The 47,742-nt window shown below is 50.0% G+C and carries 83 protein-coding genes and 2 tRNA genes (2 of these 85 only partly in view); 27 read left to right on the top strand and 58 right to left on the bottom strand.

What is annotated here, in order from left to right; genetic code table 11:
- From ICN24_RS05590 to bamC, 5 genes are all read left to right on the top strand, one after another.
- Positions 1 to 220 carry the 3' end of a 3',5'-nucleoside bisphosphate phosphatase gene (locus ICN24_RS05590; protein ID WP_216221913.1) on the top strand. It extends 632 nt beyond the left edge of the window, so only the last 220 of its 852 coding nucleotides appear in the window; its start codon lies off the left edge, out of view; the stop codon is at positions 218 to 220.
- A gap of 31 nt (positions 221 to 251) precedes the next feature.
- Positions 252 to 1,454 (top strand): tryptophan--tRNA ligase, encoded by a 1,203-nt coding sequence (locus ICN24_RS05595; protein ID WP_216221914.1) that lies wholly within the window; start codon positions 252 to 254, stop codon positions 1,452 to 1,454.
- 8 nt (positions 1,455 to 1,462) lie between these two features.
- Positions 1,463 to 2,026: a bifunctional 2-polyprenyl-6-hydroxyphenol methylase/3-demethylubiquinol 3-O-methyltransferase UbiG gene (locus tag ICN24_RS05600; protein ID WP_216859887.1), complete on the top strand. Its 564-nt coding sequence runs from the start codon at positions 1,463 to 1,465 to the stop codon at positions 2,024 to 2,026.
- 77 nt (positions 2,027 to 2,103) lie between these two features.
- A complete protein-coding gene (gene dapA, locus ICN24_RS05605) occupies positions 2,104 to 2,976 on the top strand; it encodes a 4-hydroxy-tetrahydrodipicolinate synthase (protein WP_216221916.1) in 873 nt (290 codons plus the stop codon).
- Positions 2,973 to 4,118, top strand: coding sequence for an outer membrane protein assembly factor BamC (gene bamC, locus ICN24_RS05610; protein WP_216221917.1), 1,146 nt, complete (start codon positions 2,973 to 2,975; stop codon positions 4,116 to 4,118). Before dapA ends, bamC begins: the two co-directional genes overlap by 4 nt.
- A 70-nt stretch (positions 4,119 to 4,188) precedes the next feature.
- On the opposite strand, the gene ICN24_RS05615 is transcribed toward bamC, so the two are convergent.
- Both ICN24_RS05615 and ICN24_RS05620 read right to left on the bottom strand, forming a co-directional pair.
- Positions 4,189 to 4,359: a hypothetical protein gene (locus tag ICN24_RS05615; RefSeq protein WP_191904673.1), complete on the bottom strand. Its 171-nt coding sequence runs from the start codon at positions 4,357 to 4,359 to the stop codon at positions 4,189 to 4,191.
- 114 nt (positions 4,360 to 4,473) lie between these two features.
- The gene (locus ICN24_RS05620) at positions 4,474 to 5,688 is read right to left on the bottom strand and encodes a cupin domain-containing protein (protein WP_216859888.1); all 1,215 of its coding nucleotides are present in this window, start codon (positions 5,686 to 5,688) and stop codon (positions 4,474 to 4,476) included.
- Between the two features lie 67 nt (positions 5,689 to 5,755).
- Between ICN24_RS05620 and ICN24_RS05625 the strand changes: the two genes are divergently transcribed.
- Positions 5,756 to 6,367 carry a peptidylprolyl isomerase gene (locus tag ICN24_RS05625; protein WP_216222257.1) on the top strand — a complete coding sequence of 204 codons (612 nt, stop codon included), beginning with the start codon at positions 5,756 to 5,758 and terminating at the stop codon, positions 6,365 to 6,367.
- A 68-nt stretch (positions 6,368 to 6,435) separates the two neighbouring features.
- Here ICN24_RS05625 and cysE read toward each other — a convergent pair whose 3' ends face one another.
- Together cysE and ICN24_RS05635 are read right to left on the bottom strand one after the other, a co-directional pair.
- Positions 6,436 to 7,194 (bottom strand): serine O-acetyltransferase, encoded by a 759-nt coding sequence (gene cysE, locus ICN24_RS05630; protein ID WP_216221918.1) that lies wholly within the window; start codon positions 7,192 to 7,194, stop codon positions 6,436 to 6,438.
- 23 nt (positions 7,195 to 7,217) lie between these two features.
- Complete coding sequence (locus ICN24_RS05635; RefSeq protein ID WP_216221919.1) at positions 7,218 to 7,967, bottom strand: RNA methyltransferase; 750 nt, start codon at positions 7,965 to 7,967, stop codon at positions 7,218 to 7,220.
- 130 nt (positions 7,968 to 8,097) lie between these two features.
- Here ICN24_RS05635 and ICN24_RS05640 point away from each other — a divergent pair, with 130 nt between their 5' ends.
- Complete coding sequence (locus tag ICN24_RS05640; protein ID WP_216221920.1) at positions 8,098 to 8,886, top strand: inositol monophosphatase family protein; 789 nt, start codon at positions 8,098 to 8,100, stop codon at positions 8,884 to 8,886.
- A gap of 34 nt (positions 8,887 to 8,920) precedes the next feature.
- On the opposite strand, the gene ICN24_RS05645 is transcribed toward ICN24_RS05640, so the two are convergent.
- The 3 genes from ICN24_RS05645 to ICN24_RS05655 are packed head-to-tail and all read right to left on the bottom strand — an operon-like array spanning position 8,921 to position 11,053.
- Positions 8,921 to 9,709: a UDP-2,3-diacylglucosamine diphosphatase gene (locus ICN24_RS05645; RefSeq protein WP_216221921.1), complete on the bottom strand. Its 789-nt coding sequence runs from the start codon at positions 9,707 to 9,709 to the stop codon at positions 8,921 to 8,923.
- Positions 9,706 to 10,209, bottom strand: coding sequence for a peptidylprolyl isomerase (locus tag ICN24_RS05650; RefSeq protein WP_216221922.1), 504 nt, complete (start codon positions 10,207 to 10,209; stop codon positions 9,706 to 9,708). Before ICN24_RS05650 ends, ICN24_RS05645 begins: the two co-directional genes overlap by 4 nt.
- Positions 10,181 to 11,053: a lipopolysaccharide assembly protein LapB gene (locus ICN24_RS05655; protein WP_255532575.1), complete on the bottom strand. Its 873-nt coding sequence runs from the start codon at positions 11,051 to 11,053 to the stop codon at positions 10,181 to 10,183. Before ICN24_RS05655 ends, ICN24_RS05650 begins: the two co-directional genes overlap by 29 nt.
- 60 nt (positions 11,054 to 11,113) lie before the next feature.
- Here ICN24_RS05655 and cysS point away from each other — a divergent pair, with 60 nt between their 5' ends.
- The 7 genes from cysS (at position 11,114) to ICN24_RS05690 (ending at position 18,418) form a co-directional block, all read left to right on the top strand.
- Entirely contained in the window at positions 11,114 to 12,544 is a 1,431-nt protein-coding gene (gene cysS, locus ICN24_RS05660; protein ID WP_216221923.1) for a cysteine--tRNA ligase, read from the top strand.
- A complete protein-coding gene (locus ICN24_RS05665; RefSeq protein ID WP_370623104.1) occupies positions 12,544 to 13,200 on the top strand; it encodes a DNA-3-methyladenine glycosylase in 657 nt (218 codons plus the stop codon). The genes cysS and ICN24_RS05665 overlap by 1 nt, the downstream gene beginning before the upstream one ends.
- Before the next feature lie 9 nt (positions 13,201 to 13,209).
- On the top strand, positions 13,210 to 14,181 hold the full coding sequence (locus ICN24_RS05670) for an acetyl-CoA carboxylase carboxyltransferase subunit alpha (RefSeq protein ID WP_216221925.1): 972 nt from the start codon (positions 13,210 to 13,212) through the stop codon (positions 14,179 to 14,181).
- Positions 14,147 to 15,448, top strand: a complete 1,302-nt coding sequence (tilS, locus tag ICN24_RS05675; protein ID WP_216221928.1) for a tRNA lysidine(34) synthetase TilS — start codon at positions 14,147 to 14,149, stop codon at positions 15,446 to 15,448. The genes ICN24_RS05670 and tilS overlap by 35 nt, the downstream gene beginning before the upstream one ends.
- 83 nt (positions 15,449 to 15,531) lie before the next feature.
- Positions 15,532 to 16,782: an aspartate kinase gene (locus ICN24_RS05680; RefSeq protein ID WP_216221930.1), complete on the top strand. Its 1,251-nt coding sequence runs from the start codon at positions 15,532 to 15,534 to the stop codon at positions 16,780 to 16,782.
- A 73-nt stretch (positions 16,783 to 16,855) separates the two neighbouring features.
- Positions 16,856 to 16,950, top strand: a tRNA-Ser gene (locus ICN24_RS05685).
- 196 nt (positions 16,951 to 17,146) lie between these two features.
- Positions 17,147 to 18,418, top strand: a complete 1,272-nt coding sequence (locus ICN24_RS05690; protein ID WP_216221932.1) for a site-specific integrase — start codon at positions 17,147 to 17,149, stop codon at positions 18,416 to 18,418.
- Here the strand turns inward: ICN24_RS05690 and ICN24_RS05695 are convergent.
- The 30 genes from ICN24_RS05695 to ICN24_RS05840 all read right to left on the bottom strand — a co-directional run bounded on the left by ICN24_RS05695 (position 18,384) and on the right by ICN24_RS05840 (position 34,854).
- Complete coding sequence (locus tag ICN24_RS05695; RefSeq protein ID WP_216221933.1) at positions 18,384 to 18,566, bottom strand: AlpA family transcriptional regulator; 183 nt, start codon at positions 18,564 to 18,566, stop codon at positions 18,384 to 18,386. The two genes, ICN24_RS05690 and ICN24_RS05695, sit on opposite strands and share 35 nt — an antisense overlap.
- A gap of 20 nt (positions 18,567 to 18,586) precedes the next feature.
- Complete coding sequence (locus tag ICN24_RS05700; RefSeq protein WP_216221935.1) at positions 18,587 to 19,132, bottom strand: hypothetical protein; 546 nt, start codon at positions 19,130 to 19,132, stop codon at positions 18,587 to 18,589.
- A complete protein-coding gene (locus ICN24_RS05705) occupies positions 19,122 to 19,469 on the bottom strand; it encodes a hypothetical protein (RefSeq protein WP_216221936.1) in 348 nt (115 codons plus the stop codon). Before ICN24_RS05705 ends, ICN24_RS05700 begins: the two co-directional genes overlap by 11 nt.
- Positions 19,466 to 19,687 carry a KTSC domain-containing protein gene (locus tag ICN24_RS05710; protein ID WP_216221939.1) on the bottom strand — a complete coding sequence of 74 codons (222 nt, stop codon included), beginning with the start codon at positions 19,685 to 19,687 and terminating at the stop codon, positions 19,466 to 19,468. The genes ICN24_RS05705 and ICN24_RS05710 overlap by 4 nt, the downstream gene beginning before the upstream one ends.
- Positions 19,674 to 19,898 carry a hypothetical protein gene (locus ICN24_RS05715; protein ID WP_216221940.1) on the bottom strand — a complete coding sequence of 75 codons (225 nt, stop codon included), beginning with the start codon at positions 19,896 to 19,898 and terminating at the stop codon, positions 19,674 to 19,676. The genes ICN24_RS05710 and ICN24_RS05715 overlap by 14 nt, the downstream gene beginning before the upstream one ends.
- Before the next feature lie 157 nt (positions 19,899 to 20,055).
- Positions 20,056 to 20,754: a hypothetical protein gene (locus ICN24_RS05720; RefSeq protein ID WP_216221941.1), complete on the bottom strand. Its 699-nt coding sequence runs from the start codon at positions 20,752 to 20,754 to the stop codon at positions 20,056 to 20,058.
- Positions 20,755 to 20,774: 20 nt separating this feature from the next.
- Positions 20,775 to 21,239, bottom strand: coding sequence for a hypothetical protein (locus ICN24_RS05725; RefSeq protein WP_216221942.1), 465 nt, complete (start codon positions 21,237 to 21,239; stop codon positions 20,775 to 20,777).
- Positions 21,239 to 21,562, bottom strand: coding sequence for a hypothetical protein (locus ICN24_RS05730; RefSeq protein WP_216221943.1), 324 nt, complete (start codon positions 21,560 to 21,562; stop codon positions 21,239 to 21,241). Before ICN24_RS05730 ends, ICN24_RS05725 begins: the two co-directional genes overlap by 1 nt.
- On the bottom strand, positions 21,559 to 22,449 hold the full coding sequence (locus tag ICN24_RS05735) for a recombination-associated protein RdgC (protein WP_216221944.1): 891 nt from the start codon (positions 22,447 to 22,449) through the stop codon (positions 21,559 to 21,561). The genes ICN24_RS05730 and ICN24_RS05735 overlap by 4 nt, the downstream gene beginning before the upstream one ends.
- 3 nt (positions 22,450 to 22,452) lie before the next feature.
- Complete coding sequence (locus tag ICN24_RS05740) at positions 22,453 to 23,691, bottom strand: SPFH domain-containing protein (protein ID WP_216221946.1); 1,239 nt, start codon at positions 23,689 to 23,691, stop codon at positions 22,453 to 22,455.
- A 46-nt stretch (positions 23,692 to 23,737) separates the two neighbouring features.
- Positions 23,738 to 24,178 (bottom strand): hypothetical protein, encoded by a 441-nt coding sequence (locus tag ICN24_RS05745; protein ID WP_216221947.1) that lies wholly within the window; start codon positions 24,176 to 24,178, stop codon positions 23,738 to 23,740.
- A 109-nt stretch (positions 24,179 to 24,287) separates the two neighbouring features.
- Positions 24,288 to 24,797, bottom strand: a complete 510-nt coding sequence (gene ssb / locus ICN24_RS05750) for a single-stranded DNA-binding protein (RefSeq protein ID WP_216221948.1) — start codon at positions 24,795 to 24,797, stop codon at positions 24,288 to 24,290.
- A 23-nt stretch (positions 24,798 to 24,820) separates the two neighbouring features.
- The gene (locus tag ICN24_RS05755) at positions 24,821 to 25,027 is read right to left on the bottom strand and encodes a hypothetical protein (RefSeq protein WP_216221949.1); all 207 of its coding nucleotides are present in this window, start codon (positions 25,025 to 25,027) and stop codon (positions 24,821 to 24,823) included.
- A 42-nt stretch (positions 25,028 to 25,069) separates the two neighbouring features.
- Positions 25,070 to 25,294, bottom strand: coding sequence for a hypothetical protein (locus tag ICN24_RS05760; protein WP_216221950.1), 225 nt, complete (start codon positions 25,292 to 25,294; stop codon positions 25,070 to 25,072).
- Between the two features lie 50 nt (positions 25,295 to 25,344).
- A complete protein-coding gene (locus ICN24_RS05765; protein WP_216221952.1) occupies positions 25,345 to 26,307 on the bottom strand; it encodes an RNA ligase family protein in 963 nt (320 codons plus the stop codon).
- An 11-nt stretch (positions 26,308 to 26,318) separates the two neighbouring features.
- On the bottom strand, positions 26,319 to 26,621 hold the full coding sequence (locus tag ICN24_RS05770; protein ID WP_216221953.1) for a hypothetical protein: 303 nt from the start codon (positions 26,619 to 26,621) through the stop codon (positions 26,319 to 26,321).
- Positions 26,622 to 26,641: 20 nt separating this feature from the next.
- Positions 26,642 to 27,508: a lambda exonuclease family protein gene (locus tag ICN24_RS05775; RefSeq protein WP_216221954.1), complete on the bottom strand. Its 867-nt coding sequence runs from the start codon at positions 27,506 to 27,508 to the stop codon at positions 26,642 to 26,644.
- A complete protein-coding gene (locus ICN24_RS05780) occupies positions 27,505 to 28,422 on the bottom strand; it encodes a recombinase RecT (protein ID WP_216221955.1) in 918 nt (305 codons plus the stop codon). Before ICN24_RS05780 ends, ICN24_RS05775 begins: the two co-directional genes overlap by 4 nt.
- On the bottom strand, positions 28,419 to 29,588 hold the full coding sequence (locus ICN24_RS05785; RefSeq protein WP_216221956.1) for a hypothetical protein: 1,170 nt from the start codon (positions 29,586 to 29,588) through the stop codon (positions 28,419 to 28,421). The genes ICN24_RS05780 and ICN24_RS05785 overlap by 4 nt, the downstream gene beginning before the upstream one ends.
- A gap of 243 nt (positions 29,589 to 29,831) precedes the next feature.
- Positions 29,832 to 30,002, bottom strand: a complete 171-nt coding sequence (locus ICN24_RS05790) for a hypothetical protein (RefSeq protein ID WP_216221957.1) — start codon at positions 30,000 to 30,002, stop codon at positions 29,832 to 29,834.
- Positions 30,003 to 30,091: 89 nt separating this feature from the next.
- Positions 30,092 to 30,352 carry a hypothetical protein gene (locus ICN24_RS05795; protein WP_216221958.1) on the bottom strand — a complete coding sequence of 87 codons (261 nt, stop codon included), beginning with the start codon at positions 30,350 to 30,352 and terminating at the stop codon, positions 30,092 to 30,094.
- Positions 30,349 to 30,534: a hypothetical protein gene (locus tag ICN24_RS05800; protein WP_216221959.1), complete on the bottom strand. Its 186-nt coding sequence runs from the start codon at positions 30,532 to 30,534 to the stop codon at positions 30,349 to 30,351. Before ICN24_RS05800 ends, ICN24_RS05795 begins: the two co-directional genes overlap by 4 nt.
- Positions 30,531 to 30,770 carry a hypothetical protein gene (locus tag ICN24_RS05805; protein WP_216221960.1) on the bottom strand — a complete coding sequence of 80 codons (240 nt, stop codon included), beginning with the start codon at positions 30,768 to 30,770 and terminating at the stop codon, positions 30,531 to 30,533. Before ICN24_RS05805 ends, ICN24_RS05800 begins: the two co-directional genes overlap by 4 nt.
- A 28-nt stretch (positions 30,771 to 30,798) precedes the next feature.
- Positions 30,799 to 31,179: a hypothetical protein gene (locus ICN24_RS05810; protein WP_216221962.1), complete on the bottom strand. Its 381-nt coding sequence runs from the start codon at positions 31,177 to 31,179 to the stop codon at positions 30,799 to 30,801.
- On the bottom strand, positions 31,176 to 31,475 hold the full coding sequence (locus ICN24_RS05815; protein WP_216221964.1) for a hypothetical protein: 300 nt from the start codon (positions 31,473 to 31,475) through the stop codon (positions 31,176 to 31,178). Before ICN24_RS05815 ends, ICN24_RS05810 begins: the two co-directional genes overlap by 4 nt.
- The gene (locus ICN24_RS05820) at positions 31,462 to 31,797 is read right to left on the bottom strand and encodes a hypothetical protein (protein WP_216221966.1); all 336 of its coding nucleotides are present in this window, start codon (positions 31,795 to 31,797) and stop codon (positions 31,462 to 31,464) included. Before ICN24_RS05820 ends, ICN24_RS05815 begins: the two co-directional genes overlap by 14 nt.
- Positions 31,798 to 32,226: a GNAT family N-acetyltransferase gene (locus ICN24_RS05825; protein ID WP_216221968.1), complete on the bottom strand. Its 429-nt coding sequence runs from the start codon at positions 32,224 to 32,226 to the stop codon at positions 31,798 to 31,800.
- Between the two features lie 467 nt (positions 32,227 to 32,693).
- Positions 32,694 to 32,767, bottom strand: a tRNA-Gly gene (locus ICN24_RS05830).
- 1,402 nt (positions 32,768 to 34,169) lie between these two features.
- Positions 34,170 to 34,325, bottom strand: a complete 156-nt coding sequence (locus tag ICN24_RS05835) for a hypothetical protein (RefSeq protein WP_216221970.1) — start codon at positions 34,323 to 34,325, stop codon at positions 34,170 to 34,172.
- A gap of 28 nt (positions 34,326 to 34,353) precedes the next feature.
- Entirely contained in the window at positions 34,354 to 34,854 is a 501-nt protein-coding gene (locus tag ICN24_RS05840) for a helix-turn-helix transcriptional regulator (RefSeq protein ID WP_216221972.1), read from the bottom strand.
- A gap of 129 nt (positions 34,855 to 34,983) precedes the next feature.
- Between ICN24_RS05840 and ICN24_RS05845 the strand changes: the two genes are divergently transcribed.
- The 13 genes from ICN24_RS05845 (at position 34,984) to ICN24_RS05905 (ending at position 41,007) form a co-directional block, all read left to right on the top strand.
- A complete protein-coding gene (locus tag ICN24_RS05845; protein WP_216221974.1) occupies positions 34,984 to 35,295 on the top strand; it encodes a hypothetical protein in 312 nt (103 codons plus the stop codon).
- 252 nt (positions 35,296 to 35,547) lie between these two features.
- On the top strand, positions 35,548 to 36,285 hold the full coding sequence (locus ICN24_RS05850) for a hypothetical protein (RefSeq protein WP_216221975.1): 738 nt from the start codon (positions 35,548 to 35,550) through the stop codon (positions 36,283 to 36,285).
- Entirely contained in the window at positions 36,266 to 37,105 is an 840-nt protein-coding gene (locus tag ICN24_RS05855; protein ID WP_216221977.1) for an ATP-binding protein, read from the top strand. Before ICN24_RS05850 ends, ICN24_RS05855 begins: the two co-directional genes overlap by 20 nt.
- Positions 37,098 to 37,238 (top strand): hypothetical protein, encoded by a 141-nt coding sequence (locus tag ICN24_RS05860; RefSeq protein WP_216221979.1) that lies wholly within the window; start codon positions 37,098 to 37,100, stop codon positions 37,236 to 37,238. Before ICN24_RS05855 ends, ICN24_RS05860 begins: the two co-directional genes overlap by 8 nt.
- Positions 37,239 to 37,246: 8 nt before the next feature.
- Positions 37,247 to 37,447, top strand: a complete 201-nt coding sequence (locus ICN24_RS05865) for a hypothetical protein (RefSeq protein ID WP_216221980.1) — start codon at positions 37,247 to 37,249, stop codon at positions 37,445 to 37,447.
- Positions 37,440 to 37,799 (top strand): DUF2493 domain-containing protein, encoded by a 360-nt coding sequence (locus ICN24_RS05870; protein ID WP_216221982.1) that lies wholly within the window; start codon positions 37,440 to 37,442, stop codon positions 37,797 to 37,799. The genes ICN24_RS05865 and ICN24_RS05870 overlap by 8 nt, the downstream gene beginning before the upstream one ends.
- Positions 37,792 to 38,262 carry a DUF1367 family protein gene (locus ICN24_RS10415; protein WP_216221984.1) on the top strand — a complete coding sequence of 157 codons (471 nt, stop codon included), beginning with the start codon at positions 37,792 to 37,794 and terminating at the stop codon, positions 38,260 to 38,262. The genes ICN24_RS05870 and ICN24_RS10415 overlap by 8 nt, the downstream gene beginning before the upstream one ends.
- A 7-nt stretch (positions 38,263 to 38,269) precedes the next feature.
- Positions 38,270 to 38,905 carry a hypothetical protein gene (locus ICN24_RS05880; RefSeq protein WP_216221985.1) on the top strand — a complete coding sequence of 212 codons (636 nt, stop codon included), beginning with the start codon at positions 38,270 to 38,272 and terminating at the stop codon, positions 38,903 to 38,905.
- 101 nt (positions 38,906 to 39,006) lie between these two features.
- Positions 39,007 to 39,285 carry an HU family DNA-binding protein gene (locus tag ICN24_RS05885; RefSeq protein ID WP_216221987.1) on the top strand — a complete coding sequence of 93 codons (279 nt, stop codon included), beginning with the start codon at positions 39,007 to 39,009 and terminating at the stop codon, positions 39,283 to 39,285.
- Entirely contained in the window at positions 39,285 to 39,677 is a 393-nt protein-coding gene (locus ICN24_RS05890; RefSeq protein WP_216221989.1) for a DUF1064 domain-containing protein, read from the top strand. The genes ICN24_RS05885 and ICN24_RS05890 overlap by 1 nt, the downstream gene beginning before the upstream one ends.
- On the top strand, positions 39,674 to 40,183 hold the full coding sequence (locus ICN24_RS05895) for a hypothetical protein (protein ID WP_216221991.1): 510 nt from the start codon (positions 39,674 to 39,676) through the stop codon (positions 40,181 to 40,183). The genes ICN24_RS05890 and ICN24_RS05895 overlap by 4 nt, the downstream gene beginning before the upstream one ends.
- Positions 40,184 to 40,192: 9 nt before the next feature.
- Positions 40,193 to 40,624, top strand: a complete 432-nt coding sequence (locus tag ICN24_RS05900) for a hypothetical protein (RefSeq protein WP_216221993.1) — start codon at positions 40,193 to 40,195, stop codon at positions 40,622 to 40,624.
- A complete protein-coding gene (locus ICN24_RS05905) occupies positions 40,621 to 41,007 on the top strand; it encodes a nuclease domain-containing protein (protein ID WP_216221995.1) in 387 nt (128 codons plus the stop codon). Before ICN24_RS05900 ends, ICN24_RS05905 begins: the two co-directional genes overlap by 4 nt.
- On the opposite strand, the gene ICN24_RS05910 is transcribed toward ICN24_RS05905, so the two are convergent.
- The 21 genes from ICN24_RS05910 to ICN24_RS06010 all read right to left on the bottom strand — a co-directional run.
- A complete protein-coding gene (locus ICN24_RS05910) occupies positions 40,975 to 41,238 on the bottom strand; it encodes a hypothetical protein (protein ID WP_216221997.1) in 264 nt (87 codons plus the stop codon). The two genes, ICN24_RS05905 and ICN24_RS05910, sit on opposite strands and share 33 nt — an antisense overlap.
- Before the next feature lie 3 nt (positions 41,239 to 41,241).
- Entirely contained in the window at positions 41,242 to 41,439 is a 198-nt protein-coding gene (locus ICN24_RS05915; RefSeq protein ID WP_216221999.1) for a hypothetical protein, read from the bottom strand.
- Entirely contained in the window at positions 41,436 to 41,621 is a 186-nt protein-coding gene (locus ICN24_RS05920) for a hypothetical protein (RefSeq protein ID WP_216222001.1), read from the bottom strand. Before ICN24_RS05920 ends, ICN24_RS05915 begins: the two co-directional genes overlap by 4 nt.
- Positions 41,622 to 41,626: 5 nt before the next feature.
- The gene (locus tag ICN24_RS05925) at positions 41,627 to 41,887 is read right to left on the bottom strand and encodes a hypothetical protein (RefSeq protein ID WP_216222003.1); all 261 of its coding nucleotides are present in this window, start codon (positions 41,885 to 41,887) and stop codon (positions 41,627 to 41,629) included.
- Positions 41,888 to 42,003: 116 nt separating this feature from the next.
- A complete protein-coding gene (locus tag ICN24_RS05930) occupies positions 42,004 to 42,195 on the bottom strand; it encodes a hypothetical protein (RefSeq protein WP_216222005.1) in 192 nt (63 codons plus the stop codon).
- Positions 42,192 to 42,443, bottom strand: a complete 252-nt coding sequence (locus ICN24_RS05935) for a hypothetical protein (protein ID WP_216222007.1) — start codon at positions 42,441 to 42,443, stop codon at positions 42,192 to 42,194. Before ICN24_RS05935 ends, ICN24_RS05930 begins: the two co-directional genes overlap by 4 nt.
- Positions 42,440 to 42,622, bottom strand: coding sequence for a hypothetical protein (locus ICN24_RS05940; RefSeq protein ID WP_216222009.1), 183 nt, complete (start codon positions 42,620 to 42,622; stop codon positions 42,440 to 42,442). The genes ICN24_RS05935 and ICN24_RS05940 overlap by 4 nt, the downstream gene beginning before the upstream one ends.
- Entirely contained in the window at positions 42,619 to 42,822 is a 204-nt protein-coding gene (locus ICN24_RS05945) for a ClpX C4-type zinc finger protein (protein ID WP_216222011.1), read from the bottom strand. Before ICN24_RS05945 ends, ICN24_RS05940 begins: the two co-directional genes overlap by 4 nt.
- Entirely contained in the window at positions 42,819 to 43,199 is a 381-nt protein-coding gene (locus ICN24_RS05950) for a hypothetical protein (RefSeq protein WP_216222013.1), read from the bottom strand. Before ICN24_RS05950 ends, ICN24_RS05945 begins: the two co-directional genes overlap by 4 nt.
- Positions 43,196 to 43,486, bottom strand: coding sequence for a hypothetical protein (locus ICN24_RS05955; protein ID WP_216222015.1), 291 nt, complete (start codon positions 43,484 to 43,486; stop codon positions 43,196 to 43,198). Before ICN24_RS05955 ends, ICN24_RS05950 begins: the two co-directional genes overlap by 4 nt.
- Complete coding sequence (locus ICN24_RS05960) at positions 43,483 to 43,662, bottom strand: hypothetical protein (protein ID WP_216222017.1); 180 nt, start codon at positions 43,660 to 43,662, stop codon at positions 43,483 to 43,485. The genes ICN24_RS05955 and ICN24_RS05960 overlap by 4 nt, the downstream gene beginning before the upstream one ends.
- Positions 43,659 to 43,868, bottom strand: a complete 210-nt coding sequence (locus ICN24_RS05965) for a helix-turn-helix domain-containing protein (protein WP_216222018.1) — start codon at positions 43,866 to 43,868, stop codon at positions 43,659 to 43,661. Before ICN24_RS05965 ends, ICN24_RS05960 begins: the two co-directional genes overlap by 4 nt.
- 48 nt (positions 43,869 to 43,916) lie before the next feature.
- Entirely contained in the window at positions 43,917 to 44,192 is a 276-nt protein-coding gene (locus tag ICN24_RS05970; RefSeq protein ID WP_216222019.1) for a hypothetical protein, read from the bottom strand.
- Between the two features lie 2 nt (positions 44,193 to 44,194).
- Complete coding sequence (locus ICN24_RS05975; protein WP_216222020.1) at positions 44,195 to 44,575, bottom strand: hypothetical protein; 381 nt, start codon at positions 44,573 to 44,575, stop codon at positions 44,195 to 44,197.
- Between the two features lie 79 nt (positions 44,576 to 44,654).
- Positions 44,655 to 44,900, bottom strand: coding sequence for a hypothetical protein (locus tag ICN24_RS05980; RefSeq protein WP_216222021.1), 246 nt, complete (start codon positions 44,898 to 44,900; stop codon positions 44,655 to 44,657).
- 70 nt (positions 44,901 to 44,970) lie between these two features.
- On the bottom strand, positions 44,971 to 45,423 hold the full coding sequence (locus ICN24_RS05985) for a hypothetical protein (protein ID WP_216222022.1): 453 nt from the start codon (positions 45,421 to 45,423) through the stop codon (positions 44,971 to 44,973).
- An 86-nt stretch (positions 45,424 to 45,509) separates the two neighbouring features.
- A complete protein-coding gene (locus ICN24_RS05990; RefSeq protein WP_216222023.1) occupies positions 45,510 to 46,241 on the bottom strand; it encodes a hypothetical protein in 732 nt (243 codons plus the stop codon).
- Between the two features lie 89 nt (positions 46,242 to 46,330).
- On the bottom strand, positions 46,331 to 46,810 hold the full coding sequence (locus tag ICN24_RS05995) for a hypothetical protein (RefSeq protein ID WP_216222025.1): 480 nt from the start codon (positions 46,808 to 46,810) through the stop codon (positions 46,331 to 46,333).
- Between the two features lie 109 nt (positions 46,811 to 46,919).
- Complete coding sequence (locus ICN24_RS06000) at positions 46,920 to 47,165, bottom strand: hypothetical protein (protein ID WP_216222027.1); 246 nt, start codon at positions 47,163 to 47,165, stop codon at positions 46,920 to 46,922.
- Positions 47,162 to 47,458: a DUF4461 domain-containing protein gene (locus tag ICN24_RS06005; protein WP_216222029.1), complete on the bottom strand. Its 297-nt coding sequence runs from the start codon at positions 47,456 to 47,458 to the stop codon at positions 47,162 to 47,164. Before ICN24_RS06005 ends, ICN24_RS06000 begins: the two co-directional genes overlap by 4 nt.
- A protein-coding gene (locus tag ICN24_RS06010; protein WP_216222030.1) for a hypothetical protein crosses the window boundary here: on the bottom strand, positions 47,455 to 47,742 show its 3' portion. It continues 81 nt past the right edge of the window; the window shows 288 of its 369 coding nt (coding positions 82-369); its start codon lies off the right edge, out of view; its stop codon occupies positions 47,455 to 47,457. Before ICN24_RS06010 ends, ICN24_RS06005 begins: the two co-directional genes overlap by 4 nt.

Consider the following 47,742-nt stretch of genomic DNA (forward strand, 5'->3'; position numbering starts at 1 on the left):
CTTCAAGCATTTCAAAGACATCGGTGGCCTTGGTATTGAGGTCATTACAGGCAGCCATAGCCCAGATCAGTACAAAACCTATGGGAAGGTTGCCCAGCAGTATGGATTCTTAGCCTCCAGAGGCTCAGACTTCCACGACCCTAATGAAAGTCACATCGACTTAGGTGTATTGCCCCTTTTGCCAGAGCATTTGACTCCGGTATGGACTGCGTTTCATTAATTTAAATTCACAATAAAGATAAAGAAAAACGATGTTTGCTGAACGTGTTCTCTCTGGTATGCGGCCTACGGGCAATTTGCATCTTGGTCACTATCATGGCGTATTAAAAAATTGGGTGCGTTTGCAATCGGAATACCCATGCTTTTTCTTTGTTGCTGATTGGCATGCCTTAACAACCCATTATGAAACGCCTGATGTGATCGAGCAGTCTGTATGGGATATGGTGATTGATTGGTTGGCTGCGGGTGTAGATCCGAATCAAGCGACTTTATTTATTCAGAGCAAAGTCCCTGAGCATGCTGAGCTGTTTCTATTGCTGTCAATGGGCACTCCATTAGGTTGGTTAGAGCGTGTGCCGACCTATAAGGATCAAATTGAAAAGCTCAAAGAAAAGGATTTGCAAACCTACGGCTTCTTGGGTTACCCCTTGCTCCAGGCTGCAGATATTTTGATTTACCGCGCACAACATGTGCCGGTTGGTGAAGATCAGGTGCCGCACGTAGAGATGACCCGCGAGGTGGCCCGCCGCTTCAATTATCTGTATGGTCGTGAGCCAGGTTTTGAAGAAAAGGCGCTTGAAGCGGTGAAGAAGTTAGGTAGTAAACGCGCCAAGATGTATCTCGAATTGCGTGTAGCCTTTCAGGAGCGCGGTGATGATGAAGCGCTAGAGCAGGCTAAGGCTTTGTTGCAAGAAGCGCAAAGTCTCTCGATGGCCGATCGTGAGCGTTTATTTGGTTTCTTAGAGGGTGCTCGCAAAATTATTCTGCCTGAGCCCCAAGCTTTATTGACGACAGCATCGCGTATGCCCGGTATTGATGGTCAAAAAATGTCCAAGTCCTATGGCAACACGATCAGCATTCGTGAGCAGCCCGAAGACGTCATCAAAAAGATTCGCACTATGCCTACAGATCCTGCGCGAGTACGAAGGACTGACGCTGGCGATCCTGCGCGTTGCCCAGTATGGCAATTGCATACTGTGTACTCTAATGAGGAGACCAAGCAGTGGGTTGATCAAGGCTGTAAATCAGCCGGCATTGGTTGTCTCGAGTGTAAGCAACCAGTGATTGACGCTATTTTGGCCGAACAACAGCCGATGTTTGAGCGTGCGCAAAAGTATTTGGATGATCCAAGTTTGCTGCGCTCCATCATTGCCGATGGCTGCGATAAGGCACGTAAAGTTGCTCAAGAAACGATGCGCGAGGTCCGTGAAGCAATGGGCCTGGCGTACGATTAAGGAAGCGCTTGCCAGCTTTACATGATGCTCAGTTAATTGCTTCACCTTGGGTGAAGCAATTTGCTGCATACATTCCTGAAGGTGGTTTGGTATTGGATCTGGCGTGTGGTGGCGGTCGACATTCCCATCTGTTGGCACAACTGGGATACACAGTATTGGCAGTGGATCAGGATGTAGCCGCTATTGAACAAAGCACTCATGCCTCAATTACCCCCAAAGCCATGAATCTGGAGCTGGAGGAATGGCCGCTTGCGCAAGTCTCCTGTGAGGGGATTGTGGTTACCAATTACCTCTACCGTCCTCACTTAGACCGCTTGCCGGAAATGCTCTCTGAGGGCGGGGTCCTGATTTATGAAACTTTCGCCCAGGGCAATGCGCAATTTGGCAAACCGTCTAACCCAAATTTCCTACTAAAACCGGGGGAATTGCTGGCTTTGGCGGCCCGGCATGGCCTGAAAGTTCTGGCATATGAGGATATTTATGTGAATGAGCCCAAACCAGCTATGGTTCAGCGCCTGTGCGCACTAAAAGACGGGTCAAAAGGGCACATTCCGTTACAATTTCAAGCTTAAGACAGCTCTAAAACGGTATACGTTCGGTGACAAATACAGCCCAATCCAAAGGTAGTAAAAAGACCATTTCTGGCAGCATGCCAGCTATTGTTACGCCAATGTTTGACGATGGCAGTTTGGACTACGCCAGTTTGAAATCCTTGCTCGATTGGCATGTAGCCGAAGGCACGGATGGCATTGTGATTGTGGGGACCAGTGGTGAGTCTCCGACCGTTTCGGTGGAAGAGCATTGCGAGCTAATTCGTGTCACGGTAGAGCACATCGCAGGACGCATTCCAGTGATTGCTGGTACTGGTGGTAATTCCACTGCAGAAGCGATTGAATTAACCGAGTTTGCAAAAAAAGTGGGTGCAGATGCCAGCTTGCAAGTAGTGCCTTACTACAACAAGCCTACCCAAGAGGGTATGTATGCTCACTTCAAGAAAATTGCTGAGTCTGTTGATTTGCCGGTGATTTTGTATAACGTGCCTGGTCGCACCGTTGCGGATTTAGCAGGTGAGACGGTGGTGCGCTTAGCTGGTGTTCCTGGTGTGATCGGCATCAAAGATGCTACCGGTAGCCTAGAGCGCGGCACGCTTTTAATGGCTGACCTCAAGCGTGCTGGCCATGCGGATTTTGCGGTTTTCTCAGGTGATGATTTAACTGCTGCGATGTTGATGTTGATGGGAGGCAAAGGTAATATTTCTGTCACGGCAAACGTGGCACCGCGCTTGATGCATGAGCTATGTGTTGCAGCTATGTCAGATGAAGTTAAAAGAACGCGTGAAATCCAGTATCAATTGCTCGCAGTGCATAAAGCAATGTTTACTGAAGCCAATCCAATTCCAGTGAAATGGGCCCTGCATGAGATGGGCAAGATCACTGCCGGCATTCGTTTGCCCTTAACCCCTTTGAGCAGCTCCTTAAGAGAGCCCTTGAAGGCTGCATTGAAACAGGCGAACCTACTATGATCAAAGCGTTTTCTGTATCTCGTCAATCGTTATCGATTACGGCATTATTTCTCGTGGCATTGCTCTTAACGTCATGCAAAAGCGTCACCAGCAATGACACGGTAGATTACAAAAGCTCCGGCGCTGTAAAGGGCCCCAATTTAGCCTATCCGCCTGACCTCATTACTGCTCAGGCAGATCGCCGATACATTGTGCAAGATGGTACTGCGACGATGTCCGAATACAACGCAGCTTTGAAAAAGAGCACTCAAATGCGCAGCAATGTGATGACCGGAATTCCGGGCATGCGTATTGCGCGTGATGGTGAGCGCCGTTGGTTGGTGGTTGATAAACCCGCTACTGAGCTCTATCCGCAAGTCAAAGATTTCTGGCAAGAAAATGGTTTCTTGTTGCTGGTAGATTCGCCATCCACTGGAATTATGGAAACGGATTGGGCGGAAAATCGCGGCAAGATTCCACAAGACTTTATTCGCTCAACTTTGAGTGGCGCGATTGATTCAGCCTATGACACAGGTGAGCGCGATAAATATAAAACGCGTCTTGAACTCGCCAAGCCTGGTGAAACTGAGATTTATATTACCCATAAAGGTGCCATCGAGAAGTGTGTAACTGACAATACAGGCGCATGTATTTCTACGATTTGGACTGCCCGTCCGAATGACCCAGAGTTAGAAGCAGTTTTCTTGGCGCGCTTGATGGAACGCTTGGGCATGACTCAAGAGCAGGCTAAAGCCCTGGTGGCTGCACCTCTAGGACCAAAGACACCTAAGGCGAAGTTCGTACAGGAAGGTAATAACCAGGGCTATATTGAGCTAAGCACCAGCTTTGATCGCTCATGGCGTGATGTTGGTTTGGCCTTGGATCGCTCGAACTTCACCGTTGAAGATCGCAATCGTTCTGACGGCGTGTATTTTGTTCGTTACGTTAATGCAAAAGATGTTGGCGATTCCAAAGGGTTCTTCACAAATCTCTTTAGTAGCAAAGATGATTCTAAGTTGCAGGCGAAGAAATACCAGGTTATCGTGAAGAGCACTGGCGAGAATAGTGCGAACGTCTATGTTCAGGATGCGAATGGTAAGCCTGAAAATAGTCCAGCCGGTTTGCAATTGTTAACTTTGTTAACTGAGCAACTCACTCGATAGTTTGTACTGCGCAAATTGAGCGCAAATAAAAAAGCCGCTTTGCAGCGGCTTTTTTTCTTCAAGAAGAAGATTACTTCTTAGCGTCAGCAGCAGGAGCAGCTGGAGCGGCAGCAGCAGGAGCTTCAGCAGCAGGAGCAGCAGGAGCAGCAGCAGGAGCTTCAGCAGGTTTTGCTTCTTCTTTTTTACCGCAAGCGGCCAAAGCGATAGCTAACATTGCAGCGAATACGAGTGACTTCTTCATTTGTAATTTCCTCTTAAAAAAATTAAACACCAATTATCGATAATTGTTGTCGGAGAAACCAAGGGCAAATCCCTAGGTAATTTCCTGTAATTATTATATCCACCTGCCAAGGGCTTAGCCAAAAACTAGCCAACCTGCCAGGTAGGCTTCATAAAGGCTAGTTCCTTCGACCTTGGTGAGTCCGCCACCTTGGTACTTTTTGTGGGCTGCCAAACTCGCCCAGACCCGGATGATTTCTGGGCGCTGTTTGAGCGTCATATCCTCACCATTGCAAAAAACCTGCTTTTTAAGGCTCAAAATGCGGGTTTGGGGGTGGGCTAGCAAGGGGGAGGTGCCCAACCTTCGCAAAAAGGCGGCTGGCTTGAGAGGGTTCTTAGGACCGTCAAAAAAGGCTTGCTGCTTGGGTTCGGATAAATAAGCGCTAATGCCGGGTAGGAAGCCGTCAATTTGATGCAATTTGAGCTTCTCCAGTTGGGCTTGGAGTTGGTCTATCAGTTCTTGCGGAAGTTGCTCGGCATGAGCAGTAGCCATTTGTTTAGGGTCTGCAAATTTGCGCTCTAGCTCAGGGATGGCTTCAAGCGATTCGGCGAGCCGCCACAAACCCTCTTGCAATAATTCTTTGTAGCTTGGTGAGCGAAAGCCAACAGACCAAGTCTGGCAGCCAGCATCTAAGGCGATGCCATCATGGGCCACATGCGGTGGCAAATACAGCATGTCTCCAGGCTCTAAAACCCACTCATGCTCACATTCAAAATTTTGCAAAATCTTCAGCGGTAAATTCGGGTTCAGGCTTAAGTCTTTTTGCTCAGAGATGCGCCACTGTCTTCTGCCTGACATTTGGATGAGAAAAACATCGTACGAATCAAAATGGGCCCCAACTCCACCGCCGATTCCTGCAATGCTTATCATCAGATCATCAAGGCGCGCATCGGGAATAAATCGAAACCAAGACAGAATCTTTGCGGCGGCAGGGTGGTGTGCCTCCATCCCCTGCAGCAATAAAGTCCATTCAGGTTTGTCTGCTTTTGGAATGGATTTACTCAGAAAGGGTCCATGGTCAAAGCGCCATGGTTTGGAGCGAATAAGGCGCGACTCAAGTTCTTCTTGATTGGCGAAAGCAACCAGCTCGGCATAGGAAATTGGGCTAGCCAAAGGAATACCTTGCTCTGCTGAAAGTCTGAATGCAGGAATAGCGCCACGTACCAACAGGGGTTTTTTGTGCCAGTGAGCTCGCATAAATTGTGCGGGACTCAATCCACCAAATAAGGCCCAAGGCTTGTTTAAAGGCAGGTTTTGAGGTGCTTGTGGGGGTTGATATGGCGTGCTCAAGTAAAATGGACCTATAAAGTAAAGGCTAGTGCTAACCCATTAAAAACGAATGTTTGACAAATTACGCATGAAGATTGAAAAAAATACTATCGTATCCCTGCGGTATAAGTTAACCGATGCACAGAATAATGTCATCGAAGAACCTGATTCTCCGATGGTATACCTGCACGGGGGTTATGAAGGCACTTTCCCTAAAATCGAGTCCTTGCTTGATGGTCAAGATATTGGCTATGAAGCCACTATTCAGTTAGAGCCAAACGAGGCTTTTGGCGAATACGATCCTGAGCTGTTGAAGATTGAGCCGCGAGCCCGTTTTCCTGAGCCATTAGAAGTCGGCATGCAGTTTGAGGGCGTTCCCGACGCTGAGCCACAGTCTGAAGAGTCTTCATCTGCATCAGATGATGCTGATGATGAACCTTTGATTTATACCGTTACGGATGTTGCTGACAATCAAGTGGTCTTGGATGGCAATCATCCTCTTGCTGGCATGGCCTTGCGTTTTTGGGTCCAAGTGGAAGATGTGCGTGCGGCGACTGAGGAGGAGATTGAAAATCGCCACCCAGAAGGCGGTGAAAACTTCACATTCGGCATGCCCAATGATGATGGTGATGACGATGAAGAAGACTTTTTAGAAAAGGCTTTAGGCCTTCAAAATCAAGCACCACGCACCTTGCATTAAAAAAATAGCGAGTCGCTTTCGGGACTCGCTAATGACATTCACAAGAGTAGCAAAAGGGCGGGAATGGCTTACTCCTTAAGCCATTCCTTCATTGCGCCCAAGTCCCGCTTAGTGTCACTATCAGCAGCGATATCAGCAGGCAAGTTCGATAGCTTGGCAATGAGCTTTTCAAGTTGGGCAATTTTTGCCTCTTGTTCAATCGTCGCATCGATTAAGCCCTTGAGCGCCATGGATACGGGATCATCTACGTTTGGTGTAACACCATAAGCAGAAAAATACTCTTTGGTTTTGCTATCAGTGCTTTTGGGTAAATCAGGATGCAAGACGCGGGCAGGAATACCGACTGCAGTTGCCCCTGCAGGAATCTCTTTTAAGACTACTGCGTTAGAACCAATGCGTGCGCCATCACCAACAGTAAAGCCACCCAATACTTTCGCGCCGGCACTCACGACAACACCTTTGCCCAAAGTAGGGTGACGCTTTACACCCTTGTAAAGGGATGTGCCACCCAAGGTGACACCTTGATAGATGGTGCAGTCATCGCCAATTTCGGTAGTCTCTCCGATCACAATGCCAAGACCATGGTCTAAAAACACGCGTCGACCGATTTTGGCGCCTGGATGAATTTCGATGCCGGTGATAAAGCGCGACACCATCGATAGAACACGAGCGATCCACTTTAGGCCGAGGTTCCACAAAAAGTGAGACAGGCGATGAAACCAAACGGCATGAAGTCCCTGATAGCAAGTAATGACCTCAAGGCGATTGCGCGCAGCAGGGTCTCGGACGATGATGGAGTCGACTTGGTCGAAGAGGGAATTAAACATAGTGGGATTTTAACGGGGCTGGCTTATTTTCTCAGGAGCATCTGTTTTGCAATGCCGCGCAAGAGATCTATTTCTTCTTTATGCAGGCGACTACGCGCAAAGAGCGCTTGCAGGCGGGGCATGAGTTTTTTGGGGTGGGCGGGGTCTAGGTAGCCGATTGCTTCCAAACCCGCCCGCCAGTGGTCGAGCATGGCGGCAATGGCTGCAGGATCGGCATATTCTGCTTTTGGACTGATATCTTCTTCAGCAATAGCGTTTCCTGGCCCCTGAAGATGCTCCCGCAAGGTGTACGCACAGACCATGAGGGCCTGGGCTAGATTGAGGGAGGGATAGGCTGGATTAGCGTCTAACCATGCTCGGTGAGTGCATAAAGCCAAATGGTGGTTCTCCAGACCTGTTCTTTCAGGGCCAAACACGAGCGCCACCCGTCCTTTCTTAGCAAGGGTCTGCTCAATGAGCTCTCGGACGCTGAGCCAATCTAAGGCAGGTGGGCCAAATTCTCGGTCACGACTAGTCAAGCCAATCACCAAGGAACAGCCCTCTACAGCGCTTTGCAGCGATTCAGACTCTGTGGATGCCTCTAGCAGGTCTACAGCTCCGCTAGCCAGGGCAATCGCCTCAGATTCTTGGGCGATCCCACTGGTCTTGGGGTGGATTAAATGAAGATCGCTAAACCCCATGGTTTTAAGGGCTCTCGCTGCCGATCCGACGTTGCCGGGGTGGCTTGTTTCAACGAGAACCCAGCGCAGTAATTGGGCTTGGTGGATATCCATGGGTTTATTAAATCACTGTCAAGCAGAGTGGAAAATGCAAATCGTTTAGAATCAGGGTATTAGCTTCGTATTGTCATGCAGTTTGGGCAATATAACAGGCTCGTTCTTATTTAATTTGTCCATCAATACTATGCATCCCATGTTAAATGTGGCCGTAAAGGCCGCCCGTCGTGCTGGAACCGTTATTAATCGCGCTTCTCTAAACTTAGAGCGTCTCCAGGTAGATCGCAAACAGCACAATGATTTTGTGACTGAGGTGGACAAAGCCGCAGAAGCGGCCATCATCGAGACCCTGAGTGAGGCCTATCCAACCCATGGATTTTTGGCTGAAGAAACAGGCGAACACAATACTGATGCAGAAAATGTGTGGATCATCGATCCACTAGATGGCACTACCAACTTTATTCATGGCTTTCCGCAATACGCTGTTTCAATTGCATTAGCAGTTAATGGTGTAACCCAACAAGCGGTAGTCTATGACCCTACCCGTGATGAATTATTTACCGCTACGCGCGGTGCTGGCGCCTACTTGGATCGTCGGCGTTTGCGCGTTGGTACTCAAGATCGTTTAGCTAACTCTTTAGTTGGTACAGGATTTCCGTATCGCGAAGATCAGGACCTGGAAAAATACCTCAAGATATTTGCGGAGATGTCTCGCCAGTGCGCGGGTTTGCGTCGTCCTGGTGCTGCATCACTAGACCTAGCTTATGTTGCGGCGGGTCGTTACGACGGCTTTTTTGAGAGCGATCTCAAGCCATGGGATATGGCAGCAGGCGCTTTGTTAATTACAGAGGCGGGTGGCTTAGTGGGCAACTACCGTGGAGAAGAAGGCTTTCTCAAGAGCGGTGAAGTGATGGCTGCTAATCCCCGCATTTATGCGCAGATGGTGCAGTGCCTCTCTAAGTATTCAGCTTCGTAAGCCTGCAACTTCTCTAGGCTGTATCAAAACCTGTTTAGCTTTTAATCAGGTCCAGTGCGCGCACTCCTTGGTGATTCACTAAGAGCGCATTGGCTCTGGGCGGAGCCCCCTCAGGATGATCTAAATCCCAATCTGACAATACCCAGCGTTGCCAAGACAAATCACCAAGGTGTTCCTGGTGGTGTCCAGGAAGGTGTGTATGCCCATGAATCAATTGACTGCAGGAGTGAGAACGCAGGATTGCAGCGCAAGCATCAGCGGTGACGTTAGTCTTGATTCGATTGTCAGCAAACGAGGCGTTTGCTGCGCGTTGGTAGTTCGCATGGCTATTACTACGTAAATGATTGGCAATAGCGCGGCGCCAGCCGATCGGTAATGCTAAGAACAATCGCTGTACCCATGACTTTCTAACCCAAGTGCGAAAGGCTTGATAGCCAACATCTGCAGTACATAAAGCATCGCCATGGCTCAGTAGATAGACCTGTCCGCCAATATCAGCAACACAGGGATCGGGCAGAAGCGTCATACCCGTCTTCTTGAGGAAATCGGTGCCAACTAAAAAATCCCGATTGCCATGCATGTAGTAGGTTTTGGTTTTAGAAGAAAGATTAGCTAGGGCGCGTTTCACTTCTTGCAAAAAGGGGGAGTGTGATGAGGCGTCGTCACCCACCCAATATTCAAACAAGTCACCCAGGATAAACACCGCCTCGACCTCCTTGACATCTTTTTCACAGAAGTCAAAAAAGCGCTGCGCCGTCAAGGGCATTGACGGCGTCAGGTGGAGGTCAGATATGAGCAGTGCGCTCGCTGGGTGCGGGATCATTCCTCGAGAACGGTTGCTTTCTCAATCACCACATCTTCAGCAGGAACGTCTTGGTGAAAGCCTGAGTTACCAGTCTTCACTTTACGGATCGTATCGACGACATCCATGCCATCAGTAACCTTGCCAAATACAGCATAGCCCCAGCCCTGAGCGCTAGGAGCGGTGTGATTTAAAAAATCGTTGTCATTGACGTTAATAAAAAATTGCGCAGTAGCAGAGTGTGGATCACTGGTGCGAGCCATTGCAATCGTGCCGCGCTCGTTCTTTAAGCCATTATTAGCTTCGTTTTCAATTTCAGCGCCAGTCGGTTTTTGTTTCATGCCGGCCGTCATACCGCCGCCTTGAATCATGAAGTTATTAATGACGCGATGAAAAATCGTGCCGTCGTAATGACCGCTTTTGACATACTGCAAAAAGTTCGCAACGCTCTTAGGTGCTTTTGCTGCATCGAGCGTGAGAGTGATGTCACCCTTATTGGTTTTTAGGAGTACTTTCGCCATTGTTCAATTTACCTTCTGGAGAGTTAGTGGATGGAATGATGTTTGCGTTACTGCCACGGACTGGTGGCTTTAATAAATTCAAGAGATATTTTGCGCGGTTTGCATACAGACGCTGATTGAGCTGGGTGTTTGCAGCAGCGTCCTCATAGGCTTTGGCCCCCAGGCGTACATAGACTTCACCTAGGTTTGCAGCGGCAATACTGTAGGTGGGCCGTAGCTTCAAAGCAAGCTCTAAATAGTCCCTAGCATCAATCCATTTGTTTTGATTGGCAGAGATGGCAGCCAGGTTATTGTAGGGCTCAGGTAACTCTGGAAATTGCTGCGTAATTTCAATTAAGGATTTCTTAGCACCATCGTAATCACGTAACTCTAGTTGTAAGCGTGCTTTGATGTAACGCAGTTGTACATTGCGCGGTGTCTTTTTTAGACGTGTATTGATGAGGTCAATCGCATCTTGATATTTGCGAGCCTTAATGAGTTTTTCGATATCAGAGGGAACTGCATTCTTGGTGACGGGATCCGGTTCAATAATCAGAAAAGAGAGAAACGGGATACCCACCGTTTCCGATAACTCTGGATTGAGTGGATCATAAGGCGCATCGGTAGATAGTCGCGGTGGATCAATTGGACTGTAGCCGCCGAGATAGGGTTGGGTCTGCGCTGCTGGAGATTTTGTTTCTTGCTTATTTAAAGCAGCAATTTCTGCGTCTGCTTGTTGTTGCGCAGGGGTGCTGCACCCGCTCAGGAGCAAAAAGCCACAGGTGATGGCAAAAGCCTTAAAAAAGCTGGGGGGTGTCACTTTGAGGGTGTCAAACATAAGGGAAGGGGTGAAAAACTGGCTCATTCGATATACTCAGCGCTCAGTCTAACAAATTGGCGCTACTTGCCTCACCTTTATAGCCCTATGCTGCAAATCTATAACACTCTTAGCCGTTCTAAACAGGTTTTTAAGCCCATCGTCCCGGGTAAGGTGAAGATGTATGTCTGCGGTATGACGGTTTATGACTTTTGTCACATTGGCCATGCCCGGGTCATGATTGTCTTTGACATGGTTGTCCGCTGGTTACGTGCCAGTGGCTATGAGGTTCTCTATGTCCGCAATATTACGGATATTGACGACAAAATTATCAATCGTGCCCTTGAGAATGGTGAGCCCATCGCGGCACTTACTAATCGTTTTATTAATGCTATGCATGCCGACTCTGACGAGTTAGGTCTCATGCATCCCGATCAAGAGCCACGCGCTACCGATTACATCAAACAAATGCAAGGGATGATCGGCAGGCTCATTGAAAATGAATTGGCCTATCAAGCTGAAGATGGAGATGTCAATTTTGCAGTGCGCTTATTACCAGGCTATGGTCAGTTGTCTGGCAAGACTCTTGATGAATTAAATGCGGGTGAGCGCGTAGCGATTAGCGGCGGTAAACGCGATCCATTAGATTTCGTGCTGTGGAAGAGTGCTAAACCAGAAGAGCCGGCCGATACGCGTTGGAGCTCTCCATGGGGCGAAGGTCGTCCAGGCTGGCATATTGAGTGCTCCGCCATGTCTTGTGATTTATTGGGTGAGCATTTTGATATTCATGGCGGTGGCGCAGATTTGCAGTTCCCGCATCACGAAAATGAAATTGCTCAAAGCGAAGGTGCCTTATATGGCCAGAATCGTAAAGAGAGCGATGCTCCCTTTGTCAATTACTGGATGCATAACGGCCATATTCGCGTTAACGAAGAGAAGATGTCGAAATCTTTGGGTAACTTTTTCTTGATTCGTGATGTCTTAAAAAGTTTCGATCCAGAGGTATTACGCTTTTTTATGCTTAAGGCGCATTACCGTAGCCCCATTAATTACAGCGATGCCCAGTTAGAGGAAGCGCGTGCCGGTTTAGTGCGTCTCTATACTGCCTTGGCGCAAGTATCTGCTATTGAGAGCAATCCTCGCTTGGATGCCCATAGCCCTTGGGCAAAGGGCTTTGCCGATGCAATGAATGACGACTTCAACACCCCTGAGGCGATTGCAGTCTTGTTTGATTTGGCTAGCGAAGTAAATCGAGCACAAGGTGATGAGAAGGTCTTACTGGCAAACACGATGAAGGCCCTTGCTTGCAACATGAATTTTCTGCAACGGGATCCTACTCAGTTCTTGCAAACGGGCAGCAAGGACTCTAAAGGGCAAAGCTTAAGTGCAGCAGAGATTAAGGCTCAAATTACTGCGCGTGTGGCCGCTAAGCAGGCCAAAGATTTTGCCAAGGCTGACGCGATTCGTAAGACTCTGCTTGAGCAAGGTGTTGTACTGGAAGATAAACCCGGCGGCCTTACTGAATGGCGTAGAGCGTAGTGCCAGCAGTTAAAGAAGAATCTATTTTGAAAGAAGTAGCTCCTGAATACTGGGAGCAAGCGTGTCGTGAGTTGATGAAGCACGACCGTATTTTGAAAAAACTCATTCCTAAATATGGCTCTGGGTTTTTAGTAACGCGAGGGGATGCATTTACCACTCTGGCAAGAGCGATCGTGGGTCAGCAAATCTCCGTTGCTGCAGCTCAAACAGTGTGGGATCGCGTCGTCCTTGCGAGTAAGAAAAAAGTCAATCCCAAGAACATCCTGGCACTTTCCGTTGAGGACTTGCGTGCAGCTGGATTGTCTGGGCGCAAGGTCGAATACATTCGGGACTTGGCTGACCACTTTGATTCTGGGCGTTTACACGCCAATCAATGGAAAGAGATGGATGATGAGAGCGTCATCAAGGAATTAAGCACCATTCGCGGTATTGGGCGCTGGACAGCAGAAATGTTCCTCATTTTTAATATGGTTCGCCCTAATATCCTCCCCCTGGACGATGTTGGTCTAATTAAGGCAATTTCCCTCAATTACTTCAGTGGTGAGCCTGTCAGCCGCCATGAGGCCAGAGAGGTGGCGGCCAATTGGGCTCCGTGGCGTACGGTTGCCACCTGGTATATGTGGAGAAGTATCGACCCAATCCCGGTTGAATATTAAAATCAGACTATGAAAACGACTTTCCTGGATTTTGAGCAACAAATCGCTGAATTAGAGTCAAAGATTGAAGAGTTGCGTTTTGTGCAAGATGAGTCATCGGTAGATATCTCCGATGAGATCAAAACACTCTCTGAAAAAAGCCTTCAGCTTACTAAAGATGTTTATGCCAACTTAACACCTTGGCAGGTGTCACAGGTTGCCCGCCATCCACAGCGTCCTTACACCTTGGATTATGTTGGCGCCTTGTTTACTGACTTCCATGAATTGCATGGTGATCGTACATTTGCCGATGATCAATCAATCATCGGCGGATTAGCGCGATTCGAAGATCAACCTTGTATGGTGATTGGTCATCAAAAAGGTCGCGATACTAAAGAACGCGCATTGCGTAACTTTGGTATGAGCCGCCCAGAGGGTTATCGTAAAGCGATGCGTCTGATGCGTTTAGCGGAAAAGTTTGGTATCCCCGTGTTTACATTTGTAGATACACCGGGCGCATTTCCGGGTATTGATGCAGAAGAGCGCAATCAATCTGAAGCGATTGGTCGCAACCTCTATGTACAAGCGGAATTAGAAGTGCCCATCATTGCCACCATTATTGGTGAAGGTGGTTCCGGTGGTGCATTGGCAATTGCCATGGGTGACGTAGTCCTCATGCTGCAAAACTCCACTTATTCAGTGATTTCACCTGAAGGCTGCGCCTCCATTCTGTGGAAGACCGCTGATAAGGCATCAGAGGCAGCAGAACAGCTTGGCCTAACAGCGCAGCGCCTCAAGGCCTTGGGCTTGATCGATAAGATTGTTGCTGAGCCGATCGGTGGTGCTCACCGAGACTACGACGTCATGATGGGCAATATGCGTAAAGCCTTGGCTGAGTCCATCAAAACCTTCGACGGTATGAAGACTGACGCATTATTAGAACGTCGCCATGAGCGTCTAATGAGTTATGGCAAGTTCAAGGAAATCACAGCCAAGTCCTAAGCCTGTAAAACGAATTGCGGTTGCCTTAAGTGGCGGCCTCGATTCGGTTGTGCTTCTGGATACAGTTTGTAAAGCGCAATCTAAAAACACAGCAAACCCAGCTGAAATTTTTGCATTTCACATTCATCATGGTTTGCAAAAGCCAGCCGATGATTGGTTGGTCTTTTGCGAAAAGCTAGCCAAAAAATACCAAGTCCATTTTGATTTTCGTTTACTCCATCTTGCTGGGCAGGATGAGGGCAATATTGAAGCCAGAGCAAGAGCGGGGCGTTATGAAGCTTTGGCTGAGTTGTGCGAAGAATATGCCATCCCTGATTTGCTGCTAGCGCACCATCAAAACGATCAGGCTGAAACGGTCTTGCTGCAGCTGATGCGTGGTGCCGGTGTGGCAGGTTTATCGGCCATGCCCGAGCACAGAGTGATTGAATATGGCCAATGGCCAATTACTCTATGGCGACCCTTGTTGGGTCAAACACGGGCAGAACTCGAGTCATACGCCAAGGAGCATAAGCTTAAGTGGATCGAGGACCCGAGTAATCGAGACCGTAAGTACCGACGCAATGCTATTCGCAAAGACATCATTCCGCGCCTGGAAAAAATTCAGCCTGATGTGCTCACGAATATCGCTCGTAGCGCAAACTTACTCGGTGAGGCACAGGGTTTGCTCGATCGTTTGGCAACACAAGATGGCAAAGGGGTCCTGATTGGGCAAGAGCTTAAGTTAAAGCCACTATTGCAATTGCAAAAGGCGGATCTACCTGCAGCCAATAATCTCTTGCGGTACTGGCTCAAGAGCAATGGCTTGGCAATGCCATCGCAAGAGCGCATGGCATCTTGGTGGCGCGATCTACGGAGCGTAAAACCTGATGCTCAGCTCGAGTGGGCGCATGATGAGAAAACGATTCGACTTTGGCGTGGGCAACTGCAAGTTGCCGAACCTGAAGCGGGTGAATGGATTCTGAAAACGCTTGGCAAGACCAGTAAAAAGCCTGGCTTACCAGCCGACTGGGTTAATGCCGCGCTCGCAGCTGGTGAGGTAGTGGCTAAACCCAGGGAGGGTTCGGAGAAATTACAGATCAAGGCCAATAGTCCACGTAAAACCCTCAAGAACTTGTTCCAAGAGGCAAATATTCCGCCTTGGGGGCGCCAGGCACCCTTGCTTTACATTCAGGGAGAGTTGGTGGCGGTGGCGGGTATTGGCGTGAGTTACCCCCATTTGGTTCGTTCAGGCCTGCGCGTTTGGCCAGAGTGGCAGCGAACGGCTTAAGGGGTTCAAAACCCTGTAAAATAAGCCCTTTTTAGACCCTCAAGGATTCATTTCCTTGTTCAGACAGTTAAATAGACGGTTTTATGGCTCTTATCGTTCATAAATATGGTGGCACCTCAATGGGCTCAGTAGAGCGCATTGCCAATGTCGCTAAACGCGTTGCCAAATGGATGCGTGCTGGCCACCAGGTAGTGGTAGTGCCATCTGCTATGTCAGGCGAAACCAATCGCTTGCTAGGCTTGGCAAAAGAAATCAACCCAGATGCTAGTCCTCGCGAATTAGATCAAATTGCCTCTACGGGTGAACAAGTAAGCTCTGGTTTGCTTGCATTGGCATTGATGCGCGAAGGTATTGATGCGGTGAGTTACGCTGGTTGGCAAGTCACGGTGCATACCGATTCTGCATTTACCAAAGCGCGTATCAAAAGTATTGAGAGCGACAAAATTCTCAAAGATTTAAATGCAGGCCGTACAGTTGTTGTGACGGGTTTTCAGGGTGTGGATCCTGAGGGCAACATCACGACATTGGGTCGCGGTGGTTCTGATACTTCTGCAGTTGCGATGGCTGCGGCACTCAAAGCAGATGAGTGTTTAATCTATACCGACGTAGACGGTGTCTACACCACAGACCCGCGTGTCTGTGAAGATGCTCGCCGCTTAGACAAAATTACTTTTGAAGAGATGCTGGAAATGGCCAGCTTGGGTTCAAAAGTATTGCAAATTCGCTCAGTGGAGTTTGCCGGTAAGTACAAAGTTAAAACCCGTGTTCTGTCATCGCTGACAGATCCGTTGATGCCTTTAGACCAAGAGATGAAGTCGGGCACCTTGATTACATTTGAAGAGGACAGCACTATGGAAGCCGCAGTTATTTCCGGCATCGCCTTTGCGCGTGATGAAGCAAAGATTACCGTTTTGGGAGTTCCTGATCGTCCAGGGATTGCTTACCAAATCTTGGGTCCAATCGCTGATGCCAATATTGATGTGGACATCATTATTCAAAATCAATCTGTTGAAGGTAAAACCGACTTTACATTCACGGTGCCACGCGCTGATTACCAAAAAGCGTTGGATATTCTCAAGAATACGGTGCAAGCACACATTGAAGCGAAAGAAATCTCAGGTGACCCTAAGGTATCTAAAGTTTCTGTAGTGGGTGTTGGCATGCGTTCACATGTTGGCATCGCTAGCAAGATGTTCCGCACCTTGTCAGAAGAGGGCATCAACATCCTCATGATCTCTACCAGCGAAATCAAGATTTCTGTAGTGATCGATGAGAAATACATGGAATTGGCAGTACGTGCCTTACATAAGGCATTTGAGTTGGATCAGAAGTAAGCCAAAAAGGGCAATAAACCCCTCAGAAGCGGTTATCCGTTAAACTGTGGGGCGTTGTAATAGTAAGAAGTACGGAGACGTGGCCGAGCTGGTCGAAGGCACTCCCCTGCTAAGGGAGCATCGGGGCTAAAACTCTGATCGGAGGTTCGAATCCTCTCGTCTCCGCCAACTACTTGTTGCTATTGCACCTTAGACGTTCGTAGGCCTCCTCGGGAAACCCTGGAGGCCTTTTACTTTGTGGCTCTGCGGGTTTATGGGGGTTCGCAGCGGTTTGCCTACTTCCGGAAACCGAGACGGTACGGATGACGGTACCGTCGACTTTTGGTAGTACTATATGTTTTGGTACCGTCAAAAGGGGGTGAAAATGGCAATAGAAGTGCTTACAGACAAGGTTTTGAAGCAAAAGGTAAAGGAGGCTGCGCAAAAAGCAGCAGCCAAAAATACGCGGGTAAAGGTGCACGATGGCAATAACCTAGTGCTCACCGTCAGGCAAAATGGCGGCGCCTCTTGGCAGTTCATCTATCGCTTCAATAACGACCGGAAAGTAGCCACTTTAGGTGTCTGGCCAGACGTTACGCTCAAGCATGCTAGAACCCTAGCCTCCGAGTTAAGGGCACTGGTTTCGACGGGGAAAGACCCCGTTCAAAAGAAGCGCGAAGAGCTCAAGGAAAAATCCAAAGCCAAGGCCGAAAGCGAACACAATGACATGACTGTGCGCAAGCTGTTTTTGGTTTGGCTGTCCAAAAAGCGCATTTCTCAGGTCTACCACAGCAATATTCTCAAAGCCTTCACTAAAGACGTCCTTCCTGAGATTGGTGCCATGCATCCAGCTCAAGTGCAACGCAAGGACATTCTCAAGATTTTGCGCAATATGGAAGAGCGCAAAGCCTTGGCAATGCTACGCAAGGTGCGTATGTTTATGGCCCAGATGTACGAGTATGCATTGGACGCCGAAATGGTTGAGCACTCACCAGTCCCGATGGGTCAGCTGGCCAGCTTTATGAAGCACGAGAAAAAGCACTATCCAGCGATTACCAATCATGCCGATGTTGCTGGACTCATTAAACAGGTCGTTAAATATGGCAAGCCGATTGTGCGCACAGCCATCATCTTGTCGATGCACACCTTCCAACGGCCGTCCGAGCTGCGCAAATCCAAATGGGAAGAGTTTGATCTAAAAAAGGCCAAATGGACCATTCCAGCGGAGCGCACTAAGAAGCGCCGCGAGCACTGGGTGCCGCTATCACCACAGGTTGTAGCGATACTCAAAGCCTATCAAGGGGTGATTGGCGATACTGGTTGGCTATTCCCAGGAACCCGCCATGATCAACCTATTAGTGAGGGCACGATTGCGGGCGCGATTGAGGAGATGGGGTACAAAGGAATTCAGACGCCGCACGGTTTTCGCGCGACGGCCAGAACAATTATGTGCGAGCACCTACGCATCAGCAAGGATGCTGCCGAGAAGCAGATAGCGCATGAGTTTGATCGCAGCGGCAATAATGGCGCTTACGATCGAGCAGAGTACTGGGATGACCGAGTTGCAATGATGGCCAAGTGGAGTAGCTGGCTAGAAGAGCAGGATAATAAACCAGACACTCCTAGCGAGACTGCTTCTGCGCAATCTTCTCTTTAATCCAGTCATTGATCTCCACCTCTACCCATGCGCTTGCCGCCCCAAGCTTCACGGGTAGAGGGAAGTCACCTTCTGCCATCATTCTGTAGATGGCCGTCTTCTTTAGGGCAACACGGTCTAGTACTTCTGGCAGTCGGATTAGCTTCATTTTAATTTTTTCAGTTGTGATTAAGACAGGTCCATGTTGTCAAAGTTGGTTCGTAGCGTCTCTAGAATGTCTCGCAACAAACTAAGGCGATCTGCGATGTCACCGTTTGGAATGCCGGCTTCTGAGCAGATGACATGCGCCAAGCTTAGCCATGATGCATCGGGGTCTTGCTCCCCCAAGAGATCCAAGTACTCACCACTTTCTGGCGGATTGTTCCACTCATCATCGCTAAGGCCATCTTCGGTAAAATAGCCGAAGAAACCAACCTCGAGATGATCAATAAATTCGTCTGGATCTGATTCAGCCAGCTCGCCATTGTTGGTAGCCATGCGCACTGCATATTCACCAGCAGCCTGAAGGGCCTCAGACATCCGCTCACGACGTGGATCACCTGCACCCATGCGCATAGGCATCGGCGGGACATTAAACGCTTGGCGGACGCTCCAGTGCGTTTGTGGCAACGGGTAATTGGCTAGATTAAAGATTGTGCCATCAGGGAGATTTCCGGACTCCTCCAAGTTGTGCTCAATCTCGCTAATTGTTTTTGTCAAAATATTAGTCAGCATTTTTTGAGATCTCCTCACGAATTTTTTGATTGACGCGTTGGCGTCTTGCAATGAGCTGGTCTGCCATGACCTTTGCCTCTTGTACTTGCTCAATGGTCAGACCTACAGCCACCTTTGAGCTGATCCCAGCAACGAGTGTGATGCACTGCTCCGCAAGATCGGAGAAATATTTATCATCCAAAGGCCCGACAATCCGGCCCAGTATTTCTCCAACTTGAAAAATCTCAAACTGCACGGCAACTGCATCAGCAAATTCTTGGCCTTTGATTTTTATCGTGTTGTTGATGATCTCCTGAACATCATTTACGAAAGAATCAAGTTCGTTTTGAACGCTCATGTGATCACCTTGTGTTTCTTGATGATGTGCTTTGATAGATGTGAACCAAATGAGTCGGCTGCAAGAAGCTTACCCATGGAATCTGGGGACACATCCGCATACTTGTAGCTCTTGCCAGTTTTGAACTGAATGGTCAGCACGCGGACTGTAGGGTCATAGTGATAGCCGTGCACATTGCTCGACTTCACTTGTGTAATTGGTAGATCACGCTTTGTCATTTTTACGCCTCCAGATCACGACGTCGTCGATTGCCTCCCAGAGAATGGCGCAGGCTAGGATTGTGTTGAACCCGGGAATCGTGACGACTAGCGCGTACTGCATAGCCTCCTTGAGAGTGATGTACGACTCATCGCAAAGGCACGTTTTCCAAAAATGCCAGCCAACAACAGCAGCCGACAGAGCGTAGATGAGTAGGAGAAAATTGAGCATTACTTCTTGAATTGAAACGAGCGCCAGCAGGCTGCACAACGCCACTTGGTTGATGAAAACTGCACGCCGCCGGAGGGCTCCGATGGCTTGCTGCACTTCGAACACACCTTGAGAGGGCGTGTGTTCTGCATGCTTCCAGGTAGGGCGGCCGGAGCCGTCATAGCCACCCCATTTTTTGATTCTCTGTCATTAATTTGTTACTCTTTCTGATGTTGTATTCGGCTGGGACGACTGCAAAATTGCTCCACACATGAAGGCCGCAAGCGACTCTTGAGCGCAATGGAATGAAGTGATCAATGTGCCATTTCAGACCGGTCATCGATTCTCGCAAAGAGCAAAGTCGATAGGCTTCCTTGAATGTAAACTCAGTCAGCTCCTTATCCCACACGGCCACGCTCCCTGCTTTTGAGGCTCTGTATGAGGAGATGCTCAACCTTCTGGCGTCACGATTCTTCTCAATCCAGCGCTTGCGATTCTCTCGCCGCTTCTTGGACTGCTCTTCGGTCACCTTCAGGTCGCGCGCTCTTTGGCGTTTCTGCTGCTTCTGTTCCTCAGTCAAGCTAAGCCAATAAGCCTTGCGGTAATCTTTAATCTGATCGTCTACCCTTGCTCGGTAAGCCTTAGCCTGCTCCGGGTCGTAAGATGCTTTTTGCGCCTTCAGTATCTCCGCTTTGTTTTTAGCATAATACTTGCGAGACCTCTCGATCACTGCGTCTTTGTTAGCCTCGTAGTAATCCTTTGACAGCTCTCGCAAACGATCAGTATTTTTTGCCCTGTAATTCCTGTTGTAGTCGGATAGGCAGGCCTTGCACTTCAGCCCTTTTACAGGGAAGAGCGCAGCCGGCTTTGACTGCAAGCAGGAACTACAGGCCTTCATTAGACGCAATCGCCCAAGTACGGGGCCACCCATCCTGGTGGCTTCATGATCTTTCCACCCGGCGATAGGACTGGCTTGCCGTTGACAAGCTTCATATCGTTCGTTGCTAGGACCCTGCGATCTGCTTCGTTCTTATCCATGTTTGCCATGAATGCAACGCCGTTGCCAGTCACCTCTCCATCGCACAGTGCATCTAAAAACTTCTCACGATTTTTGATGCGAATTCCTGTTGCCCCTGTCTTTAGGCGATGAGCAATTCCCTTGATGCGAGTTGCAGCCATCTCAAGAGACTCATTGTCTGAAACTGATCCAACAAGAATCACCTCATCGATCTGCTCCATGAGCTCTTCAAGATGACATCCAAACTGCAATGAGAGATTTTTTTCATTAGGCTCTTTTCCGCATGCGGCCAGCCAGTCTGAGGTTCTTGTGAAGTTAGTTTTGTTTTGGTTCATGTTAAACATTATGTTTTGTTGTCAACGAATTGTATGCGATTGGACGCGGCAATAAACTTCTCCTGAGCAACCATACGTTCACCAAAAAAGACGACTTTTTCGGCGTCGTAGATTCCATCCTTATAGCCAGCCTTTGCTTTGCCTAGCGACTTGGCGGCACATCGGCGCCAAATAGCCTTAAAAGCATTACCCTCCGCGTAGTTCATCCCAAGCGCCTCGATGATGTCGTTGCACTCGGCTGAGTACGGAGCTCCGCCAGAGGTGGGATTTTCAATGTTGACCTTGTAGTAGCTCACGCTACCGCCTGTGTATTCTGGTTGTGTGTCTGTCATGCTTCTACCTCAAGCTCTCCGCCGAGTGAGGCGATTAGGTTGGTAATCGCATCACCGAGCACTTTGGTCGTCACGAAGACGTCGGCATCAAACGCGTCGTCATCTTCTGATTTTGACTCTTCCCAAATCAGGTCAATCTTCTTAAGCACCATTGAGTCACTCATCACGAATGACGCATTGGCGGTACACAGGCCGAGCTTGGTGACGCTCTTACCCTGCTTGATGTGGTCGCACACGTCATCGCCATCCAGAGGGTGGTTCTTGAACGTGGCTCGCGCTTTGGATTCATCGAGCGCTTGGAGTTCACACTCGCGACCGAGTGAGAAGTTCTGCGGCACTGTGTCATCTTCAAAGCCTAGTAGCGTGTTGAGCATGAATGCGCCAGCGCTCTGTACGGTGTTGAGCATCAGGACTGTGAAGCCGATGCGTGCGAGCTGCACCACGACTGTGTCAGCCACAGCGGATGAGCTGGTATCGACCACGATTCGCTGGTTCGCTTCATCAATCCAGACCAGCACGTCTTTGCGCTTCGGGAAGGCCTTCGGCAGCAGCTGCATGTGCACGTCAGACTTGATCTCTTTGCGCTCTTTCTTGCCAGGTTTGCGGCCTGTAGTGGCCTCAATCTCTGCGCAGCGTGCTTCGGTGTGCTTGGTGAGTTCGCTAGACGGTACGGACTTGGTCTCAATAGCGAGTCGAGCAAAGTGATGCCCGTCGCTGCTCTCAATCATCGCGCCGTACTCGTGGCCACGTGGGCACACCCAGCCGACAGACTTCTCTTGCGATGAGCCACAAGGTGCGAACTCGTCGGCCTTCATTGACTCCTCGGCGGCGATGATGCCGCCATCAGGGAGTGCGCCCAGTTTGTAAATGGTTGCGTTCTTGAACATGACTTACTTCTTCATGTAGGTTGCAAGCGCTTGGGCGATGCTATCTGGCACAAAGAATGGGAAGTTGATCACGCCATTCCACTTCTGCATCGTCGCTGCCTGAGCGTTGATGATGCCAATTTCAGCTGTCTTCTTGTTCAGCTCAACCACAGCAAACATCGCGTCTTTGTTGGCGTACTGAATGCTGGCGATGATGCTGTCGTCCAATGCCTTCTGGATGCGGCCATCAAAGCTCAGCTCTTCGGCATAGCCTACGAAGGCGATGGTGATGCCCTTCTTGGAGAACTCGTCTTTGACGGCCTGCTCAACCGCGTCCATGATGGCTGCCTTTTCAGTGATAGCAGTCAAGAACTTGCGCTTGGCAAACTCACGGGCCAGAACTTGCTGCGCCTTGGCTCGAACGACTGAGTCCATAACCTCGGCGAGACTCTTTCCATATTTGACAGAGGCGAAGACTGCTTCAGGCGCTTGGTTATTCTGGACTGCACCCGTGCCAAACCAGTAAAAGAACTTCGCTGCATCCTCTTCGGCGACCGAGGCGCTGATGGTGATGCCAGTGCGCAGGTTGATTGAGTCGGCACTCTCGAAGTGGAAGCCTTCCTTCTTGGTCGACGTGCCGCGGTCAGATGCATTTACCCATTCTCTCGTGTATGGCGTGCGATCCACCAGGTACAGCGTCGCGCTAGGCACGTAGTAGTCGCTCACTAAGGCTGTGTTTGCCGCGACCACGTGAGGGATTTGAACACGCTTGGCGGCCACCTTATTGTCAGCCAAGTACTCAATGGAGCCAAACTGCTTTTGTGACGTCTTGTTGGCTCCCACGGCAGGGATTAAGAAGGCGGACTGGTTGGCCTCGATGTTCACCCATTCAGCTCGGTCGGTCTTATCGTAGTACGCATGTGCAGGACTCGAGACAGAGATTGCAATGATGAACAAGATGGCAATCAAGCCAACTGATGGGGCCTTTGGGCTCAGGCTTTTCAATGGCTTCCACCAGATCGCCAACCATAGAGCCAAACAAAGAATGGCCGTCAAAGACTGACCGCTAACAAAGTGATTCATCAACACGAACTGTCCATATGCGGCATCGCTGTTATCAAGCTGTCCAACCGCTGCGTTGCTAATTGCAACAGACGCTGTTAATCGCAAGATGTAGTTGAGCACTGAGCATGCCGAGTAGACAATAACTGTGGCAACAACTCGCCAAACAGTTGATGATGTAAATAATTCCAAAAACTTCATGTGATTCTCCGAGTTGGCCAGGGTTTTGTCACCCTGGCCGGGCTGCTTACTTGGACTCTTCTGCAGTCTCGCTGCCTGCGGGAGACTCGTCGCCTGACTCTGCATCAGGGGTCTGCTCGGCGTCTGTGTTGCGCACTTCAGCGTCGACCACTTCGTCGCCGTTGTCATCGGTCTCAGGTGTGTCGCTTGCGAGCGCAGGGGCATCAACCACAGGCAACTCAATGCCAGCGGATTTCACTTGGTAGGGCATCCAAGAGGCGTATGAACCACCGTCTGGCTTGTCTTCGCCTGGTTGGACCAAGCGCACGCTGCTGCGCTGCTGGGTGTTTCCATAGGCATCAAACACAGCCAAGTTCACAGATGTGTCGCTGTGTACGCCGGCCACGATGGCAGCCAAGGGTTGGCCATTCAATTGACCGATGCCGTCATGATCTGCAGGTGTGAACCAAACAATGCGGCCAACGGTAGGGATGATTTTTTCTGACATAGTTTTCTTTCAAAGTTGAGGGGAAAAGATTGGGTACTGGCTTTCTCTGGAGGACAGGCGCTGGTAGGCAAGCAGGTCGGGTCTGGATTAAGCGTTCCCCAAATTTGGTTTAGAACGGAATATCGTCACACATGTCATCGAATCCGCCATGAGATGGCGTAGACGCTGGCTGGCGCTGCTGCCCTCGTGGGGCTTGGCGCTGCTGTCCTTGTGGCTGACGCTGCTGATTGCCTTGTGAGCGCTGAGCGTTGCCTTGTTGTCCGCCGCCTTGCTGGCCGTCATCGCGACCACCAAGCAATTGCAATTCGGTGGCGATGATGTCGCACGTTGCCTTCTCTACGCCCGTAGCCTTATCTGTATAGACGCCATACTTTAGTCGGCCTTCTACATAGACTGGACGGCCCTTCTTGATGTACTCGCCAGCAATTTCTGCCAAGCGGTCATAGAAGGTGATGCGATGCCATTGAGTGTCTTCAATGACGTCGCCGGTTTGTTTATCTTTGCGCTTGGAGCTGGTGGCAATGCTAATGTTGGCCACGGCTTGGCCGCTTGGCAAATAGCGGACCTCTGGGTCACGGCCGCAATTGCCAACGAGGATAACTTTATTTACTGATGCCATGTCTTTCTTTCTTGCCCGGTGGGTTAGTAATAGGAATTGAGTTGGTTATGGGCGCTGATCACTTTGGTCAGGTTGGGGCGATTGGTCTCAATCGCTTTTCTGGCAGACATCACACACTTCTTGTATGCGACAGCACCATCGTAGGAACCAGCATTCACTTTTTGTGGAACGCGGGTCAGCATTTCTTTGATCTTTTGCGTGTAATACGCAAGCTGCTGGTTGTTATCCATAATGTTTATTATCCAACAAAATGTTGACTTTGCAACAAAAAATTAAATATCCGATGTATTTTGTCGGGATATCAATCCCTTGTGAACAGACTCTTTGTAAGCCATCTTCAGGTTTAGATACATTGCACGTACGGTCATCGGCTCATTGATGATGCGATCAGCGCCGCGCAGGCGCGCAAGCACAAGTTCACGATCAACTGTTTTTGATCCGGATGACATTTCAAGCTTTGCTAGCTTGCGAAGGCGCTTAGCCAATTTTCCACGCATGATTTTGTCTTTCTAGGTTGCTGTGTTAATGAAAGGGAAGGGTCTTGTGTTCAATCTTTGTATTCGAGCGAAATCACTTTAAAGCTGATGTCATGACTTCCAACATCACGCACAACAATGCCTTCTGCTTGCTTACCATTTGGGTATAAAACATTTGCAGCAATGTTGCGAAGGGATTCTTCTCCAGGGTATCCGCAACCACCGCCAACGATTGGGGCAACGGGTAGCTCGAAAGCAAGGCAGATCGCCATCAGTCCAGCAAATGGCAAACGCTTGTGATCTCCGATTGAATATGCTGTAAATACAAAAATTCCAATCTCATCCAATCCCATTGGATTGCCCTGAATTCCAGGCCCGGCAATCTCAAACTGCAAAGCTACCCCTGGCATGACGCGATCAAGGCCGTACATTCGTGCAGCACGCCAATAAACATTTGTTGCACCAGTGTCACTCTCTTCATCCAACTCAAGATTGCGACTGCATACATGCAGACCATCTTGATCATTCCAGACGGTGCAGCTTGTGCCATCGATCTTTGCGGTCGCATACCAGTCAACACCATCCATCAAGTCTTCAAGTCCGCGAATACGTTGATAGTTGCTCTCATCTGTCTTTGGAATAAATGCAGGAAAGTTTCCACGAGCAACTCCAGCCATCTCTGATGGAATCGGCTTCGAGTACTTTGTGATCCCCAGAATTTCAGTCAGGTCATAACCATTTTCCAGAAGCTCTTCATTCTTCGCCGGCAAGATCACACATTCACTAGGAACACCCTTGAATCGCGCCATGCGCACGCGCCATTTTGATTTTTCCATAAATGCCCAACGATCACTTGGTGGGAGTAGGGCATCTTGCAGGAGTACCACAACTTTGTCGCCACTGTTGACTTCTTTGGTGACAACTCCGCTCCACTGACCTTCTGCGCCACAGTCAACTATGGCCTGCTGAATTCGGTCTGCGCCATCAATCGTGATGATCTTCTCTACTGTTCCGATGACTGCTAATTTGCTCATGGGTTTCTTTCTTATGCAAAGGTTTTGAGAATCCAGCCAACGAGCACGACGACTGGTGGGATGATGATTGATGCGGCAATCGAATCAACTTGACTGGAGCTACCACATGATTTGTTTGCCTTGTTCAGCTTGAGCGCAGACAAAAACAGAGCAAGGCCAGCAGCTGTGACAATGCTGATTTCAGGCATGCCAAGCGGCACAGCAAACCATAACCACAGCGTGCTAGCTGCCCACCCTTGCCAAAGGACCATAAGAGGAATCGCAACAAAAATTGTTGCAGCCAGCACGAGAACTTTAAAAACAAAATCTTTCATGTAAAACTTTCTGTTAAAAATTAGGCAAAAATCGAAGCGGCAGATTGTGGCACAGGAAAATCCTTTGCCGCGACAGCGCTCGGAGCGACTGGAGTTGGCGCTGTTGAAACAACACCTGCACCAGAGAATGGGGTCGACAGAGTTTTCATATACTCATCGACACGCTTATTGAACTTCAGCAGGCCAGTCTCCATTTCTTCGATGAAGTTCTCATCACGGAAGATGCGCTTGACGTAGAGGTCGTTGCCGTTGCCCTTGAGCGGTGGCACGTACATGATGAAGTCGCACCACAGGCGGCCGGTGATCCACAGGCCACCTTGAATCTGGTGGATGTACTCGCTGACGTCGCCGGTCTGAATCATTCGCACGATCTTCAGGCTGTTGATCGGAGTCTTAACCTCGATCATGCCGTCCTTGCCAACGAAGCCGTCGGTGCTGTAGCCGAACAGGCGGTCGTCGGTGAGCACGATGCCGCACTCTTCAACGAGTTCGCTGCGCTCGGACTCGTAACGCATGCGCGCAAAGGCCTCCTGCTCGCTTCCACGCTTCATTGCGTAGGTCTGGAAGGTGTCGCCATAGGGCTCGCCAGAAATGCGCTCGATGGCCGTATCAATCGCAATTTGCTCGCTGCCGTCGGAGGGTGATCCAATTACCTCTCCGCGTAGCGCCTTTGCTACAGTCTCGGACGTCGGGCGATTCTTGTATTTGGCCTTCTCCAGCGCAGCCGATTCACTGCATCCGCTTTGTAGGGCGGAGACGTAGATCTGCTGCTGCTCGGTGAGGCCGCCCACGGTCGCGAGCGCATCAGAGAATGTGCTCGCTGTGATAACGCCAGCGCGGGCGGCATGCCACTCTGGCGTGCCTTGTTCGCAGTCAATAAAAATCATTGTTGCTCCTCAGCAGTTTCAGGGTTCAGACGGGCATGCAGCGCGGTGCGGATCTCAACCGCCTGCTGCTTGAAATAGGCATGCTGCTGGCCAGCCTTGGCAGCAATAGCGGCGGCGCCGGCTGCCTTGTACTGAGTCATGAACTCTTCGTCCGTATTGGCAGCACGCACAGCATCAAGCCAGTGGTCGACATCAAAGGCAGCAACACCGGTATCGCGGCCACCGATGACCTCGACAACGCCCTCGCCACCGTCTGTGTTCAGGTGGTGGATGGCCTCGTCCAAGCGGTCTGTCTTTGGCCACATCTTGCTGGCGCGCTTGACAATGGTCTTTTTGATCATCTCGCCCTCATCAGTTTTCCACGGGCCTTTCTGGCCGCTCTTCCATGACTCAGAACGGTCTCGGATGGCAAAGACCTCTTCGATATCCATGAGGTCTGTGACCCAGTCGCCGTAGTTGGTCTTGGCCGCACAGAACACACCAACAACTGCACCGCGGTCTTTTGCAAATGGCTTGTATTTGTGAGTTGGCTCACGGTCAAGGCCGTTCATCTCAAAGTCATCATTGGCATGCACGAGCCGTGCGGTGACCATGCGCACAGAACCGCTGGCAATGGCCAGTTCAACCAGGCCCATGTAGCTGATGTCAAGGCAGATGGCGTTCTTGCGTGGGACCAGATAGGCCTGCTTCTTCGCAGGGTTCAGGCTCAATCCAATAGCGGCCAGATTCATAACTGCATTGCGCACTGAGTCAGGGTTCTTGACTGCAATTCCCAGCGAGTAGTCGTTGTTCATCAAGACCTGGACGGCGAACTCAGCCTCCGCCTTGAACTTGATTGCCTTGTCTGACAGCACGTCGTTGAACGCGCCTTCAAGGGAGAGAATCTGGTTCTCTACGATTGCGATTTTGCTCATGCAGTCACCTCATCACGCAGGTAGTCGGCTGCCTCGAGCAAGTACTCGACGGCGGTGCTGTGCTCGACTTCGAACTGGTTGGCGATGGCGTCGACGATTGCGTCGGCACGGTCGCGCAGAGCGGCCATACGCAGAGCCTTCGCCTCTTCCTGGGCCTTGAGACGGGCGTTAGCTTCCTCGAGCTCCTTGGCCACCTTGGCGGCTAACTCTTGTGCTGCACGCTCTGCGTTGGCTTTGGCAATCACAGCGATCTCTGCGTTGAGTTTGTCTTGCTGCTCTTTGAGGATGGCCTCAGCAGCGGCTTTCTCAACCGCGAACGCGTCTTCCTGCTTCTTCAACATTTCAGCGCGCTCCGCGGCTTCCTGACGTGATTTGGCGTTGGCTTCGTCGATGGCTTTCTGTGCCTCGGCCTGAGCGGCGATGCGCTGGGCTTCAGCTTGTGCGGCGATTGCAGCTTGTTGCGCCGCAAGTTCTGCGGCGATACGTGCGTTCTCGGCGGCGACGCGCTCGTTCTCAATGCGCTGAGCTTCAATACGTGCAGCCTCTGCCTCGCGTGATTTGGCAGCGCTGAGAATGTCAGCCAGCGCGTCAAGCGCCTTGGACTTCTCGGCTCCAGCCTCTTGCAGGAATTCTTGATAGTGCTCTTCGGTGATCTCAAGCTTGTAGAGATCTTTGCCGGCGGCCATGATCACATCAGAACTCGCGTTGGCGACGTTGCTAGGGATTGCTCGGATGCTGTCAATCGCAGTCTTGATGGCGTCGATGCGTGTCTTCTCGGCAGCAGCCTTCTCGGCAGCCAAGCGGGCTTGCTCTGCGTCCCACTCATCGCGAAGGGTGAATAAGCGCTCTTCTTCGGCGTCGATGATGTCTAGCAGGCGCTTCTCTTCAGCAATGACGGCAGCTGAGAATTTGGTTGCATCATCGCGAGCCGCCTTGGCGACCTTTGTGATGGTTGTGCGAGCAGTGCGAACTTCCATGGCAGCACGGTGTGCTTGCTCACGGCCGTTCTTGTCAACAACTTTGATGATGTTGGCATGCTTGATGGCTAAAGCCTTCAGGTCTTCCTCTGTCTTGCTGCTTCCAAGTGCAACGGCAGCCCTCTGCTCAACAGGCACAAGTGCTACGGAAGAATCCGCGACGGTCGCGGTGTTTTGGTTGTCGGCCATATGGTGCTCCTAAATTGCTTGATGAAACTGACGAGCGAATTCTAACAAACAAAAAGTTGATATATCAACAAAATATTAAAATGTCCGACAAAAAATGAAGGATATTTATTTTTGATGTCTTTCCAGCCAGCAACACATCGATTCTCTCGCTTGCTTCTGGTGGAGGATTCTTTGTTGGAATGAACTCGGGAATTGATAAGGGCTTTTTACGCCAGTCAAAAGCTGTGCCATCGCTACGCCGCTTCATTGGTGGGCCTCGAGTTGGGTCTGTGTGATCGATAACTGCGGCGTCACACCCTCGGCGCACTTGGCCCAAACGGACAGCGTCACTGGCTGAGCGATTGTGAAGCGCGGCTTGCGGGTGATAGCCGACACAAATGCATCCCACACGCCTAGCCATCCGCCTCGGCACATCTCAATCTGCTGGGTGACTGCGTGCTGTTGCCAGCGGTCTGCATGCAGCCGTGGCGTCGGCTCGCTGTCGGTTGTCATGCCTGGGTTGATTACTCGGTTGTGCTCCATTTGTGGTCCTCAATTTGTTTTGCTGTGATACCTGGCAGTAGCTTGTGGTTGAGCAGCGCCTTGGTGGAGAGAATCCAGTTCTGAATTGGCCGGTGTTCGTGGCATTGCTCAAAGTGCTGACAGGCGACCCAGTCGATCACCAAGTGCGCAAACTTTTCAAGCACCTCATCTGGGATGCACTCGCCGTAGTCAAGCGCCCATGCGACGTGTGACTCTTTGACAATTTTTTCTAGTTCGGTCATGGGATAGCCTTTGCGTGGTCAATTGCCTGGATGAGCTCCATCAGCTTCTTGATCTCAAACTCCGCCAGCTCTGTAGCGACCGCGTTGCCGGCCATGAAGTACGGGCTGATGCCGCGGATCTTGCAGAGCTTTCTGGCTGCAGCCTTGAGCTCTTCCGGTGTGAGTGTGTATTCGGTGGTCATTGGGTTTCTTTCTTGCTCGGCTGATTGCATTGCACGCACATCTCACCGAACTGGCATTGGCTGATGGGGGTTGGCTTGTCATTGAAGGCGAGCACGCGGCGGAACTTCTCAGGGTTATAGCCAGCTTGGAGAAGAACCAGTGACTCAGCCTCATTTAAGCCACGCAGTGACGGCACGTGTACGCCTTTGCTGGCTTCGTCGCCCCAGTTAAGCGCATAGCGGCGCGAACGGAACACGAGCATGTCCGGCTTTGTTGGGTGTTGTTCAAGAGGCATTTACCGCTCCGATTATTTGCAGTGTACCGTCAGCTAACCCCTTGCGAATGTATGCGCGAAAGGTGGGTGGCATCTCTGCTACGGGTGTGATGTGTACGTTTTTGTCCGAAATGTGTACACGTTTTTCGGATGTGTCGATGTTTCGCTCTAAATCGAACAGGTGACGCAGCCAATCCTGAGCGCCCATCTTGGTCAGGTGGACGTCGTCATGTGCCAGTGCAGCCCACGCGGGCCAAGCATCCCCGTTGAATCCAGCCATCTCAAGGTGCTTGCGCATCTTGCCAATAGTCACGCCACAGGCTCCGCCGTATAGCGCCAAGAACATGCGCACAGCACGGTTCTCGCCATCAAGGTCAAGTAGGCCCTTCATAGCTCGGATGCCGCAGTGAGGCGCGGAGTTGATGCCAACGCTGAGGCGCGCACTGGATGAGCTTCAGGGTTTGGGTTGCCCGTCATCACGCACGCTGGGCTGCCAAGCTTGATCGTCAGGTAGAACCAGCGCCATCCGATGAGCAGATTCCAGCCTGCGAACTCCACAGGCTCATTGGCATCAGTGATGCGCACACGCTCGGCGCGGGCGTCGTCGTAGCGCCAGAAGCGCTTGCCGTTCACGACGAAGAAGACATAGCCACGCAGGCGGGCTAGGGTGGTTTTACTTAGCTGCATTGCCTTTTTCTCCCTCAATGTTTTGCACCAGATAGCGCAGCTCTACAATTCTTGCCGCGTCGCGTAGCTTGGAGACATTGGTTTTCTTCATAACTTCAATGGCGATAGCCACGAAAGTCTCTATTTCCGCGCGGTCATCATCCGACCATCCAATCAATTCAGCAATGCATGACTTCAAGCGCTCATCGCGCAGCTTGTCAATGGCAATGACTAGGTACTCAAGATCATCGCGTGGAAGTGTTCCACGCTGATGTAGAAGCTCTCGCATACGGCCTGCTTGCTGTGCAGCAAAGTCGCCATCGGGTTTAACTCTGGTATTCATTTAAATTTTCTTACGCCAATAAAGGCTTGTTTTTAGGCCATACACATGGCGAGGTTCGTACATCTTGAATCCGCAACTGATCAATGAATTTGCTGATGCTGGGTTTTCAGAAGTGTCTGACAAGAGCCACTTCCATCCAAGTTGTTTTGCTTTGACCACCCGTGCCTTGATGAGGCGCTTCTGAAGTCCTTTCCCTTGGTGCGCAGGAAGAATACCGGAGCGAGAAAGATAGCCCGTTTGCTCCCATCTGATGCTGTGCACCATACCAGCGAACCCAATAGGAATTCCAGTCTCTGCATAGCAGATCCACCAATAGCCTTCTTTGGGTTTTTGAGGAATGTCCCCTGGAAGGCATTGCAGTTGCATTCGCTCCAATATTGCCCATATTTCTGGGTCTTTAGGATCAACCCGTCGGACGCTGTATTTCATTTACGTTTTACCTTCTTGGGCGATTCTGCAGAGAGGCCACGCTGGCGCGCGTATGAGGGCACCCCAGCCTTTCGAGCAATCGTTGAGATCATCCCATCGGATAGCCCATACATGCTCCCGATTACTGAATGTTTCTCACCGGACTTCAGAAGCGCCAAGATTTCTGTGTTTCTCACATGGAGCGCGTGACGTTTTTTCATGGCGTTTATATGCGACTCGCTCAGCGCATATTTTTTGATGGTTTCCCACAAGTAATCGTCTACCTCGATTGAGCTGAAAATGTTCCCACATTCACCACAGGCACGCCGTCTGCGCGTAGCAATGCCTTCAGACATTGGTCTTGACTCAAGTACCCTGGTTTCTTTGTTTCCACATTGCGTGCAGTTCATCTACAGCTCCAAACATTTGCCCAGATTATGACAACAAAATGTTGGCTACACAACAAATAGTAGATTTTTTTTGAGTATTGGAGTGGGTACGGGGGATCGAACCCCGGTCATCAGCTTGGAAAGCTGTTGCTCTGCCATTGAGCTATACCCGCATAGTGCACGTTCTTCATATTCGTCCCCGGCAATATTGGCGGCCCGAGTTTCGATGGCATATGAAGCTGTTGCCAAGTGTGCTTCCTTGACTTAAGGAGTGCCGCTGGAGTTTGTTGTTGATGGCAGGCTTATCTCGAGCTAAGCCACGTGCGAGTTTCCAATGATCGGCCGTTATCACAGCCCCTCGACATCGATGTGGCGCCTGAAGGTCATGCCTCGCTATGCGCTCATCCGTTCTGCCACGCTTGTCACCAACACGACTGAGGACTGGCCGCTTCGACTCCAAGGCGTGTACTTTGCCTGAGTGCCAATCCCCATGCGTGTTAGTGCTGGTCTCTCCCAGCCGTCTCGAGATTTTCCGCCGGCATACTCGTTATAGCCTGGTGACGCCCCTTTATCGCAAACGGTTCCGCTACCTCAGCCTTTCGTGTGGCCGATGACGTGTGCGCACTTGTACTTCGCAACGCACAAGTGTGGGTTCTGATTTTCAGTCGGGCCGACTTGTCCGTATTCTTTCAACGGTGAGCCGATAGCTGTTCAGAGCCCCACACTTGTGGGTCCCCGTCTTTCCGGGGCGTCATCGCGGTTATCTCCACCGTGAGCCACCAAGGCAGTATTGCTACTCTTGGGCTCTGCTACGCGACACGGTCTGCAGGTTGATGGTGGCCGGCGCTGATCTCCGGCTTTGTGGTTTCCCGTGGGTGGTGTTTTTCATGTGCGTCCGCTGCACTGGCCCGCTTTCTGTCGTCGCCACCCGGCTTTGCTGGAATCCCCACGGTTGATATTGGCGCATCAGCCTGCGCATTCACCATCAAGAAAAAGAGCGAACCACGCCTCGCCTGATATGGCCGGGACCGAGCTTCCCGTTTGGTGCTATTGAGCCGTTACAGTTTTGCAAGCCCGCGCTCTTTCTTGATAGTCCCCGTCTTTCCGGGGTGCCAGAGACCTGTTGGCCGGTGCTCCTCGCGCTCTAGTGATATGGCTCAATTGCAAAGCCCGCCCGGTACCGCTCGACCGTCGAGTGAGACCCTTCATTTGACATTTATAGGCCGTCTTGAAGGATGAAGTCTCCCAGCCTTTTTGTTGATGATGGCTCCGTTCATTTTTGAGCGCAGGCTCCGACGGAGCAGCGGAGATAGAACAATATTCACATCATCAAATCAGCGGCCTGGGCTTGATTCCAGGTTGCCGCACACTGCCAGCGTTTGCGTTGGGTCGTGCGTCCACGTTGCCCACTCCACTTTCCTATCAGCACCTTCGCAGTGCGACCACCGGGAGATCAGTCCCTCGCCGCATTGAATGTTTCTGCACCGTGCCTAGTGTGTCCATCCACACCGCCGCTGATTTGATGACCCCGCCTCTACGGGGTGTTGTGAAAATTATATCAACAAAATGTTGGCCCTACAACAATTTTTTTGCAAGATTTAAAAGTGCATGCAACCCCATTGTTGGAATGCTGCACATTGTTCCTGAGCCAAAAAAACCTTGCTCGTCTCCTCCGTAGTGAACAGCTGCAATTATTCCTACGATCTCACCTTGCTCAGCCTCTTCAAGCATTGATCTTAAATGCTCGACAACTTCAGTATTAGGCCGCCTTTCTACGAGTCGAATGACTTCCCTGTCTGGTAGCTTTATTTCGTCCGGCAGGCAATCCTTTGGCATTTATTTCTCCTTTAGTGGCTTGAGTTTTCTTTTCTTTGAAAGGTGCGATTACACCTGTTTTTACTCTGTCGGAGAAAGCTTTACGACCACCATCTAGGGCAGTTAAATGCATGCTGACAAATTGCTGTATCAAGTCCTTCGCTTGTGGAGGGAGTCTACAAATCAACAACAACAGATCGATGTCGCCTTGATTTACCAATGTAGAAATCGGGCTTTTGGCCGACTTACTCCTTACCCCTTCAGTCCAATCAATCGACATTCCAAGTATGGATTCGAGGGCCACAGTCTTGGATTTGCCCGGAAAGCTTCGTCCGCTTTCCCAGTGTCTTACTGCTTGGCCTGAGACCTCCAACCTCTTGGCCAGTTCGTTGATAGAAATTCCTAGCTGCTCTCGGCGAGCTTGTATCTGTTCTGAAACTTTCATGTTTATCACCCTTTGTTTGAAAACAAAATGTTTACAAGTAGGCAGACTAAACCATAAACATTCCGTTGACAAGTCAAAGTTTTGTTCAGAGAATCACTGATTCAAATTTGTTGTAAAAAAGGAAGTTTTATGAACTGCAAACCCGGCGACCGAGCCATCGTCATCAAGTCAAAAGAGATACGTAACATTGGGAAAATTGTGGATGTCATCAAAGAGTATGACCCCAATGAATGCAAAATAATTTTGCTTCAAGAGTCAGAGCAGATATGGCTTTGCGAGTCTCTTGGCTCCGAGTTAGTTTGGCCGTCACTCGGTGGATTTGAAAATATTCTACGAATGCAAGGGCCAATTCCAGATGAGTGCTTAGTGCCATTGATCGATGATGAGCCAGAACTTCATCAGCATGCGACTCCTGAAATCAAACCGACTGAATTTGCATAAAAACAACAAATTGTTTTTTTCGAACAAAAATGCAACAATCAGTTGTTTGTCAACATTTTGTTGCTAGAATTCGACAAACGCTTGGCGGCGTTATGGGTAAGCCTTAGCCGGGACTCTGCTGGTACCCACCAGTCCGCCAACACTGAAAAGTGAGAGTTCCGACTAAGGCTTTTTTGTTTCCGGTGTTCGGAATGAGATTTTTGAAACCAATTCGCCTGGCCCAATGGCCAGAGATGCATTACGGAGAGCAGTATGAAGATTAAAAACTGGGCCAAATTCCAGCACTTTAAGGACCGCAAGCCACCATGGGTGAAGCTGTATCGCGACATCCTTGATGATGTTGAGTGGCACAAACTTGACCCAAAGGCCGCAAAAGTTTTGGTGATGCTTTGGTTAATTGCTAGTGAAGATGAGGGAAATATTCCAGACATCGAGAGTCTAGCCTTCCGGTTGCGCATTTCAGAAGCTGCTACTAAAGAAGCACTTTCTAAGTTGTCTCACTGGATGGATCAAGCTGATATCAAGATGATATCAGCGCGACATCAAACCGATACAGCAGCTGTACAAAATAATTCAGCTACTGTTGATTTGACCCTCGGAGAGACAGAGAGAGAGGAAGAGGAAGAGACAGAGGGAGAGAAAGATATTTGCTCAGACCCGCAAAGCGTGTCAGAGCCGGCTGTTGTCAAAATGATTCTTGTCGACAAGTCGGAGTTCGAGATTGCCCAGTCCGATATCGACTCTTGGTCTCAGGCATATCCTGCCGCAGATGTCATGGCCGAGATCTACAAAATGAATTCATGGCTAGATGCAAATCCCTCGAAGCGCAAGACGCGCATTGGGGTGAAGAAGTTCATTGTTGCGTGGCTGACGAAGGTTCAGGACAATCCGCGCTTTCAGCTTCCGTTTGCTCAGCGACATGGGTCGCATACAGGATTTGCAAAAAAAGACTATCGAACGGGGGTTGGTGATGACGGAACATTCAGCTAAAAATATGGTCAGCGTATCGGCCGCCTTAAGTGCACACCAAGAGACATTCGATCCGGTGAGCGTGGTCTGTGGAGAGCACGGGAGCTTTGAGTCATTCGGTACGCTGTACGTCATCGGATCTGTGCGACGAGAGGTGTGGACCAAGTGTCCGAGCTGCACAAGCGAGGAGCGTGACCAAGAGCGCGAGAAACGTGAATTGATGGCCAAAGAGCGTTCGGATGCAAATGTTTTTCAGTTGCTATCACAAACTGCTATACCACCTCGCTTTGTTGGAAAGACATTTAGCAATTACCGTGTCGAGTCTGACAAGCAAGCCAAGGCTCTTGCTGTCTGCAAGGAGTATGCGCAATCGTTTGACTCATGCTTAAACACTGGTGCGTCTCTCATCCTCTCTGGCATGCCTGGAACAGGCAAGAGCCACCTTGCTGCCGCGATATTGCAGGCGATATTGCCAAAGCATGTAGGTGCATACGTAACCCTGATGGATTTGATCCGTAGCTTGCGTGACACTTGGAGGCGCGATAGCACAACTACCGAGTCTCAGCTTTTGAATCGATTGACACACTTGCCCTTGCTAGTGATTGATGAGATTGGTGTCCAGTACGGAACAGATGGTGAGCGTGCAATTTTGTTTGATGTTCTTGATCGTCGCTACCGTGAAATGAAGCCATCAATCCTGATGACAAATCTTGCCAAGGATGATTTTCGAACAGCCATTGGTGATCGTGTATTTGATCGAATGACAGAGGTCGGTAGGTGGGTTCCATTTGACTGGCCATCGTATCGAATTCAAGCTCGAAAGGAAGTGAAAAATGCGTGACGGATGCAGTTCAGAGCAGATTGAGGCACACCAAGTTTTAGACATGGTTGCCTCTGGGTTCGATGTGCCAAAAGATGAAATCTCATGGGCATTGTTTGTGTTAGGTGACGGGGTTGGACTTGTAAAGTTGTAAGGATGTGTATGAAAGAATTTGAATATCGTGTGATCAGCGAAAAAAATGAACTCGTAGAAAAGCTTTCAAAGCTCAAAGATTTCATTGACAGCCAGACCTTTAAAGCACTTCCGTATGAAGATCGAATTCTTTTGATCGATCAAAAATACATGATGCAGAGATATGCCGAAGTGCTCGTACGTCGTATTGAGAGATTTAAAAATGTCTAACGCAAAAAATATCATCGTTTGCGGAGGACGAGACTACAACGATATGCGTGCCGTGTATGCGGCCCTCGACAAGATGGCGGCCAAGAGCGAGATTGCCATGATCATTCAAGGCGGCGCTGATGGCGCTGACAAGCTGGCATTCGCTTGGGCATTCCAGCGCTGCGTGCCATGCCTGAGTGTGCCGGCCGACTGGGGTCAGCACAAGAGAGCAGCCGGACCGATTCGCAATCGCAAGATGCTCGAGTATGTGGTCGATGGTGTGGTCGCTTTCCCAGGCGGTGACGGCACTGCCGATATGATTCGCCAGGCTAAAGAGGCGGGCGTTCCAGTATGGGAGCCGTACCGTGGCTGAGGTAGTCGTCTACAAGGATGACTGCGGAAAGCTTGTGGGCTTTGGAGAGAAGGGAGCTAAGGCGTGGGCAAAGTTTCGCAAAGCTGTCGATGAGCTTGCGGTTGGTGAGACGCTGTCTTTCGGTTGGTCTGAGCCAAGGTCACCAGGGTATCACCGACGCTTCTTTGCAAAGCTTGGTTATTTGTTCGATATGCAAGAGCAGTTCGCAGACATTGAAGCGCTGCGTGCATGGCTCACGGTGGGCGCTGGTGAGTGTGAATTTGTCCCCGGTCCAAAGGGTCGCATGGTCGCTATGCCTCGCTCCATTAAGTGGGCAAAGCTTGATCAAGTCGAGTTTGAATCGCTATCCAGCAAGGTGGACGCATTCTTGTGGTCGGCTCACGCGACACGTTTCTTGTGGCCACACCTTTCTGACCAACAGGCACACGAGATGATTGAATCGCTTGACAGAGAATTTTCATAGGAGATTTATGGGGAAGATGTACGACCTGAGCGGCCAAATTTTTGGTCGACTAACAGCATTACGCAGAGGTGAGCGAGATAAATTTGGAAGGCCGCTTTGGGTGTGTGAATGCGCCTGCGGAAATCAAGTTTCTGTTACGACAGCAAGTCTGACTGGCGGTAGCAGGAAGTCATGCGGGTGTGGGAGAGGACTTGCGTTTGCCGCATATGTTGAGTCCAAGAAAAAGAACGCCAAGTACAAACCACACGCCCGCACGCGTGGCATTTGGAAAAAGATGATTTCAAGGTGTCACAACCCAGAAGACGCAAGTTACTTATGGTACGGAGCTCGCGGAATCTTCGTAAGTGAATCGTGGCACTTGTGGGAGAACTTCTTGGCAGATATGGGCGATGGGCCAGAGGGCCTGTCTCTTGACAGGATTGACAACAATGCAGGCTACTCAAAAGAAAATTGCCGTTGGGCAACGCCGAAAGAGCAATCCAGAAATACGCGCCAGAACGTGTGGTGTCAGATTGATGCGCCTGGCCATGAAGGCAAGAACTACGTCTTGACGGATGCCGCAGAGATCCTCGGCGTGTCAAAGGGAACGCTGCGTTCACGGTTGCATGCGGCTATTCGTGACATTGGTGCCAGATACGCTTGAGCTGCAATAAGTTTGAAATTCATTGCAGCTAATAGTCTCGATTGATCAATAGTCTTATGCTATAAATTGTTCCAACACAAACAAAATGTTGGACTATTTAGATGCTCAAAAATGATTTAATCAAACGAACAGCGTATGTCTCAGGACAGACCACTGAAACAGTTCGCTTGGTGCTAACGGCAACTGCAGCGGTAACTCGCAAGGCAGTTTCTCGTGGCGAAGAGGTGATGCTGTTTGGCCTTGGGAAGATTAAGGTTGCTCAGCGTGGCGAAAAGCGCGCACGCAATATTCGCACTGGTGAAACGGTTATGGTTCCACCGCGAAATGTTGTTTTGCTGCAAGCAAGCGACGCTTTGATTCAGGCCGCCAACGAAAACTGATGCCTTCTGCTTTACCGTCTTCGGAGAAAAACGTCCGATCAAAATACAACGCTGTAAAAGTTCAAGTCGATGGCATCACATTTGCCTCAAAGGCAGAATCAGTTCGATATCAAGAGCTCAAGTTTTTGGAACGTGCTGGCCATATTCACAAACTAGAGCTGCAGCCAAAATTCGAATTGGCGCCATCGGTAAAGTTCAAAGGGGCGACGCGCGCCACGCCAGCATTGCGATATTTGGCTGACTTCAAATATATCGATCACCTAGGTGAAACGATTGTCGAGGATGTCAAAGGACACATCACAGACTCATACAGAATCAAGAAGCATTTAATGCTGGCCATTCTTGGCATTGAGATCGTTGAAGTAAAGAAACGAAAGAGTAGCAGGAAATGAGTGAACGTCCAAAAGCGCTTGAGCGACTTAGCGTCGCAATGTCATCGTCTGATTTGACGCTTGATTTTGAGCATCGAACAGACCTTGATTACGTTGTAGCTCTAGGTATTGCTGAAGCTCGCCATAGTCGCATCTCTGGCCCGCTGATGCGCTTGCATACAACAACCTCACGCTTGTCATTACGCGAGGCCTATCACTCCGTTGACCAGCTCACGCGAAGAATGAATGTAAAGCTCAACTGGCGATTGAGTGGTGATGGGATTCGCGCAGTTGCAGAGAGGTCCCTTGCTCATCACATTGCACCCGCATGTCCGCACTGCAGTGGTCGCGGTTTTGAGATGCAGCCGAGCGCGCCGGTGCTATCAACGAAAGCATGCAGCCATTGCCATGGAACAGGTAAGCGCCCAGTGCAAAAGAAATACCGAGAAGAGATTAAGAGAATTGTTTCCATCTTGGAAGAAATTGATTCATCAACAGAGCGAATGGTCGCCCGTCTAGTTCGTTAAGGAGTACTCATGACGACTATCGTTTGGGATGGCAAGATACTTGCCGCAGATAAGCAGGTAACAAATGCAGATTCAGGCCATGGGATCACAACAAAAATCTTTCGCGTAAACGGGTCTCTTGTTGCTGGAGCTGGAAGTGCGGATGTGTTCAGTTCTTTGTTGCACTGGTACATCAACGGAGCCATTGAAGAGGATTTCCCATCTATCCAAGCTGACACTAATGACGCAACCTTTATGGTCATATCTCCGGAAGGTCGTGTGATGTTTTACAACCGAACTCCGCATCCGATGATTATTGAAAATGAGTATACAGCTATGGGTTCCGGTCGTGACTATGCACTTGCTGCATTACACCTTGGCTGTGACGCAGTAAAGGCCGTGCAAGTTGCCTGTGAGTTTGATGTCTACTCGGGACGTGGCATTGACACGTTGACGCTGTGATTTCAATTCCAAAGAACAAGCGCGAAGAGAACGCAAATTACAGAGCTCTGGCGCGCGATAAAGAGTGCACGCTACGTGTGCCAGGGGTTTGCTGCTACGACCCCGCCACGACCGTTCTGTGCCATTCCAACAAGCTTTCGGATGGCAAGGGTAAGGGTTACAAGGTCAGTGACTTCAAGGGAGTTTGGGGTTGCTACACATGCCACACATGGCTCGACCAGGGAATGGCGTCAGCCGATGAAAAAGACGAGACCTTCAACACCGCCATGAAGCGGATGGAGAAGGAGCTCGAGAAAATCGTCGCGTATCAGATGACCAAGTCAAAAGAACGCGACGCTGCCTGGTGGGCGTTAGAGCGCATCAGAGCGATACCCGCGAAGTAAGTGCGGCAGAATCTCGTGAGTTGGTATAGAGGTGTGCGCGTAGACGCAGTGTCCACCAGTCATATCGCGGCGCGTGTACACATGATCCAGCACTGAAATTGTTTTTGCTGCTCCAAGACCTGCGGTTTCGACTGGCTTGTACTCTCGTATGGTTATCGCTGGGTGGGAGCTCATCACGGCGCGCCAATCTCCGTCGGCAGGGCCTCCCAAAAATATGTATCCTGTTGTCATGGGTCAGTCCTTGAATTTTGGTAATGCTTGCCAGTGCGTCCAATCGTCCACCTTGCGGTAAACGCTGTGATGCGCAACGCCGTAGCGTCGGTTGATGAGTTGAAGCTTCACGCCAGAGGGTGGGGGAACTTCGCTAATGGGAATCCAGAACAACTCAGTATTCACTGCAGCTGCTCCGTCTGATGTGGTCTTGATTGTCACTTGGTGTCTTTCGGGTAGGCCAGGTCAAGGGTGAACTTGAAGTTGTCGCCTTGGTGTATGTTGATATTGAGGGTGTACTCGCGCTCATAGGGCACGCCGTTGGCATACCTGCCACTCACGCGCACGAGACCGAGCTCCAGGTTTTCACCGCCCATGATTGCGAGCGTCTCGCCGTCAGTCATGTAGCTCATGCCGAACCGACTTTCTGAATCGCTTCCGCAATGTCAATGCGGTCGCACATGATCTCGGCGTTGTCGCTGACAGGGCGAGTGGCCACCACGCGGAAGCACATGTCGCGAGCCAGTGAGAAGCCGTGAGCCATGGCGTTGTTGCTCATGGCGGTCAGGCGGTTCTCGAGCTCGACGGCATTCTCGATCATCACTGGGATGCCAAGCGCCTCAGACAAAGCCTGAGCCAAGCGCCAGTTGTGTTCTACTTCTTCGGTCATATGACTCCTATGTTAGCGAGGACCAAATCGCACTAGGCGATAGCGTTTGTTGTTGATTTTCAGGTACAGACCTGCGTGCCAAAAGATTTTAGGCGACTGCCAGATTAGGGCGATTTTCATGCAAGCTCCCAGCGAATGATGAGGCGCTTGATGCGCAGCCAGCCCGGTGACTTCAGACACCAGCTGATGTGCTTACCCTTGAGGCTGATGCGCCAAGGGGCTAGTGGCTTTGGCTTGTTGGCGCGTGTGCGGCGCACAGGGCAGTCACGCCCTTGGCAGCAGTTTCCGTATGAGTCGCAGCAATTCATGCGACCTCCGTCTCGGTGCGGTAGTGGTTGAACTTGATGCCCATGTCGGCAGCTGGTCCGTACCCTTCAATGAAGGTGTCGTCGTCGCACAGTCCGCGCACATGCATCTGAGCCAAGTGCTCCAAGTGCCCGTCAATTGTGTGAATCGGGAAAAAGCTCTCGCGGAATTCCTTCATGAACTCCTCGCCGAACTTTGACTCATCAACGGTTACCTCGACCTCCATGGTCACGTAGACAGTTTTTTTCATGACTGGCTCCGGTAGTTGGCATGGCTCTCACGGACCTCAATCTTTAGGTCGTAGTGACCCAAAGCCAGTGGCTTACATGCCTCAGTTTCAATTGTCAGAGTAAATCCAAGGGCGTCGGCGAGCTGCACGAGTGCAATCGCGCGCTCAGCCAGGACTTGTTGTGTTACGGCATCGGTCATACGGTTTCTTTCAATGGCTCAGAGATGAGCTTCTTGCACTTGCGGATGCAGGCATCACACACCCAACGGGCGTACTTACCTGGCTGGCTGTTGCCGAATAGGCGGCCAGCGTTGTCTTCGGACTTGCCGCAGAATGAGCACTTGCCTTTAACGCGAGGCTCTGGCTTTGGATCATTGAACTGGATTACTTCGGCGGTCATTCGGCAGCTTTCAAGGCCTCGTCGGTGATGATCGAGAGATCCATGCGCGACGCGAAGAACCCGTACTTCTCTTTGACGTGAGCCTCAATCTCACCGCGAATAGTGGATGCGCGCTTGTTAGTCTCGGTGTACAGCGTGTAGGTGATGCGGTTGCCCCAGCAGGTGTCGCCCGTGTACGAGTGAATGCTTGGCTTGCCCAGCTGCGAGTGGATGTAGCTCTTGCTGCGCGCAAGGGTGGTGAAGCAGCGGTCATCAACAACCAAGTACTCGGCGTTTTCAGCGAGTACATTCAGCTTCTCGCACTTGAACTCATTGCGTTTTTCAATGATTCCAGACGAGTCGGATATTTCGACTCTGTAGTGGTTGATAGTGGTCATAACTTTGGCTCCTCTGCGAGACCTATCCACTCCTTATTCTGGGAGGCGAACTCGTAGCCGGGCTCTTTCCATGCGCTTTCGCGATTGCCTGCTGCGCATCCCCAGATGCGGTCGGTGGCATCGAAATAACTGAACATGAACATCTCGCCAAGGCGCTCTCCGGTATCAAGGTCAAGCTCGCGGGTGAAGTACACGCCACTGCGGACGGGGAGAATGTCTGGCGGGAATGTTGGCGTTAGTATTCGGCCTTCGGTATACGGGATGTCAGTGTAAGAAAGGTTTTTCATTTTCCTGCTTTCAATTTTTGATGTGCTATTTCAATTGCTTTGCGTACCCATGCGGATGCATCGCCATTAGATAGCTTGATGAGTTTTTCTTTGTGCTCTTGTGTTAGCGAGAGGTTAATTCGAGCTGAAACGTCCTTAGCCCCATCTACTGGGGGGCGACCGGCTTTTCGCTTCATGCAACCTCCTTTGCTTTTAGTGCGTACTTGGCAATGGTCTTCCCGTTGGGAAGCTCGAGATCTTCAGTCTCAATTTCGTGACCCTCTTCGCGTAGGTCTTTGATGCGAGCTGCTAGACGAAAGCAGCCGTACTTGGTCAAAGCTTCGATAGCTGTGATTGGTCCATTCTTTTGCATATGCTCAAGAATGTCTGCACATTGACTCATTTTTAATTCTCCTTTTAAGTTGATCGGTCTTTTGTTTACTTGCATTGATCATGCAAATTTCTCTTGGTTTCTACTCAAGAAATATTTCTTTGAAGATTTTCTGTAGGCCTCTGTCACGGCAAGTGAATCAAGCCCTGTGTGAATGCACAAATCGTGAAACCATTGAGTTTCCGGATGAAAGAACCAGTGGTCGCCATCTTCAAATGCCTGCCCAAGCAGGTGAATCACAAGCCTTCCCTCTGGCATCTCACGAATTCCAACAGGCATCCAGCGGTGCATCAGTTTTCGAAACTGATAGGTCTGAGCAAATAGTTTCTTGGCCATAGTCAAGCAGCCAAAAGCTCGTACATGGATGGGACTGTGAAGTATTCAAAATTGAATGCTCCCCATGACTGACTTTTGGGTCCCGCAAGGATTCCTTGACCATCCGAGTAAAGAACCGCAACACAGTCTTGGTTGAACTGAGTGCACAGCTGGTGCATGGCCATCTCAAAGGTTTCTTTGCTGCCAGCAAATTCAATGCTGATGACAGCTGTAGTTGCCTCGACAATTTCATCTTCATTGTTGACGTATCCGGTATTTCGAATCTCGCCAACGCAATGCACGAACCAGCCGCGCACCTTGTTGATAACTGCTTGGTATTTGTCCTCGATGGAGTAGCCAGGAAGTGCTTTATCGTCCAGCTCTACATTGATGATTGCTTGCATTTGATTTCCTTTGATACAACAGGAAGTTGTTAATAAAACAAAATGTTAAAACCCGAGCCAAAAAAGACTCGGGTACAGATTAGGCGGAAGCTTCTTCGGTTGATGGTGTGAAGATTTTTCCATGGATGCTTCCGCCAGCGGCGTTTAAGCGATCCAGCTTTTCCTGCGCTTCAGTAGCGGCGTGTTCGCCACTAAATGTCTCAAAGCCAACGAAGCTCAGGCCAGCATATTCAGCAACCACAATCTTGCCTTCTGCGAGATGCTTGGGGATTGATGCGAGGATGGCTTTGTTGTTGTTTGCGTTAATTTGATTTAGATCGTTCATGATGTTCTTTCAGTGGTTTGGTGATGGCGAATGCTCATCAAGGAGCCCACAGCATGGGCTCACAGATGGGTTATCCAAAAATCAAATCCTCGCGTGCACTACGGCTTTGAAAAGTCTTTAGTAGGTTCGCATGCCCAACAGCAACGTCATACTCGCGCTGCTCATTGCGAGAGATTGGCAAGCCATGCTGTTTTGCAACCTGGGCGGTTACTAGTGATGATGCTTTGCCTACGTCAATCAATCCGATGGATACCAGAGGAAGAAGTATGGCAATCATTTTTTGAGCGCCCGCCTGAGAGTCTGCCACTTGCTTAGCAATGATGGCTTTAGTTGCCACCTCAATAGCTTCTTGATTTGTTGAATGAGAAGTCAAGCTTCCTGATGGATGAAGCAGCTCGTAAGTGCGATTCCAGCCGCCATGACCATTGGCAATCTCACGGATTTGAATCACGAATGGGTAGATGTTGCCTATGCTGTGGTTTTGAATGCTGCTTCCGTCTGCGCTATGGCCTTGATAACTCATGGGGTACTCCTTGAAACAATTTGTTGCTGATGAAACACATTATTGCGCATGAAAAAACTTTGTCAAATCATGCGCAATAATGACCTTCAATTTCTGTCGGGTAACGACTTTGCTAAAGCATCCGCCAAGTTTTCTTGTGCCTCTCGTAAGCGCTTTTCCGCCTCCTCTAGCACCTTCATGCGCGCATCAAGCAGTTGATCGCGCAGATAGTTTTTTACATCTTGAGGGACATCAATCCAATCCTCATCCACGGTATTTGCCCATTCGAGTGCACGTCCGTGGTGTTTTTTCTCTTGTGCGCGCCACTCTTCCACGGCCTCGGCATACAGCTTGCGCACAATCTCTTTGGCTTCGTCTTCTGACTCGCATGGGTAGACATTTGTCTCGCTTCCGCTGCCATCGCCCCAGCGGTTGATGCGCCATTGCAAATCGCCCTTGGTGCTGCCAAACAGGGTGAGTAGCTTCATGTCGCTATCGTATCGGTCTGGGCTCTTCAGTGCGTCCTCTTTGCTAACCAGTTTGATCTCATAGCCGACTTGCAGGAAGTGTGTGAACTTGCCGTCCATGTAGTCTTCAATACGCTGCAGCGCCTGGTGCTGCTTGAGTTTCTTTAGTTGGTCTTGGTAGAGACGGCCGGACTGGTCGAGCTCCGCGTTGATGCGCTTGAGCTCAGCACGCTTTTCAGTAATCAGCTTATCGAGCTCGTCGACCTTAGCCTCAAGCTTGACTGTTGGTGGGGTCAGGAAGACTTCACGCCACTCCTCAGGTTGACCCCAGTGCGGCTCGCCATATTCTTGCTCGTACTCTGGCGCGACCAAATGTGCTCCGCCATAGGAGGCGATGTACGCGCCTTGCTGGCCATGGATGTTGTAGACGGTATCGCCTTTGTTGAATGTGTTGTTGGTGTTCATTTGAGTGGTTTGTAAGTTGGTGGATTGGAGTAGCGCTGAATGAATGCAGCATCTCGCGCCTCAGCCTCTTCTTTGGAGAGGTGTGTGATTCGATTTGATGTGTCTGCTCTTGGCTTTTTATTTTTAGTCAATAGCAGCGCTCCATCTTTTTTCTTTTGACGGTAGTTGGCTAGATAGAGACGGCGCTGCTCAGCATTTATTGGTTTTTTTGCTGGGCGAGGGCAGTCATCTGGAACATGAACTGCCTTGTAGACAGCTTGTGCTTTTTCGCCGTGTGGCTCGACCCAATGTGAGCAATACACATCTGGCATGCGTTTAATCGCACGATAGATGCTTAGACTTTTTCCTTGAATAACATGGTTGATTTCTTTCAAAGTCATGCCTTCTGGAAACTTGCGCAAGAGGGCTCTGATCTTGATTCTGAATAGCCCGCCTCGAGCATCTCGCTTGCTTGCTTTTAATACCTCATCTGTCATTTTGCACACTCCGTGTATGCTGGCTTGTCGCAAGCTCTCCAAATATAAATATCAAGTGCAGACGTCACAATTCCAAGAATAAGGACGATGTAAAAAATAGGGTTGGGCTTCATTTTTTCTCTCCATGTTTTGTGATGGGGTTGAATGTGCCTTTGGCAAATCGACGGAACAATGATTCGCGTTTGCGAAGTGCTCGGATATCGCTTGATGTGCTACCCAGTATGAAGAAAGCAACATCGCCGGATTTATTTTTAACGTTGAGTTTGTAGTGAGTCCCGCCAGTGATTTCAACTGATAGGACCTCTAGCCCCTCTTTTCTGGCCATTTGCATGGCATCGCGTTGACCAGATTTCATTGGATTGCTCCGGTCTTGCCTAATTGAATCATCTGAAAGCGCAATCCTTCAAGCTTGCTGTTTGCCTTGAAGATTTGGTTGTCAATCAACTTGAGCATTTCTGCCTGAACAGCCTCAAGGCCTGGCGTCACGCTCCCGTCTTTGCGGACAGCGTAGTAGTGGTTCGAGCCAATCATCAAACTGTGCCCCTCTGGCTTGACCCAATCATTGCGATTTTCTTCAAGGCGGTAGAGGGCACTGCACTGGCTGATGATTTGCTCAGCTATGTTTTTCATTTGCTCTTGGTACGTCATACTTCACCGCCTTCGGTGTCATCTGATGGAAGGTGTTGAATACTGATGAAATTGCTGCATTTCATTGCCGCATCGATAGCCAAATCAAACTCATGGGGCATTAGATTGGATGAGCTGCCATCGCCCTCACAAACAAACAATGGCTCGATGAATCCCTCAATCAAAAGCTCATCATTTCCATCGCAGCGATCTGCATTTGTGTCACGCAGCCATTGGTATCTGGCGGCATCTTTAAGCTGGACATCAAGATTTCTCAAGACTTCTGCCTCGATGGCCTCGTGGTA

Origin of the sequence: Polynucleobacter sp. UK-Kesae-W10, assembly GCF_018881575.1 — a bacterium.
In the GTDB taxonomy this organism is placed as follows: Bacteria; Pseudomonadota; Gammaproteobacteria; order Burkholderiales; family Burkholderiaceae; genus Polynucleobacter.

Coding starts and splice junctions, on each gene's coding strand:
- ICN24_RS05690 (WP_216221932.1), top strand. CDS start 17,147: ATGGCAATAGAAGTGCTTACAGACAAGGTTTTGAAGCAAAAGGTAAAG.
- ICN24_RS05780 (WP_216221955.1), bottom strand. CDS start 28,422: ATGAGCAAAATCGCAATCGTAGAGAACCAGATTCTCTCCCTTGAAGGC.
- ICN24_RS05870 (WP_216221982.1), top strand. CDS start 37,440: ATGTCTAACGCAAAAAATATCATCGTTTGCGGAGGACGAGACTACAAC.
- ICN24_RS05940 (WP_216222009.1), bottom strand. CDS start 42,622: ATGACCGATGCCGTAACACAACAAGTCCTGGCTGAGCGCGCGATTGCA.
- ICN24_RS05840 (WP_216221972.1), bottom strand. CDS start 34,854: ATGAAAGTTTCAGAACAGATACAAGCTCGCCGAGAGCAGCTAGGAATT.
- ICN24_RS05880 (WP_216221985.1), top strand. CDS start 38,270: ATGGGGAAGATGTACGACCTGAGCGGCCAAATTTTTGGTCGACTAACA.
- ICN24_RS05650 (WP_216221922.1), bottom strand. CDS start 10,209: ATGGCGAAAGTACTCCTAAAAACCAATAAGGGTGACATCACTCTCACG.
- tilS (WP_216221928.1), top strand. CDS start 14,147: ATGGCAAGTTCAAGGAAATCACAGCCAAGTCCTAAGCCTGTAAAACGA.
- ICN24_RS05845 (WP_216221974.1), top strand. CDS start 34,984: ATGAACTGCAAACCCGGCGACCGAGCCATCGTCATCAAGTCAAAAGAG.
- ssb (WP_216221948.1), bottom strand. CDS start 24,797: ATGGCATCAGTAAATAAAGTTATCCTCGTTGGCAATTGCGGCCGTGAC.
- ICN24_RS05835 (WP_216221970.1), bottom strand. CDS start 34,325: ATGCTTGAAGAGGCTGAGCAAGGTGAGATCGTAGGAATAATTGCAGCT.
- ICN24_RS05730 (WP_216221943.1), bottom strand. CDS start 21,562: ATGACAGACACACAACCAGAATACACAGGCGGTAGCGTGAGCTACTAC.
- ICN24_RS05815 (WP_216221964.1), bottom strand. CDS start 31,475: ATGCAGCTAAGTAAAACCACCCTAGCCCGCCTGCGTGGCTATGTCTTC.
- ICN24_RS05900 (WP_216221993.1), top strand. CDS start 40,193: ATGACGACTATCGTTTGGGATGGCAAGATACTTGCCGCAGATAAGCAG.
- ICN24_RS05895 (WP_216221991.1), top strand. CDS start 39,674: ATGAGTGAACGTCCAAAAGCGCTTGAGCGACTTAGCGTCGCAATGTCA.
- ICN24_RS05795 (WP_216221958.1), bottom strand. CDS start 30,352: ATGACCGAACTAGAAAAAATTGTCAAAGAGTCACACGTCGCATGGGCG.
- ICN24_RS05645 (WP_216221921.1), bottom strand. CDS start 9,709: ATGATCCCGCACCCAGCGAGCGCACTGCTCATATCTGACCTCCACCTG.
- ICN24_RS05985 (WP_216222022.1), bottom strand. CDS start 45,423: ATGAGTTATCAAGGCCATAGCGCAGACGGAAGCAGCATTCAAAACCAC.
- ICN24_RS05760 (WP_216221950.1), bottom strand. CDS start 25,294: ATGCGTGGAAAATTGGCTAAGCGCCTTCGCAAGCTAGCAAAGCTTGAA.
- ICN24_RS05930 (WP_216222005.1), bottom strand. CDS start 42,195: ATGAATTGCTGCGACTCATACGGAAACTGCTGCCAAGGGCGTGACTGC.
- ICN24_RS05670 (WP_216221925.1), top strand. CDS start 13,210: ATGAAAACGACTTTCCTGGATTTTGAGCAACAAATCGCTGAATTAGAG.
- ICN24_RS05625 (WP_216222257.1), top strand. CDS start 5,756: ATGAAGATTGAAAAAAATACTATCGTATCCCTGCGGTATAAGTTAACC.
- ICN24_RS05925 (WP_216222003.1), bottom strand. CDS start 41,887: ATGACCGAAGAAGTAGAACACAACTGGCGCTTGGCTCAGGCTTTGTCT.
- ICN24_RS05755 (WP_216221949.1), bottom strand. CDS start 25,027: ATGGATAACAACCAGCAGCTTGCGTATTACACGCAAAAGATCAAAGAA.
- ICN24_RS05860 (WP_216221979.1), top strand. CDS start 37,098: ATGCGTGACGGATGCAGTTCAGAGCAGATTGAGGCACACCAAGTTTTA.
- ICN24_RS05935 (WP_216222007.1), bottom strand. CDS start 42,443: ATGAAAAAAACTGTCTACGTGACCATGGAGGTCGAGGTAACCGTTGAT.
- ICN24_RS05810 (WP_216221962.1), bottom strand. CDS start 31,179: ATGAAGGGCCTACTTGACCTTGATGGCGAGAACCGTGCTGTGCGCATG.
- ICN24_RS05995 (WP_216222025.1), bottom strand. CDS start 46,810: ATGACAGATGAGGTATTAAAAGCAAGCAAGCGAGATGCTCGAGGCGGG.
- ICN24_RS05635 (WP_216221919.1), bottom strand. CDS start 7,967: ATGGATATCCACCAAGCCCAATTACTGCGCTGGGTTCTCGTTGAAACA.
- ICN24_RS05820 (WP_216221966.1), bottom strand. CDS start 31,797: ATGAATACCAGAGTTAAACCCGATGGCGACTTTGCTGCACAGCAAGCA.
- ICN24_RS05885 (WP_216221987.1), top strand. CDS start 39,007: ATGCTCAAAAATGATTTAATCAAACGAACAGCGTATGTCTCAGGACAG.
- ICN24_RS05800 (WP_216221959.1), bottom strand. CDS start 30,534: ATGACCACCGAATACACACTCACACCGGAAGAGCTCAAGGCTGCAGCC.
- ICN24_RS05745 (WP_216221947.1), bottom strand. CDS start 24,178: ATGTCAGAAAAAATCATCCCTACCGTTGGCCGCATTGTTTGGTTCACA.
- ICN24_RS05950 (WP_216222013.1), bottom strand. CDS start 43,199: ATGACCACTATCAACCACTACAGAGTCGAAATATCCGACTCGTCTGGA.
- ICN24_RS05865 (WP_216221980.1), top strand. CDS start 37,247: ATGAAAGAATTTGAATATCGTGTGATCAGCGAAAAAAATGAACTCGTA.
- ICN24_RS05910 (WP_216221997.1), bottom strand. CDS start 41,238: ATGACAACAGGATACATATTTTTGGGAGGCCCTGCCGACGGAGATTGG.
- ICN24_RS05970 (WP_216222019.1), bottom strand. CDS start 44,192: ATGGCCAAGAAACTATTTGCTCAGACCTATCAGTTTCGAAAACTGATG.
- ICN24_RS05725 (WP_216221942.1), bottom strand. CDS start 21,239: ATGTTTAACATGAACCAAAACAAAACTAACTTCACAAGAACCTCAGAC.
- ICN24_RS05920 (WP_216222001.1), bottom strand. CDS start 41,621: ATGACTGACGGCGAGACGCTCGCAATCATGGGCGGTGAAAACCTGGAG.
- ICN24_RS05975 (WP_216222020.1), bottom strand. CDS start 44,575: ATGCAAGCAATCATCAATGTAGAGCTGGACGATAAAGCACTTCCTGGC.
- ICN24_RS05825 (WP_216221968.1), bottom strand. CDS start 32,226: ATGAAATACAGCGTCCGACGGGTTGATCCTAAAGACCCAGAAATATGG.
- cysS (WP_216221923.1), top strand. CDS start 11,114: ATGCTGCAAATCTATAACACTCTTAGCCGTTCTAAACAGGTTTTTAAG.
- ICN24_RS05890 (WP_216221989.1), top strand. CDS start 39,285: ATGCCTTCTGCTTTACCGTCTTCGGAGAAAAACGTCCGATCAAAATAC.
- ICN24_RS05700 (WP_216221935.1), bottom strand. CDS start 19,132: ATGCTGACTAATATTTTGACAAAAACAATTAGCGAGATTGAGCACAAC.
- ICN24_RS05710 (WP_216221939.1), bottom strand. CDS start 19,687: ATGACAAAGCGTGATCTACCAATTACACAAGTGAAGTCGAGCAATGTG.
- ICN24_RS05955 (WP_216222015.1), bottom strand. CDS start 43,486: ATGAAAAACCTTTCTTACACTGACATCCCGTATACCGAAGGCCGAATA.
- ICN24_RS05765 (WP_216221952.1), bottom strand. CDS start 26,307: ATGAGCAAATTAGCAGTCATCGGAACAGTAGAGAAGATCATCACGATT.
- ICN24_RS05850 (WP_216221975.1), top strand. CDS start 35,548: ATGAAGATTAAAAACTGGGCCAAATTCCAGCACTTTAAGGACCGCAAG.
- ICN24_RS05595 (WP_216221914.1), top strand. CDS start 252: ATGTTTGCTGAACGTGTTCTCTCTGGTATGCGGCCTACGGGCAATTTG.
- cysE (WP_216221918.1), bottom strand. CDS start 7,194: ATGTTTAATTCCCTCTTCGACCAAGTCGACTCCATCATCGTCCGAGAC.
- ICN24_RS05640 (WP_216221920.1), top strand. CDS start 8,098: ATGCATCCCATGTTAAATGTGGCCGTAAAGGCCGCCCGTCGTGCTGGA.
- ICN24_RS05775 (WP_216221954.1), bottom strand. CDS start 27,508: ATGATTTTTATTGACTGCGAACAAGGCACGCCAGAGTGGCATGCCGCC.
- ICN24_RS05655 (WP_255532575.1), bottom strand. CDS start 11,053: ATGAGCCAGTTTTTCACCCCTTCCCTTATGTTTGACACCCTCAAAGTG.
- ICN24_RS05735 (WP_216221944.1), bottom strand. CDS start 22,449: ATGTTCAAGAACGCAACCATTTACAAACTGGGCGCACTCCCTGATGGC.
- ICN24_RS05705 (WP_216221936.1), bottom strand. CDS start 19,469: ATGAGCGTTCAAAACGAACTTGATTCTTTCGTAAATGATGTTCAGGAG.
- ICN24_RS05785 (WP_216221956.1), bottom strand. CDS start 29,588: ATGGCCGACAACCAAAACACCGCGACCGTCGCGGATTCTTCCGTAGCA.
- bamC (WP_216221917.1), top strand. CDS start 2,973: ATGATCAAAGCGTTTTCTGTATCTCGTCAATCGTTATCGATTACGGCA.
- dapA (WP_216221916.1), top strand. CDS start 2,104: ATGCCAGCTATTGTTACGCCAATGTTTGACGATGGCAGTTTGGACTAC.
- ICN24_RS05680 (WP_216221930.1), top strand. CDS start 15,532: ATGGCTCTTATCGTTCATAAATATGGTGGCACCTCAATGGGCTCAGTA.
- ICN24_RS05790 (WP_216221957.1), bottom strand. CDS start 30,002: ATGTGCCGAGGCGGATGGCTAGGCGTGTGGGATGCATTTGTGTCGGCT.
- ICN24_RS05615 (WP_191904673.1), bottom strand. CDS start 4,359: ATGAAGAAGTCACTCGTATTCGCTGCAATGTTAGCTATCGCTTTGGCC.
- ICN24_RS05695 (WP_216221933.1), bottom strand. CDS start 18,566: ATGAAGCTAATCCGACTGCCAGAAGTACTAGACCGTGTTGCCCTAAAG.
- ICN24_RS05945 (WP_216222011.1), bottom strand. CDS start 42,822: ATGACCGCCGAAGTAATCCAGTTCAATGATCCAAAGCCAGAGCCTCGC.
- ICN24_RS06000 (WP_216222027.1), bottom strand. CDS start 47,165: ATGAAATCTGGTCAACGCGATGCCATGCAAATGGCCAGAAAAGAGGGG.
- ICN24_RS05715 (WP_216221940.1), bottom strand. CDS start 19,898: ATGCTCAATTTTCTCCTACTCATCTACGCTCTGTCGGCTGCTGTTGTT.
- ICN24_RS06005 (WP_216222029.1), bottom strand. CDS start 47,458: ATGACGTACCAAGAGCAAATGAAAAACATAGCTGAGCAAATCATCAGC.
- ICN24_RS05980 (WP_216222021.1), bottom strand. CDS start 44,900: ATGAACGATCTAAATCAAATTAACGCAAACAACAACAAAGCCATCCTC.
- ICN24_RS05770 (WP_216221953.1), bottom strand. CDS start 26,621: ATGAAAGATTTTGTTTTTAAAGTTCTCGTGCTGGCTGCAACAATTTTT.
- ICN24_RS05960 (WP_216222017.1), bottom strand. CDS start 43,662: ATGAAGCGAAAAGCCGGTCGCCCCCCAGTAGATGGGGCTAAGGACGTT.
- ICN24_RS05965 (WP_216222018.1), bottom strand. CDS start 43,868: ATGAGTCAATGTGCAGACATTCTTGAGCATATGCAAAAGAATGGACCA.
- ICN24_RS05740 (WP_216221946.1), bottom strand. CDS start 23,691: ATGAAGTTTTTGGAATTATTTACATCATCAACTGTTTGGCGAGTTGTT.
- ICN24_RS05855 (WP_216221977.1), top strand. CDS start 36,266: ATGACGGAACATTCAGCTAAAAATATGGTCAGCGTATCGGCCGCCTTA.